Annotated in this window: 56 protein-coding genes; 24 read left to right on the top strand and 32 right to left on the bottom strand. The window is 71.8% G+C overall.

Features of this window, described 5'->3' with window-relative positions:
- Positions 1-174 precede the first annotated feature (174 nt).
- Entirely contained in the window at positions 175-954 is a 780-nt protein-coding gene (locus ACWGPE_RS13310; protein WP_452048878.1) for a rolling circle replication-associated protein, read from the top strand.
- Between the two features lie 176 nt (positions 955-1,130).
- Here the strand turns inward: ACWGPE_RS13310 and ACWGPE_RS13305 are convergent, their stop codons facing one another.
- The 3 genes from ACWGPE_RS13305 to ACWGPE_RS13295 form a co-directional block, all read right to left on the bottom strand.
- Positions 1,131-2,525 carry a recombinase family protein gene (locus ACWGPE_RS13305; protein WP_452048877.1) on the bottom strand — a complete coding sequence of 465 codons (1,395 nt, stop codon included), beginning with the start codon at positions 2,523-2,525 and terminating at the stop codon, positions 1,131-1,133.
- A gap of 15 nt (positions 2,526-2,540) precedes the next feature.
- Complete coding sequence (locus ACWGPE_RS13300; RefSeq protein ID WP_452048876.1) at positions 2,541-2,744, bottom strand: hypothetical protein; 204 nt, start codon at positions 2,742-2,744, stop codon at positions 2,541-2,543.
- A 155-nt stretch (positions 2,745-2,899) separates the two neighbouring features.
- On the bottom strand, positions 2,900-3,808 hold the full coding sequence (locus tag ACWGPE_RS13295; protein ID WP_231429354.1) for an alpha/beta hydrolase: 909 nt from the start codon (positions 3,806-3,808) through the stop codon (positions 2,900-2,902).
- Between the two features lie 115 nt (positions 3,809-3,923).
- Between ACWGPE_RS13295 and ACWGPE_RS13290 the strand changes: the two genes are divergently transcribed.
- Complete coding sequence (locus ACWGPE_RS13290) at positions 3,924-4,604, top strand: TetR/AcrR family transcriptional regulator (protein WP_231429355.1); 681 nt, start codon at positions 3,924-3,926, stop codon at positions 4,602-4,604.
- 11 nt (positions 4,605-4,615) lie between these two features.
- Here ACWGPE_RS13290 and fdxA read toward each other — a convergent pair whose 3' ends face one another.
- The 10 genes from fdxA to ACWGPE_RS13240 all read right to left on the bottom strand — a co-directional run bounded on the left by fdxA (position 4,616) and on the right by ACWGPE_RS13240 (position 14,889).
- Entirely contained in the window at positions 4,616-4,966 is a 351-nt protein-coding gene (fdxA, locus tag ACWGPE_RS13285) for a ferredoxin (RefSeq protein ID WP_231429356.1), read from the bottom strand.
- Positions 4,963-6,396 (bottom strand): FAD-dependent oxidoreductase, encoded by a 1,434-nt coding sequence (locus ACWGPE_RS13280; RefSeq protein ID WP_275507084.1) that lies wholly within the window; start codon positions 6,394-6,396, stop codon positions 4,963-4,965. The genes fdxA and ACWGPE_RS13280 overlap by 4 nt, the downstream gene beginning before the upstream one ends.
- Entirely contained in the window at positions 6,393-7,163 is a 771-nt protein-coding gene (gene cobA / locus ACWGPE_RS13275) for a uroporphyrinogen-III C-methyltransferase (protein WP_231429358.1), read from the bottom strand. Before cobA ends, ACWGPE_RS13280 begins: the two co-directional genes overlap by 4 nt.
- Positions 7,160-8,071, bottom strand: a complete 912-nt coding sequence (locus ACWGPE_RS13270) for an ABC transporter permease (protein ID WP_452048875.1) — start codon at positions 8,069-8,071, stop codon at positions 7,160-7,162. The genes cobA and ACWGPE_RS13270 overlap by 4 nt, the downstream gene beginning before the upstream one ends.
- Before the next feature lie 151 nt (positions 8,072-8,222).
- Complete coding sequence (locus ACWGPE_RS13265; protein WP_376930050.1) at positions 8,223-8,969, bottom strand: ABC transporter ATP-binding protein; 747 nt, start codon at positions 8,967-8,969, stop codon at positions 8,223-8,225.
- Between the two features lie 4 nt (positions 8,970-8,973).
- A complete protein-coding gene (locus tag ACWGPE_RS13260; protein ID WP_452048874.1) occupies positions 8,974-10,056 on the bottom strand; it encodes an ABC transporter substrate-binding protein in 1,083 nt (360 codons plus the stop codon).
- Between the two features lie 84 nt (positions 10,057-10,140).
- A complete protein-coding gene (locus ACWGPE_RS13255) occupies positions 10,141-11,475 on the bottom strand; it encodes a sulfate adenylyltransferase subunit 1 (RefSeq protein WP_231429362.1) in 1,335 nt (444 codons plus the stop codon).
- Entirely contained in the window at positions 11,475-12,410 is a 936-nt protein-coding gene (cysD, locus tag ACWGPE_RS13250; protein ID WP_231429363.1) for a sulfate adenylyltransferase subunit CysD, read from the bottom strand. The genes ACWGPE_RS13255 and cysD overlap by 1 nt, the downstream gene beginning before the upstream one ends.
- On the bottom strand, positions 12,407-13,150 hold the full coding sequence (locus tag ACWGPE_RS13245; RefSeq protein ID WP_275507079.1) for a phosphoadenylyl-sulfate reductase: 744 nt from the start codon (positions 13,148-13,150) through the stop codon (positions 12,407-12,409). Before ACWGPE_RS13245 ends, cysD begins: the two co-directional genes overlap by 4 nt.
- Positions 13,147-14,889 carry a nitrite/sulfite reductase gene (locus ACWGPE_RS13240; protein WP_420831089.1) on the bottom strand — a complete coding sequence of 581 codons (1,743 nt, stop codon included), beginning with the start codon at positions 14,887-14,889 and terminating at the stop codon, positions 13,147-13,149. The genes ACWGPE_RS13245 and ACWGPE_RS13240 overlap by 4 nt, the downstream gene beginning before the upstream one ends.
- Before the next feature lie 209 nt (positions 14,890-15,098).
- Here ACWGPE_RS13240 and ACWGPE_RS13235 point away from each other — a divergent pair, with 209 nt between their 5' ends.
- The 5 genes from ACWGPE_RS13235 to ACWGPE_RS13215 all read left to right on the top strand — a co-directional run bounded on the left by ACWGPE_RS13235 (position 15,099) and on the right by ACWGPE_RS13215 (position 19,074).
- Entirely contained in the window at positions 15,099-16,748 is a 1,650-nt protein-coding gene (locus tag ACWGPE_RS13235) for a radical SAM protein (RefSeq protein WP_231429365.1), read from the top strand.
- A 39-nt stretch (positions 16,749-16,787) separates the two neighbouring features.
- The gene (locus ACWGPE_RS13230) at positions 16,788-17,132 is read left to right on the top strand and encodes a hypothetical protein (protein WP_231429366.1); all 345 of its coding nucleotides are present in this window, start codon (positions 16,788-16,790) and stop codon (positions 17,130-17,132) included.
- 4 nt (positions 17,133-17,136) lie between these two features.
- On the top strand, positions 17,137-17,937 hold the full coding sequence (locus ACWGPE_RS13225; RefSeq protein WP_452048873.1) for a prolipoprotein diacylglyceryl transferase: 801 nt from the start codon (positions 17,137-17,139) through the stop codon (positions 17,935-17,937).
- Positions 17,927-18,454, top strand: a complete 528-nt coding sequence (locus tag ACWGPE_RS13220) for a hypothetical protein (RefSeq protein ID WP_452048872.1) — start codon at positions 17,927-17,929, stop codon at positions 18,452-18,454. Before ACWGPE_RS13225 ends, ACWGPE_RS13220 begins: the two co-directional genes overlap by 11 nt.
- Before the next feature lie 95 nt (positions 18,455-18,549).
- Entirely contained in the window at positions 18,550-19,074 is a 525-nt protein-coding gene (locus tag ACWGPE_RS13215) for a PIN domain-containing protein (protein WP_231429369.1), read from the top strand.
- 48 nt (positions 19,075-19,122) lie between these two features.
- Here the strand turns inward: ACWGPE_RS13215 and ACWGPE_RS13210 are convergent, their stop codons facing one another.
- The 3 genes from ACWGPE_RS13210 to ACWGPE_RS13200 all read right to left on the bottom strand — a co-directional run bounded on the left by ACWGPE_RS13210 (position 19,123) and on the right by ACWGPE_RS13200 (position 21,797).
- A complete protein-coding gene (locus ACWGPE_RS13210) occupies positions 19,123-19,857 on the bottom strand; it encodes a sirohydrochlorin chelatase (RefSeq protein ID WP_376930059.1) in 735 nt (244 codons plus the stop codon).
- A gap of 334 nt (positions 19,858-20,191) precedes the next feature.
- Positions 20,192-20,977 carry a cache domain-containing protein gene (locus ACWGPE_RS13205; RefSeq protein ID WP_452048871.1) on the bottom strand — a complete coding sequence of 262 codons (786 nt, stop codon included), beginning with the start codon at positions 20,975-20,977 and terminating at the stop codon, positions 20,192-20,194.
- Positions 20,978-21,029: 52 nt separating this feature from the next.
- Positions 21,030-21,797 (bottom strand): FadR/GntR family transcriptional regulator, encoded by a 768-nt coding sequence (locus ACWGPE_RS13200; protein WP_231429376.1) that lies wholly within the window; start codon positions 21,795-21,797, stop codon positions 21,030-21,032.
- A gap of 154 nt (positions 21,798-21,951) precedes the next feature.
- Between ACWGPE_RS13200 and ACWGPE_RS13195 the strand changes: the two genes are divergently transcribed.
- From ACWGPE_RS13195 to ACWGPE_RS13175, 5 genes are all read left to right on the top strand, one after another.
- Positions 21,952-23,046, top strand: a complete 1,095-nt coding sequence (locus ACWGPE_RS13195; RefSeq protein ID WP_231429378.1) for an ABC transporter ATP-binding protein — start codon at positions 21,952-21,954, stop codon at positions 23,044-23,046.
- A gap of 93 nt (positions 23,047-23,139) precedes the next feature.
- The gene (locus ACWGPE_RS13190; RefSeq protein WP_231429379.1) at positions 23,140-24,327 is read left to right on the top strand and encodes an ABC transporter substrate-binding protein; all 1,188 of its coding nucleotides are present in this window, start codon (positions 23,140-23,142) and stop codon (positions 24,325-24,327) included.
- A complete protein-coding gene (locus ACWGPE_RS13185; protein ID WP_231429382.1) occupies positions 24,327-25,229 on the top strand; it encodes an ABC transporter permease in 903 nt (300 codons plus the stop codon). The genes ACWGPE_RS13190 and ACWGPE_RS13185 overlap by 1 nt, the downstream gene beginning before the upstream one ends.
- Before the next feature lie 9 nt (positions 25,230-25,238).
- Complete coding sequence (locus ACWGPE_RS13180) at positions 25,239-26,039, top strand: ABC transporter permease (RefSeq protein WP_231429383.1); 801 nt, start codon at positions 25,239-25,241, stop codon at positions 26,037-26,039.
- Positions 26,040-26,264: 225 nt separating this feature from the next.
- Positions 26,265-26,837, top strand: a complete 573-nt coding sequence (locus ACWGPE_RS13175; RefSeq protein WP_275507066.1) for a carboxymuconolactone decarboxylase family protein — start codon at positions 26,265-26,267, stop codon at positions 26,835-26,837.
- Between the two features lie 25 nt (positions 26,838-26,862).
- Here ACWGPE_RS13175 and ACWGPE_RS13170 read toward each other — a convergent pair whose 3' ends face one another.
- Both ACWGPE_RS13170 and ACWGPE_RS13165 read right to left on the bottom strand, forming a co-directional pair.
- On the bottom strand, positions 26,863-28,779 hold the full coding sequence (locus ACWGPE_RS13170; RefSeq protein ID WP_231429385.1) for a vWA domain-containing protein: 1,917 nt from the start codon (positions 28,777-28,779) through the stop codon (positions 26,863-26,865).
- A 214-nt stretch (positions 28,780-28,993) separates the two neighbouring features.
- Positions 28,994-29,665: a hypothetical protein gene (locus ACWGPE_RS13165; protein WP_452048870.1), complete on the bottom strand. Its 672-nt coding sequence runs from the start codon at positions 29,663-29,665 to the stop codon at positions 28,994-28,996.
- A 73-nt stretch (positions 29,666-29,738) separates the two neighbouring features.
- On the opposite strand from ACWGPE_RS13165, the gene ACWGPE_RS13160 reads away from it, so the two are divergent.
- From ACWGPE_RS13160 to ACWGPE_RS13150, 3 genes are all read left to right on the top strand, one after another.
- Positions 29,739-30,368 (top strand): MarR family winged helix-turn-helix transcriptional regulator, encoded by a 630-nt coding sequence (locus ACWGPE_RS13160; protein WP_231429392.1) that lies wholly within the window; start codon positions 29,739-29,741, stop codon positions 30,366-30,368.
- Positions 30,369-30,440: 72 nt separating this feature from the next.
- A complete protein-coding gene (locus ACWGPE_RS13155) occupies positions 30,441-32,657 on the top strand; it encodes an AAA family ATPase (protein ID WP_452048869.1) in 2,217 nt (738 codons plus the stop codon).
- Positions 32,658-32,978: 321 nt separating this feature from the next.
- Positions 32,979-33,578: an RNA polymerase sigma factor gene (locus tag ACWGPE_RS13150; protein WP_452048868.1), complete on the top strand. Its 600-nt coding sequence runs from the start codon at positions 32,979-32,981 to the stop codon at positions 33,576-33,578.
- 18 nt (positions 33,579-33,596) lie between these two features.
- Here the strand turns inward: ACWGPE_RS13150 and ACWGPE_RS13145 are convergent, their stop codons facing one another.
- From ACWGPE_RS13145 to ACWGPE_RS13120, 6 genes are all read right to left on the bottom strand, one after another.
- Positions 33,597-35,042 (bottom strand): MFS transporter, encoded by a 1,446-nt coding sequence (locus ACWGPE_RS13145; RefSeq protein WP_374201075.1) that lies wholly within the window; start codon positions 35,040-35,042, stop codon positions 33,597-33,599.
- 167 nt (positions 35,043-35,209) lie between these two features.
- The gene (locus ACWGPE_RS13140) at positions 35,210-36,094 is read right to left on the bottom strand and encodes a serine protein kinase RIO (RefSeq protein WP_231429407.1); all 885 of its coding nucleotides are present in this window, start codon (positions 36,092-36,094) and stop codon (positions 35,210-35,212) included.
- A 242-nt stretch (positions 36,095-36,336) separates the two neighbouring features.
- Complete coding sequence (locus ACWGPE_RS13135) at positions 36,337-36,786, bottom strand: hypothetical protein (protein ID WP_231429409.1); 450 nt, start codon at positions 36,784-36,786, stop codon at positions 36,337-36,339.
- Positions 36,783-38,048, bottom strand: coding sequence for a hypothetical protein (locus ACWGPE_RS13130; protein WP_452048867.1), 1,266 nt, complete (start codon positions 38,046-38,048; stop codon positions 36,783-36,785). Before ACWGPE_RS13130 ends, ACWGPE_RS13135 begins: the two co-directional genes overlap by 4 nt.
- A gap of 7 nt (positions 38,049-38,055) precedes the next feature.
- Positions 38,056-38,697, bottom strand: coding sequence for a SipW-dependent-type signal peptide-containing protein (locus tag ACWGPE_RS13125; protein WP_275507061.1), 642 nt, complete (start codon positions 38,695-38,697; stop codon positions 38,056-38,058).
- Between the two features lie 8 nt (positions 38,698-38,705).
- On the bottom strand, positions 38,706-39,380 hold the full coding sequence (locus ACWGPE_RS13120; RefSeq protein ID WP_275507060.1) for a SipW-dependent-type signal peptide-containing protein: 675 nt from the start codon (positions 39,378-39,380) through the stop codon (positions 38,706-38,708).
- 120 nt (positions 39,381-39,500) lie between these two features.
- Between ACWGPE_RS13120 and ACWGPE_RS13115 the strand changes: the two genes are divergently transcribed.
- On the top strand, positions 39,501-40,085 hold the full coding sequence (locus ACWGPE_RS13115) for a TOPRIM nucleotidyl transferase/hydrolase domain-containing protein (RefSeq protein ID WP_231429420.1): 585 nt from the start codon (positions 39,501-39,503) through the stop codon (positions 40,083-40,085).
- Positions 40,086-40,119: 34 nt separating this feature from the next.
- On the opposite strand, the gene ACWGPE_RS13110 is transcribed toward ACWGPE_RS13115, so the two are convergent.
- From ACWGPE_RS13110 to ACWGPE_RS13100, 3 genes are read right to left on the bottom strand one after another with little or no spacing between them, the layout of a single operon-like run.
- A complete protein-coding gene (locus ACWGPE_RS13110) occupies positions 40,120-40,911 on the bottom strand; it encodes a sulfite exporter TauE/SafE family protein (RefSeq protein WP_452048866.1) in 792 nt (263 codons plus the stop codon).
- Positions 40,908-42,476 carry a gamma-glutamyltransferase family protein gene (locus tag ACWGPE_RS13105; protein ID WP_452048865.1) on the bottom strand — a complete coding sequence of 523 codons (1,569 nt, stop codon included), beginning with the start codon at positions 42,474-42,476 and terminating at the stop codon, positions 40,908-40,910. Before ACWGPE_RS13105 ends, ACWGPE_RS13110 begins: the two co-directional genes overlap by 4 nt.
- Positions 42,473-43,252, bottom strand: coding sequence for a FadR/GntR family transcriptional regulator (locus ACWGPE_RS13100; RefSeq protein WP_231429426.1), 780 nt, complete (start codon positions 43,250-43,252; stop codon positions 42,473-42,475). The genes ACWGPE_RS13105 and ACWGPE_RS13100 overlap by 4 nt, the downstream gene beginning before the upstream one ends.
- A gap of 129 nt (positions 43,253-43,381) precedes the next feature.
- On the opposite strand from ACWGPE_RS13100, the gene ACWGPE_RS13095 reads away from it, so the two are divergent.
- Genes ACWGPE_RS13095 through ACWGPE_RS13080 form a run of 4 tightly spaced genes read left to right on the top strand, consistent with a single transcriptional unit; the run spans position 43,382 to position 46,883 of the window.
- Positions 43,382-44,236 carry an ABC transporter substrate-binding protein gene (locus tag ACWGPE_RS13095; protein ID WP_231429427.1) on the top strand — a complete coding sequence of 285 codons (855 nt, stop codon included), beginning with the start codon at positions 43,382-43,384 and terminating at the stop codon, positions 44,234-44,236.
- Between the two features lie 44 nt (positions 44,237-44,280).
- Positions 44,281-45,102 (top strand): amino acid ABC transporter permease, encoded by an 822-nt coding sequence (locus tag ACWGPE_RS13090; RefSeq protein ID WP_231429429.1) that lies wholly within the window; start codon positions 44,281-44,283, stop codon positions 45,100-45,102.
- Positions 45,103-45,112: 10 nt separating this feature from the next.
- Positions 45,113-45,913: an amino acid ABC transporter ATP-binding protein gene (locus ACWGPE_RS13085; protein WP_255679823.1), complete on the top strand. Its 801-nt coding sequence runs from the start codon at positions 45,113-45,115 to the stop codon at positions 45,911-45,913.
- A gap of 16 nt (positions 45,914-45,929) precedes the next feature.
- Positions 45,930-46,883 (top strand): arginase family protein, encoded by a 954-nt coding sequence (locus ACWGPE_RS13080; RefSeq protein WP_452048864.1) that lies wholly within the window; start codon positions 45,930-45,932, stop codon positions 46,881-46,883.
- Here ACWGPE_RS13080 and ACWGPE_RS13075 read toward each other — a convergent pair.
- The 5 genes from ACWGPE_RS13075 to ACWGPE_RS13055 form a co-directional block, all read right to left on the bottom strand.
- On the bottom strand, positions 46,880-47,614 hold the full coding sequence (locus ACWGPE_RS13075) for a FadR/GntR family transcriptional regulator (protein WP_275507055.1): 735 nt from the start codon (positions 47,612-47,614) through the stop codon (positions 46,880-46,882). The two genes, ACWGPE_RS13080 and ACWGPE_RS13075, sit on opposite strands and share 4 nt — an antisense overlap.
- A 37-nt stretch (positions 47,615-47,651) precedes the next feature.
- Positions 47,652-48,410: a sulfite exporter TauE/SafE family protein gene (locus ACWGPE_RS13070; protein WP_275507054.1), complete on the bottom strand. Its 759-nt coding sequence runs from the start codon at positions 48,408-48,410 to the stop codon at positions 47,652-47,654.
- A gap of 95 nt (positions 48,411-48,505) precedes the next feature.
- Positions 48,506-49,063 carry a hypothetical protein gene (locus tag ACWGPE_RS13065; RefSeq protein WP_452048863.1) on the bottom strand — a complete coding sequence of 186 codons (558 nt, stop codon included), beginning with the start codon at positions 49,061-49,063 and terminating at the stop codon, positions 48,506-48,508.
- Between the two features lie 80 nt (positions 49,064-49,143).
- Positions 49,144-49,575, bottom strand: coding sequence for a pyridoxamine 5'-phosphate oxidase family protein (locus tag ACWGPE_RS13060; RefSeq protein ID WP_231429440.1), 432 nt, complete (start codon positions 49,573-49,575; stop codon positions 49,144-49,146).
- Between the two features lie 52 nt (positions 49,576-49,627).
- Complete coding sequence (locus ACWGPE_RS13055; protein WP_452048862.1) at positions 49,628-50,800, bottom strand: GTP pyrophosphokinase; 1,173 nt, start codon at positions 50,798-50,800, stop codon at positions 49,628-49,630.
- 274 nt (positions 50,801-51,074) lie between these two features.
- Between ACWGPE_RS13055 and dnaK the strand changes: the two genes are divergently transcribed.
- The 4 genes from dnaK to ACWGPE_RS13035 all read left to right on the top strand — a co-directional run bounded on the left by dnaK (position 51,075) and on the right by ACWGPE_RS13035 (position 55,098).
- Positions 51,075-52,946 carry a molecular chaperone DnaK gene (gene dnaK / locus ACWGPE_RS13050; protein WP_452048861.1) on the top strand — a complete coding sequence of 624 codons (1,872 nt, stop codon included), beginning with the start codon at positions 51,075-51,077 and terminating at the stop codon, positions 52,944-52,946.
- Positions 52,947-52,948: 2 nt separating this feature from the next.
- Positions 52,949-53,569: a nucleotide exchange factor GrpE gene (locus tag ACWGPE_RS13045; protein ID WP_452048860.1), complete on the top strand. Its 621-nt coding sequence runs from the start codon at positions 52,949-52,951 to the stop codon at positions 53,567-53,569.
- 124 nt (positions 53,570-53,693) lie between these two features.
- Complete coding sequence (locus ACWGPE_RS13040) at positions 53,694-54,683, top strand: DnaJ C-terminal domain-containing protein (RefSeq protein WP_231429447.1); 990 nt, start codon at positions 53,694-53,696, stop codon at positions 54,681-54,683.
- A 1-nt stretch (position 54,684) separates the two neighbouring features.
- Positions 54,685-55,098 carry a heat shock protein transcriptional repressor HspR gene (locus ACWGPE_RS13035; protein WP_231429449.1) on the top strand — a complete coding sequence of 138 codons (414 nt, stop codon included), beginning with the start codon at positions 54,685-54,687 and terminating at the stop codon, positions 55,096-55,098.
- The last annotated feature ends 39 nt before the right edge of the window (positions 55,099-55,137 follow it).

Genomic DNA, 55,137 nt, shown 5'->3' with positions numbered 1-55,137 from the left:
CGCAATCTCGGTTAAGGGCGCGTCCCAGGTCCCGTCGGGAGGACAAAGTTGAGATGAGCGAGGGGCCCTTGCCTGGGAGGGCTGCGCGACACTAACCGGCCAGTGCCCGTCGTGCGAAAGTGACCATTACCTGTTCTGGGCCGTCTTCTTGTCGGCGCCATCGAACGGGTACCCGTGTCACTCTCTCCCTCCTCTTCGTCCCTGTCGTTCCTCGCACGTCCGGATTCAGGCTGGTCGTTCACGCTCTGCCCCGCCGCGGGCGAGGGTGGCGGCGCGTTCCAGCGATCCGTGCGACGGGTTCCCCAGTACGTCGCGCGCGGTTCCGCGAGTGATCCTGAGCGGGCGGCCGCAGAAGCCGGTCGGCGGGCGCGCTCACGGCTGCGTCGGTATTGCGCGGCGAACCGGTTGAATCGGCTCGGCACGCTGACGTATCGCGGGACGGGAAATCATGACCCACAGTTGCTACGGGCGCACCTGGGCGAGTTCTTCCGGAACATGCGCGACGGGCTCGGCGGTGACCCGTTCCCGTACGCGTGGGTGCCGGAGTGGCACAAGACCGATCACGGGTTGCACGCGCATTTCGCGGTCGGGAAGTTCATCAAGCGGCGCCTGATCGATGAAGCGTGGGGGCATGGGTTCATCGGCATCAAGCTGATCGGTGGCCTTCCGGTCGGCTCTGGCGCGCTCTCAGAAGCGCGGATTGCTGCGACCTACCTGTCGAAGTACGTCGCGAAGACATTCGCCGATCCGGCAGCGCGCGACCTTGGCTTGCACCGATACGACGTCGCGCAGGGCTTCCAGCCTGACCGGATCCGACTGACCGGCGCGTCGGCTCATGCCGTGATCGACGCCGCATCGGAGTTGATGGGCGGGGATCCGTTCACGCGGTGGTCGTCGTCAGAGAATCCGGCCTGGCAGGGCGCCCCGGCGATCTGGGCGCAGTGGGGGCGCTGATGTTCGGGGGCGATTTCGATGCGGTGCGGGCGTGGCTGGTGGAGTCATGCGAGGCACAGGGCATTCCGGTGCATGTGACCGATGCGGCGGTCGTCTCCCGGCTTGGGGTGCTGCTCGGGGCGACCGGGGGACGCGGCGCGCAGCCCCGGAGGGGCGGCGCCGCGACCCCGGAGCCCTCAGCAGGCCCAAGTGGGAACGATGCGGGACGGGTCCAGGGTCCGGGCGCCTGACTTCCCGGGCATGATCGTCGCATGATCCATCACGGCACGCACGATCGCGTGCTGCCGATCGAGGTTGAGGCTGTCCCAGGATTCCAGCAGCGCGGCACCGTGGCCGACGAGCCCGTCAAGGGCGTTCGCTCCGGTGATCTGATCGAGTTGCCGTTGCGCTGCGATGACGCGGGCCTCAGCAGGCTTCCGTGCGGCGAGCAGTTCCGCGCGGGAGATCTCGCCTGCGCCGAACATCTCGGCAAGCTCGCCCAAGCGGGTCCGCGCAGCATCGAGCTCTGCGACCAGGGCCGAATGGCGTTCGTTGGCGGCGGCTCGTCCGGAGAGGGCGTCAGCCATGGCGGGAGTGTCGAGTCTGAGCAGCACGGCGGCGGCGATCCATTCCTCGACGGGTGGGGCGACGACGGTGAGTTGTCCGCATCCGCCGTGGTCGGGTCCGGACATGCAGACGTAGCGGCGGCGCTCCCGGCGGGCGGAACTGTAGAGCCGGTTCCCGCACTTCCCGCAGCGCAGCAATCCGCTGAGCAAGTACCGCCGGGGCGCCCGCCGCCCGCTCCGCTGCTTCGATCGCATCGTCGCAAGGATCTGGTCGTGCTGCTCGCGGGTGATGATCCCCGGCCATGCGGCAGGGCCGGCCGGCTCGCCGTGATGATCGCGGATGCCGGCGATCCGACCGCCCGCCAGGATCTGCCGGAGAGTCGGCGTGCGCCACTCCTGCGCCCCTGCCATCGTCGGGATCTCCTGATCGTTCATCCACGTCACCAGCGACCGCAGCGATTCACCCACGAGGAACCGTGCGGTGAGTTGTCGGATGATCTCTGCCTCGGACTCGCGCACGGTCATCTTGTCGGCCTCGTACCCGAACGGTCGTTGCGCGCCACCGTTCGGTCTGCCTTGCTCGACGTTCTGCTGGATCTTCCGCCTGATGCGCGCTGACTTGCGAGCGGACTCGTTCGCCGCGACGGCGGCGGTTATCCGTGCCACCAGCATCCCGTTGTCGTTGCCGAAGTCGATATCCGAAGTCACCGTTGCCAACTGCTCGACGCCCGCCCGGTCGCAGAGTTCGACGAACTGCTCCCACTCCATCGGGCGGCGCGTGAGTCGGTCCTGGTGGTAAGCAATCACCGCGTCGATGCGGCCAGCCTCGATATCGGCCAGCATCCGCGCGTACTCTGGCCGTGTCTTGCCCCGGTACGCGGACATGTCGTTGTCGACGTACTCGGCGGCGACGCTCCATCCTCGTTCGGCGGCGAGTCGTCGGCAGTCCTCGAGCTGTCGTGCCACGCCCAGCCCCTCGCCTGTCTGGTCGCTCGAGATGCGCGCGTAGATGGCTGCTGCCTTCACCGTCCTCATAAGAGGTCACATTAGCGATTGGCGGGCAACGGCATCATGCTCTGCGCACATCACCATCACCGCATCCACGACGACGGCTGGGTCATCCTCATCGAGCACGGATTCACCTGGTTCGTGCCGCCGGCGCACCTCGACCCCGACCGCCGACCACGCCCCGGCAACCGACGACTCCCATCGATCGCACCACCACCCCTCGACATCGCTGCCCACCTCGCAAGCGTCGCCGCTTGACCGCGACGATTCCGATGATCCTCGGAATCGTCGAGGAACGCGCCGCCCGGTGGAGCATGCGGCGTGTCGGCGTGTCGGCCCGCTGCCCGCCAGCTCGCCGGCCCGCCCGGGCGACGGGTCATCACGTACCTCGCTCAGTGACGCACAGCGGGGGTGCCGGCCGGGCTCGAGTGCGTGACCGTGTCGACGGCGGCGAGCCCGCCGGTCGCGAAGGCCGCGACCGCGTCGAGCACGGGGTCGGCGCCGAGTACGCGGACGTGCCCGAACCCCTCGGTCAGGAGCAGGCGCGAGCGATCGCCGTGCGCGGCGTGCAGGCGCACCGACTCGCTCGACGCGACCTCGCGATCGCCGCGATCGTGGGCGACGAGCAACGGCACGCCGTCGGGCAGCGGTGAGCCGACCGCGTCGAAGCGCCGATAGGGGTCGTCGACCTCGGGCAGCACGCGCCGGCTGAATCCGCGCGCGAGCGCGTCGGACGTGGCGGGACGCAACCCGAGCCGCCCCGAGAACGCGTCGACGAGGAAGCGCGCGTCGGCCATGCCGGCGATCGCCGCGACGCCGCCGGTGGCCGTGCCCTCGCGCACCGCCGTGATCGCGGCGAGTGCGCCGAACGAGTGACCGACGATCAGGTGGAATCGCCCGTAGCGCTGCTGCAACGCCTCGATCGCGGCGAGGTAGTCGCGGATGTCGGTGTGACGCCCGGCAGAGTCGCCGTTCGCGGGTGCGTCGAACGCCACGAGTCGAAGGCCCTCGGCGCGCAGCTCGCGCACGATCGGGGCGAACTGCGATGCCCGTCCGCGCCAGCCGTGCACGAGCAGCACGGTGTCGGCGCCGTGCCCCCACGAGTACGCGACGACATCGCGGCCGCGAACACGAAGGCGACCGCGTTCGGCACGCTCGTGCACGGCGCGGTCGTGTTCGCGAACGGACAGCGCCGGCCGCACCCGGCGGAAGAGCGGTAGCGCGACCTGCGCCGCGAGCCCGGGCGAGATGCGATCGGCGGCGCGGATGGCGGCGGCATGGGCGGTGAGTGCTGCAGGCATGGTGGCCTCCGAGTGGCTTCCGGCGAGGCATCCGCCGCGTTCGAAGCAGACGCCAACAATGAATACGAACGATCGTACGCCCACTATACGCACGATCGTGCGTAAAATCGAGAGCATGAGCGGAACGGATGTCGCGGTCGACGGCCGCCGGGCGCGGGGGGATGCCTCGCGCCGGGTGGTGCTCGGCCACGCCGTCGACCTCGCCTCGATCGAAGGGCTCGACCAGCTGTCGATCGGTCGCATCGCGATCGCCGCGAGCGTGAGTAAGTCGAGCATCGCGACGCTCTTCGGCAGCAAGGAGAAGCTGCAGCTCGCCGCCGTCGAGGCGGCCCGCGAGCGCTACTTCGCGACCGTCATCGCCCCCGCCCGTGAGAAGCCGCGCGGGCTGACGCGGGTCGTCGCACTGCTCGATCGCGTCGTCGCGTACTCGCACGACCGCGTGTTCCCGGGCGGGTGCTTCTTCTCAGCCGCGGCGGCCGACTTCCACGCGAAGCCCGGCGTCGTGCGCGACGCGATCACCGCGCAGCTCGACGACTGGCTCGGCTACCTCGCGGTGCAGGTGCGGTACGCGGCCGAGGCCGGCGAGCTCGACGGCATCGTCGGGGCCGACGATGCCGACCAGTTCGCCTTCGAGGTGCAGGGCGTCTTCGAGTGGATGAACCAGCTCGCCGTGATCCGCGACTCCGACGAGCCGTACGTTCGTGCCAGGCGCGCGTTCCGCGCCCGGCTCGTCGCGATCGGTGCCGACCCGGCCGTCGCCGATCTCGTGCTCCAACCGGGCGCCGCGATGCGCTGACGGTGGCGGTACTACTCGCCCTGCGGGGCGAGCGCCGCGACGATGGGGTGATCGAAGTCGAGCGTGCCGGTCTTGGCGGCGCCGCCCGGCGATCCGAGCGGCGCACCGCCCGACGCGCCACCGGGCGTGATCTCGAAGAACTCGACGTTGGCCTTGTAGTAGTCGGACCACTCGTCGGGCAGGTCGTCTTCGTAGTAGATCGCCTCGACCGGGCAGACGGGCTCGCACGCGCCGCAGTCGACGCACTCGTCGGGGTGGATGTAGAGGGATCGTTCGCCCTCGTAGATGCAGTCGACGGGGCACTCGTCGATGCACGCCTTGTCCTTGACGTCGACGCAGGGCAGCGCGATGACGTAGGTCACGACAGCGCCAGCACGTCGTCGCGCGAGATCGCCACCTGCTCCTCACGGGGCACGACCTTCACGCGTTCGCGAACGACGCCGGCGTACCGCTCGGGCGCCTCGAACGACTCGCCGAGCCCGCGCTCGTGCGCGTCGAGGGCGAGCCAGCCCTGCCAGCTCGTGTGCTCGACCCCGCGGGCGTCGAGCAGGTCGAGGATCTCGGTGCCGTCGGCCGCGTCGATGGCGGGCGCGGCGAGCACGCCGGCCTGCGCGTCCGCGACGAGGTTGGTGATCGTCTCGAGCGCGTCGCCCTTCGTGTGGCCGATGAGTCCGACCGGGCCGCGCTTGATCCATCCGGTCGCGTAGACGCCCGGGATCGACTCGCCCGAGGCATCCACGACCCGCCCGCCCTCGTTGGGGATGACCGCAGCCCGCTCGTCGAACGGCACGTCGCGGATCGGCGAGCTCGCGTAGCCGACGGCCCGGTACACGGCCTGCACCGGGTATTCGACGAACTCGCCCGTGCCCTCGACCGAACCGTCGCCGACCGGTCGGGTGCGCTCGAACCGGATCGCCTCGACCTTGCCGTCGCCCGTGATCTCGGCGGGCGAGTGCAGGAAGTGCAGGTGCAGGCGGCGCGACGCGGTGCCGGCGCCGGTCGAGCCGGGGCCCGTGCGCCAGCCGTTCAGGGTGCGGGTCATGACCTTGACCTGGTTGTTCGAGGCGTGCAGCGCCTCGGCATGCGCGTCGCCCTCGGCGCGCTCGAAGTCGTCGTCGTACACGACGATGTCGACGTCGGGCACCTCGCCGAGCTCGCGCAGCTCGATCGGGGTGAACTTCACGTGGCCCGGTCCGCGCCGGCCGAACACGTGCACGTCGGTGACGGGGGATGCCTCGAGCCCGGCGAGCACGTTGGCGGGGATGTCGGTCGAGAGGATGTCCTTCGGGTGCTTCGCGAGCACGCGGGCGACGTCGAGCGCGACGTTGCCGTTGCCGATGACCGCGATCTCGCGCGCCTCGAGCGGCCACGAGCGCGGCACATCGGGGTGTCCGTCGTACCAGGCGACGAAGTCGGCGGCGCCGTACGAGCCGGGCAGGTCGATGCCGGGGATGTCGAGCGGGGCGTCGCGCAGGGCGCCGGTCGCGAAGATCACGGCGTCGTAGCGCTCCTGGAGCTCGCCGACCTCGACGTCGCGGCCCACCTCGACGTTGCCGATGAGGCGGATGTCGCCCGCATCGAGCATCTCGTGCAGCGAGTTCACGATGCCCTTGATGCGCGGGTGGTCGGGCGCGACCCCGTAGCGGATGAGGCCGTAGGGTGCCGGCAGCGACTCGAACAGGTCGATCGCGACCTCGCCGCCCTGCTCGGCGACCTGGCGGCGGAGGATGTTGCCGGCGTAGATGCCGGCGGGGCCGGCGCCCACGATCGCGACGCGGAGGGAGAGGGTCATTGCTGCGAGGCCTTTCGGGTTGTGCTGGGGGAGAGCGCTTCGGGTGCGTAGGGGCTGAGCGTCACGACGTCGCCGACCACGACCACCGCGGGCGACCGCACGCCTCGGCGCGCCGCCTGCAGGGCGATCGAGTCGAGCGTTCCGACGGTGACGCGCTGCCTCGGGCCGTACCCATCTTCCACGATGGCGACCGGGCAGTCGCCGCCGCGCTCGCCGCGGGCGAGCGTGATCGCCGAGTTCGCGAGGGTGCCGATGCCCATGAGGAGCACGACGGTGTGGTCGCGGCCGCCGCCGAGCGCCCGGATCTGGTCATGTCCGGTGACGACCGTGAACGTCGTCGCGAGGCCGCGGTGCGTGAGCGGGATGCCCGCGATCGCCGGCACCGAGATCGCGCTCGTGATGCCCGGCACGACCGCGACGTCGATGCCCGCGTCGCGGCAGAACGCGAGCTCCTCGCCGCCGCGGCCGAAGATGAACGGGTCGCCGCCCTTGAGCCGCACGACCTGCTTGCCCTCGCGGGCGAGGGTGACGAGCAGGGCGTTGATGGCGTCCTGCGGCACGGCGTGATGCCCGGGCAGCTTGCCGACGTCGACGACCTCTGCCCGAAGTTCGACGCCCTCGGCGGCGAGGCCGTCGAGCACGCCGCGGGCGCCGAGCCGGTCGGCCACGATCACGTCGGCCCGCTCGAGCGCGCGCAGGCCGCGGATGGTGAGCAGTCCCGCGTCGCCCGGTCCGGCGCCGACGAGGGTGACGTGTCCGGCGCTCATCGCGTGCCCTCCTGCAGCAGGCCCCGGCGGCGCAGCAGCGCACGCTCGATCGGGGCGAAGATCGCCAGTTCGACGAGGATGCCGACGAAGAGGATCACGAGGATCGCGACGAACACCGCCGAGAGGTCGGCCAGTTGCCGGCCCTGGTCGAGCAGGGCGCCCAGGCCGAACCCGATCGAGCCGCCGGTCGCGATGATCTCGGCGGCCATGAGCGAGCGCCACGAGAACGCCCAGCCCTGCTTGAGCCCGCCGACGTAGCCCGGCAGCGCGGCCGGCAGCACGACGAGGGTGGCGAGCTGCGACCGGTTCGCGCCGAGCACCCGGCCGACGCGACGCAGCTGCGGCGGCACCTGGTTCACGCCCGAGATGAGGCCGTTGACGATCGAGGGAACGGCACCCATGAGGATGACGAAGTAGACGGTCGCGTCGGACAGGCCGAACCAGATGATCGCGGCGGGCACCCACGCGACCGACGGCAGCACCTGCAGCCCCGACACGAAGGGGCCGAACGCGCGACGCAGCCAGCCGACCTCGGCGAGCGCCAGGCCGATGGGCGTGCCGATCGCGACCGCGATGAGGAAGCCGATGACGCCGCGCTCGAGGCTCGTCGTCACGGCGAGCTGCAGCCGGCCGCTCTCCCATGCGGCGCCGATCGCCGTGAACACCTCGACCGGGCCCGGGTAGAGGTCGGGGCGCGGGCGCGCGACGACCGTGTAGACCTGCCAGACGACGAGCAGCACGACGATGAGGATGACGGGCGGCAGCACGCCCGACCAGAACCGGCGCCAGCGCGACTCGCGGCGGGTCTCGTCGGTCTGCAGGCGGTCGAGGCCGGCGGCGAGCTCGCGCAGTTCGGCTTCGTCGGGCGACGAGGACGCCTCGCGCTCGACGAGCTCGGGGAACGGCATCGAGCCCGGCGGGAGGTCTGACCCCGCGCCCGCCGGTCGAGTAGCGCCCGACGAAGGAGGACGCGTATCGAGACCCGGTGAGTCGCTCGCGGGACGAGAGGTCTCGATACGCGTCGCCTCCGGCGGCGCTACTCGACCGGCGGTCTGGATGTCATGCGGCATTGCGGGCGATCTCCTTCCGCAGGCGCTCGGTGATCTCGATCGAGACCGCCGAGACCTCGGGGCTCTCGATGCGGCGCGGGCCCGAGGCATCCAGCCGCCATTCCCCGGCAACGCGGCCCGGGCGACTCGAGAGCAGCACGACGCGTTCGCCGAGGCGGGCCGCCTCGCGCACGTTGTGGGTGACGAACACGATCGTGCGGCCGGTCTCGCGCCAGACCCGCTCGAGCTCCTCGTGCAGGAGGTCGCGGGTGATGGCGTCGAGCGCGGCGAACGGCTCGTCCATGAGCAGCACCTTGCGGTCCTGCGCGAGCGCCCGGGCGAGGGCGACGCGCTGGCGCATGCCGCCCGAGAGCTCGTGGGGCCGCTTCTCGGCGGCGTCGGCGAGGTTGACGACGTCGAGCAGCTCGAGCGCCTTCGCGCGGCGTTCGGCCCGCGGCACCCCGCGCAGCTTCAGCGCGAGCTCGACGTTGCGACGGGCGCTCAGCCACGGCATGAGCGCCGACTCCTGGAACATGACGGCCGCGCCGTCGGCGGGCACCTCGATGGTGCCCGTCGACGGGCGGTCGAGTCCGGCGATGAGGTTGAGCAGGGTCGACTTGCCGCAGCCCGATGCGCCGAGCAGGCAGACGAACTCGCCCTCCGCGACGTGCAGCGTCACGTCGTCGAGCACGAGCGGGGCGCGCTCGCCGAAGCGCTTGCCGAGCCCGTCGATGCGGATGACCGTCTGCCTGCTCATGCGCTCACTCCGTGCCGAGTCCGGCGGCCGAGACCGGCTCCTCGCCGCGCGCTTCGAGCACGCGGTTCAGGATCGCGAGGTCGAACAGCCCGTCGATCGAGCCGTCCTTCGCCGTACCGGCGGCGACGCCGTTCGCGAGCACCTCCTCGAAGGTGTCGGCGACGGGGTCGACCGTGAACCGGACGTGCTCGAGCGAGCGCGCGAGCACCTCGTCGCCCAGCGGCTTGCCGGTGTCGGCCTCGAGCTGGGCGTTGATGTCCTCGGCGGCCTGCTCGGGCTCGTCCTCGATGAACTGCACGGCGTCGGCGTGGCCCTCGACGAGCGCCTCGACCGTCGCCGGGTGGTCGGCGAGGAACTGCTTCGAGACGAGCAGCACCGTGGTCGGGAAGTCGCCGTCGTCCCACAGGTCGGCCTCGTCGACGAGCACGTGCGCGCCGCCGTCGATGATGAGGCGCGAGACCCACGGCTCGGGCAGCCACGCGCCGTCGAGGTCGCCCTGCTGGAAGAGCGTGAGCGTCTGCGAGTTCTCGGTCGGCGTGACGTGCACGTCGCCGCCGCCCTGCGTGTCGGTCGTGTAGCCCTCGTCGGCGAGCCAGGTGCGCAGCGCGACGTCCTGCGTGTTGCCGAGCTGGGGGCTCGCGAGCGTCGTGCCCTCGAGGTCGGTCGGGTCGTCGATGCCGTCGGCGACGACGAGTGCGGCGCCGCCTGAGGCGACCCCCGACACGACGACGGCCGACTCGCCGCCGCTCTTGACGAAGGTGTTGATCGCCGGGTTCGGGCCGATGTAGGCGGCGTCGATCGCGCCGGCCGAGAGCGCCTCGACGGCGGCCGGGCCGGCGTTGAAGACCTCGGTCGAGAGCTTCGTGTCGCCGAGCGCATCCTGCAGTAGGCCCTCCTGGAGCCCGACCAGCGCGGGCGCGTGGGTCACGTTCGCGAAGTAGCCGAGACGCAGCTCCTCCGCGGGCGTGCCGCCGAGGGCCTCGTCGGACTCGGCCGGCGGGGCTCCCGCGGCCGATGAGGCGCAGCCGGTCATCATGACCGCGGCCAATCCAAGAACGGTGAGAGCAAGAGTGGTGCGGGTCTTCACGGTGTCGCCTCCTTTGTATGGTTCGTGCAGATGGTGGTGCGGTGGCCCGGGGTCGGGGCCGGGTGCGCCCCGTGGGGCGCCCCGTCAGGCGGCCGAAGCTCGCGCCGGGCTGTGCGTGCCGGCGGCGAGCGTCGCTCCGTCCTGCGGGTGGATGACGAGGAATGCGCCGCTGCGACGGTGCACGGCGTAGTCCTCGAAGGGCAGCTCCGCCGCGAGGCGGAGGGTGACCCGGCCGATGTCGTTGGCGTCGAGCTGGTCGGCGGGTTCGGTCGCGAGGGTGTCGAGGTTGCGGCGGCCCTCGACCGCGGCGACGAGCGCCTGCACGGTCGCGGTGCCGAACTTGACGAGCACGCGGGCGCCCGGTGCGAGCGGGCGGGCGTCGAGCTGGAACAGCTCGGCGTCGATCTCGCGGCGGCCGGCGGGCAGGGTTCCGGATGCCGCGATCACGGCGCCGCGCGCGGCGTCGAGCTCGTCGGCGAGGCGCAGCGACACCGACTGCGGCGCACGTGCCTCGTCGAGCGGGCCGTCGGCGGTGTCGATCGCGACGACCGTCGTGGTCGCACCGCCCGGGAACACGGCGACCTCGTCGCCGACCCGCACGGTGCCGCTCGACACCTGCCCGGCGAACGCACGGTAGTCGCGGAACCGGTCTTCGGCCCCGGGCTGCGCCGCGACGGCGGGCGCGAGGGCGCCCTGCGGGCGCAGCACGAGCTGCACGTCGAGCCGGAACGCCTCGAGCGAGCTCTCGATCTCGTCGACGGTCGGCAGCGTCTCGAGCAGTTCGAGCAGGGCCGGCCCGTCGTACCAGGGCGTGTTCGGCGAGCGGTCGACGACGTTGTCGCCCTCGAGCGCCGAGACGGGGATGACGTGCACCCCGGGCAGGCCGAGCTCGCGGGTGACCTCGAGCACCTCGGCGGCCACGGCCGCGTAGGCTGCGGCGTCGTAGCCCTGCAGGTCGATCTTGTTGACCGCGACGATCACGTTCGGCACGCGCAGCAGCTGCACGACCGAGAGGTGACGGCGGGTCTGCTCGAGCACGCCCTTTCGCGCGTCGATGAGCAGCACGACGACGTCGGCCGTCGTCGCCCCGGTGACCATGTTGCGGGTGTACTGCACGTGCCCGGGGCAGTCGGCGAGGATGAACGAACGGCGACCCGTCGAGAAGTAGCGATAGGCCACGTCGATCGTGATGCCCTGCTCGCGCTCGGCGCGCAGGCCGTCGGTGAGCAGCGCGAAGTCGAAGCCGCCGGCGTCGCCGCCGAAGCCGCGCTCGCGGCTCGTGCGGGCGACCTGCTCGAACTGGTCGGCGAGGATCGCCTTCGAGTCGTGCAGCAGGCGGCCGACGAGCGTCGACTTGCCGTCGTCGACCGAGCCGGCCGTCGCGAAGCGCAGCAGGGTGCTGCTGGTGTGCTCGCCCATCAGAAGTACCCGTCCTTCTTGCGGTCTTCCATCGCCGCCTCCGAGATGCGGTCGTCGGCGCGGGTCGCCCCCCGCTCGGTGAGCGTCGACTCGGCGACCTCGCGAACGACGGCCGCGACATCCACGGCGTCGGACTCGACCGCACCCGTGCAGCTCATGTCGCCGACCGTGCGGTACCGCACGGTGCGGAGCTCGACGTGCTCGTCGGGGCGGGGCTGCGAGAACTCGCCGACGCCGCGCCACATGCCGTCGCGGCGGAACACCTCGCGCTCGTGCGCGAAGTACAGCGGCGGCAGCTCGATGCCCTCGCGCTCGATGTACGCCCAGACGTCGAGCTCGGTCCAGTTCGAGATCGGGAAGGCGCGCACGTGCTGGCCGGGGGTGTGCCGGCCGTTGTAGAGGTTCCAGAGCTCAGGGCGCTGGTTGCGCGGGTCCCACTGGCCGAACTCGTCGCGCAGCGAGATGATGCGCTCCTTGGCCCGCGCCTTGTCCTCGTCGCGGCGGGCGCCGCCGAAGACCGCGTCGTGCCTGCCCGCGGCGATCGCGTCGAGCAGCGGCTGCGTCTGCAGGGGGTTGCGGGTGCCGTCGGCGCGCTCGTGCAGGCGGCCGTCGTCGATGTAGCGCTGCACCTCGGCGACCTCGAGTCGCAGGCCGAGTCGCTCGACCGTGCGGTCGCGGAACGCGATCACCTCGGGGAAGTTGTGCCCCGTGTCGACGTGCAGCACGGGGAACGGCACGCGGCCCGGCCAGAACGCCTTCGTCGCGAGGTGGAGCACGACGACCGAGTCCTTGCCGCCCGAGAACAGCAGCACGGGCCGCTCGAACTCGGCGACGACCTCGCGGATGATGTGGATCGCCTCGGCCTCGAGCAGGTCGAGGGCGTCGAGGCCCCTCGCCGGGGCGGTGGCAGTGCCGGTCAAGAACGTGTCGGTCATAGGTGCAACCCGCATTCCGTCTTGTCGAGGCCGGCCCAGCGGCCCGACCGGGGGTCTTCGCCCGCGGCGACGGGCTTCGTGCACGGCTCGCAGCCGATCGAGGGGTAGCCCTCGGTCAGCAGCGGGTTCACGGTCACCCCGAACGCGGCGGCGTGGTCGATGAGGTCGTCGAAGCTCCAGGCGGCGAGCGGGTTGACCTTCACGAGGCCGTTGCGCTCGTCCCATGCGACGAGCGGCGTGTCGGTGCGGGTCGGCGCCTCGTCGCGGCGCACGCCCGTGAACCAGAGTTCGTAGCCCGCGAGGGCGTCCTGCAGCGGGGCGACCTTGCGCATCGCGCAGCAGGCGCCCGGGTCGCGGGCGAAGAGGTCCTTGCCGTGCTTCGCGTCCTGCTCGGCGACGGTGAGCTCGGGAAGCACGTCGACGATGCGCACGTCGAGCGACGCGGCGACGCGGTCGCGGGTCTCGATCGTCTTCTGGAAGTGGTAGCCGGTCTCGAGGAACAGCACGTCGACGCCCGGCAGCGACTGCGCGACCACGTGCGGCAGCACGGCGTCGGCCATCGAGCAGGCGACGGCCGCGGCATCCACGTCGAAGTTGCGCGCCACCCAGGCGATCACTTCGTAGGCGGATGCCTCGCCGTCGGCGAGGCTCCGGAGCTCGGCGTTCCCCGCCTCGGCGAGGGCGCGGAGCGCGGCGGCGTCGCGCTTCGTGGTGGCGCGCGGGGCGAGCGAGACGCTCATCGCAGTTCTTCCTCCTCGGCGCGGTGGGCCCACTCGGCGAAGGTCTCGTCGGCTGCAGTATCGCGCTGCTCGAGGAACCGGCGCACGACCTTCTCGACGTAGTCGGCGAGGCCGTCGGCGGTCACCTTGAGGCCGCGCACGGTGCGGCCGGTGCCGGCCTCCTCGCGCGTCGTCGACGCGAGCCCGCCGCCGAGGTGCACCTGGAAGCCGGGGGTCTGGCCGCCGTCGCCGTCGGGCAGCAGCTGCCCCTTGAGGCCGATGTCGGCGGTCTGGATGCGGGCGCACGAGTTCGGGCAGCCGTTGACGTGCAGGCTGATCGGGTGCGGCAGCTCGATGCCCGCGAGGCGCTCCTCGAGGGCGATCACGGCGTCGGTCGCGGTCTGCTTCGTCTCGACGATCGCGAGCTTGCAGAACTCGATGCCCGTGCAGGCGATCGTGCCGCGGCGGATGAGGCTCGGTCGCGCCTGCAGGCCGAGCTCGTCGAGGCCGGCGACGACCCGCTCGACGTGCTCCTCGTCGATGTCGAGCAGCACGACCTTCTGGTGCGGGGTCGTGCGCAGCCGGCCCGAACCGACCGAGTCGAGCAGGTCGGCGAGGCGGGTGAGCGTCGTGCCCGAGATGCGGCCGACGAAGGGCGTCGCGCCGATGTAGAAGCGGCCGTCCTTCTGCTTGTGCACCCCGACGTGGTCGCCCTGGGCGAGCGGCTTCGGTGCGGCGGGGCCGTCGGGCAGCGGGTTCTCGAGGTACTCGGTCTCGAGCACCTGCCGGAACTTCTCGGCGCCCCAGTCGGCGACGAGGTACTTGAGTCGGGCGCGGTTGCGCAGGCGCCGGTAGCCGTAGTCGCGGAAGATCGAGGTGACCCCGAGCCACACCTCGGCGACCCGCTCGGGCGCGACGAAGGCGTTCAGGCGCACCGCGAGGTGGGCGTTCGTCGACAGGCCGCCGCCGACCCAGAGGTCGTAGCCGATGCCGAGCTCGGGGTGCTCGACCGCGACGAACGCCACGTCGTTGATCTCGTGCACGACGTCCTGGCTGGGGTGGCCCGTGATCGCCGACTTGAACTTGCGCGGCAGGTTCGCGAGCTCGGGGTCGCCGATGTAGCGCTCCTGGATCTCGAAGATCTGCGGCGTCGGGTCGATGAGCTCGTCGGCCGCGATGCCGGCGACCGGCGAGCCGAGGATGACGCGGGGCACGTCGCCGCACGCCTCGGTCGTCGACAGGCCGACGCCTTCGAGCCGGCGCCAGATCTCGGGCACGTCCTCGACTCGGATCCAGTGCAGCTGGATGTTCTGCCGGTCGGTCAGGTCGGCCGTGTCGCGTGCGAACTCGGTCGAGATGCCGCCGATAACGCGCAGCTGCTCGGTCGAGAGCTGGCCGCCGTCGATGCGCACGCGCAGCATGAAGAACTCGTCCTCGAGCTCGTGCGGCTCGAGGGTCGCGGTCTTGCCGCCGTCGATGCCGGGCTTGCGCTGCGTGTACAGGCCCCACCAGCGGAAGCGGCCGTGCAGGTCGGTGCCGTCGATCGACGAGAAGCCGCCCTTGGCGTAGATCGTCTCGATGCGCTCGCGCACGGCGAGGCCGCCGTCCTCCTGCTTCCACTGCTCGTTGGCGTTGAGGGGCTCGGTGCCGTCGACCTTCCACTGGCCGTTGGGGCGGTTGGCGCCGGGGCGGGCGGGGCGGCCTTCGGGGCGCGCGGCGCGCTCCGGCCGTGCCGGTCGCACCGTCTCGCTCAGCGTCACGAGAGCCTCCTGATGGGTCGAAGCGACGATGGATGTCTCGCCGCTGAGCCGACGTTAGGCGAGGCATCCTCGGGCGGCACCTTCGTGACGGCGGCGCCCGTCACGTTGCGTCACGGCCCGTCGCACGGCGCCGCATTGCGTCACAGTCTTGACATGGCGGGCGGGCGCGGTGCTCCCGCCCGGCACATCCCGCCCGCTATCGTGAGCGCATGCCGACCGCCGCTGGTACCGGAATGCCCCTGCGGGACCACCGCATCCACCGATACGTCAACGCGTTCTGCCCGCGGTGCCACGAGGAGGACCCCGAGCGACCGCTCGCCGACGTCGCCCGGCTCTCGGGCTGGCTGGCGATCCGCGACGACCGCGTCTGGCTCGAGCGCGGCTGCCCCACGCACGGGCTCGTGTCGACGATGTACGACGAGTCGCCCGAGATCCTGAGCTACCTCGAGCAGTGGACCGCCCCGACGAAGGTGCACACCCCAGACCTCGCGGGCAACTTCAAGCCCGTGCCGTCGGCGTACGAGGACGGCCTGCCCGAGATGCAGACGCAGCACACGTGCATCCTGCTCGAGGACCTCACCGACCACTGCAACCTGCGCTGCCCGACCTGCTTCGCCGAGTCGGGGCCGGCGGCGACCGCGGTCGCGCCGCTCGCCGAGGTGCTCGCCTCGGTCGACGCGAAGCTCGCTCGCGAGAACGACCGCATCGACGTGCTCATGCTCTCGGGCGGCGAGCCGACCCTCTACCCATGGCTCGAGCAGCTGCTCGACCACCTCGTCGCGCGACCGGTCGTGCGCATCCTGCTGAACTCGAACGGACTGCGCATCGCGCAGGACGACGCCCTCGTCGAGACGCTGAAGAAGCACCGCGAGCGCGTCGAGGTGTACCTGCAGTTCGACGGCGAGAGCGCCGAGGCGTCGGCCTATCACCGCGGCGCCGACATCCGCCGCTTCAAGGACCGCGCGCTCGAGCGCCTGTCGGAGGCGGGCGTGTTCACGACGCTCACCATGACCGCCGCGCTCGGCGTGAACGACGGCGAGATCGGCGCGGTGATCCGGCGGGCGATGACGACGCCGTACGTCGGCGGAGTGACGATACAGCCCGTGTTCGGCTCGGGGCGCTCGGCCGGCATCGACCCGAACGACCGGCTCACGCACACGGGCGTGCTCGCCCGGCTCGAGGCGCAGACGGGCGGCGAGGTCACCTGGCGCGACCTCACCGCGCTGCCCTGCAGCCATCCGCACTGCTGCTCGGTCGGCTACCTGCTGAAGGATGACTCGGGCACCTGGAACTCGCTCACCGCCCTCGTCGGCCACGACCGGTTGAAGGAGTTCCTCGACCTCAACCCCGACCTCATCGCGAACCGCATCGCCGACAGCAACATCAACCAGGCCCTGAAGGACAGCGTGAAGCAGTCGCTGCTCGACCTGCTCAGCGAGCAGTCGTCGCTGTCGCACCCGTCGATCGCGACGCTGTGGAAGGACATCTGCACGGGCTGCGACCTCGGCATCGGCACCCTCACCCAGCTCGCGAGCTCGGCGCTGCCGGGGCAGCACAAGCGGCTGCGGCGGTTCCTCGGCGAACGCGTCAAGCGCATCACGGTGAAGCCCTTCATGGACATCAACACGATGATCGAGGAGCGCCTCACCCAGTGCTGCGTGCACGTCGCGACGGTGAACGCAGAGACCTCGGCGCACCAGTGCGCGCCGTTCTGCGCGGTGCAGGCGTGGGCGCCGCTCGGGCGCACGCGCATCTCGACCGCGACGGGCTCGGCCGGGGCGTCCGCCGCTCGTGACGGTGCGGCAGGCGGCGCCGGCGCGGCAGGCGGTCGCCGCCGACTGCCGGTGACGGTGGCGTGAGCCGGCGGCCGACGGCATGACGGGCGAGGGAGTGAGCGCATGAGCAGCACGGGCGACGAGTTCGGCACCTGGGACCCCTCGGGCCTGAACCGCTTCGACGAGACGGTCGGCGCGCCCGCGGCCGCGGCGCCGTACGACCCGTTGCGGCTGTGCGTCTTCGCGACGATCGCCCTCATCACCTGCGTCTTCGGCCCGATCTCGCTCGCCGTGTTCGCGGGCATCGCGATCGCGGGATACGCCAGGGCCCGCCGGGCGGGCCTCCTGCGCTCGAAGTGCAAGCTCGGCGACACCCGCAACGTGCTCGCCTACCTCGTCGTGCTCGAGGTGCTCGCGCTCGCCGCGGTGCCGTTCTGGGTCATGCTCTGGGCCCGGATCTGGAGCTGAGCGCATGTTCCCGACGCTGCCCGATCTGATCGGCTGGGGGCCGCCGCTCGACACCCACTCGGTGTTCGTCGCGCTCGCCATGCTCGCGGCCGGCCTCGTCTTCGTCATCGAGTCCCGCCGCCGCGGGCAGACCGACGCGCGGGTCGCGGCGCTCGTGCTCGGAGCGCTCGCCGGGGCCGCGCTGTTCTCGCGGCTCGGCACGTGGGCCCGGCATCTCGACCCGTCGCAGAACCTCGACCTCGTCACGCAGCTCACGCGCGGCAACGCCTCGGTGCTGAGCGCGCTCGTCGGCGCCTGGCTCGGCGTGCACGTCGCGAAGCGCATCGTGAAGTACCCGTTGCGCACCGGCGACCTCTTCGCCCCCGCGGTCGCGCTCGCCATGGCCATCGGCCGGTTCGGATGCCTCTTCACCGAGCTGCCCGGAACCCCGACCGGCTCCGGCTGGGGCATCGTGCTCGACGAGGCCGCCGCCGCTCGGGTCGGCGGGCCGGCGGGCGTGCCGCTGCATCCGAGCTTCGTCTACGAGATCGCCTTCCAGGCCGCCGCATTCGTCGCGCTGTGGTTCTGGCTCCGGCACAAGCCGATCGCCGCGGGCGAGACGCTCACGATCTACATCGCCGCGTACGCGATCTTCCGATTCTTCGTGGAGTTCGTGCGCGGCAACGAGGTCGCCTGGATGGGGCTGACCCGTCCGCAGATGTTCCTGTTGGTCACGATCCCGCTGCTGCTGGCCCGCCTCGCCTGGAAGGCGTCGCGCGGCCGGCTCGCCGCGAACCGAGAGAGGATGGCCGTCGATGGTGCCTGATCCTGAAGAGCCCACGCCTGAAGAGCCCACGCCTGAAGAGCCGGCCGTCGAACCGCCTGCGGCCGAAGCACCCGCGGTCGGCGGACCGACGGCGCCCGCGGCATCCGGCCCGGTGCCGCCGCCACCGCCGCCCCCGCCGCCATCGGGCTCGACGGCCCCGCCGTCGTACGGCCCGCCGCCCGGAGGCGGACCGACGCCGCTGCCCTACGACCCGTCGGTCGCACCGCCCCCGGCCGGTCTCAGCACGGGCGCCGGCATCGGCATCGGGGTCGGCATCGGCTGCGGGGCGCACGTGCTCGCGGGCGTGCTCATGCTCGCCACGATGCTCGTCGGCAGCAGCGCGCTGGGCGGCCCGACGTTCCTCGGAATCACCTGGCCGTTCGTGCTCGTCGCACTCGCCGCGATCGTGATGCTCTTCTTCAAGAAGACGCGCGGCATCGCGCTCGGCATCCTCATCGTCGCGGCGGCCGCGTGGATCGTCGTGCTCGGCCCGTGCCTCGGCATGGTCGGCATCTGATCGCGCCGACGAGCACCGCAGGTGCAGCGTGCGGCTACGCTCTCCCTGTTCCGCACTTCCGTTCCGCCCGCCGACGACGCCCGAGACGAGACGACATGCACCCGAACGACACCGCAGCGCCCGAACCCGCCCGCCCGACCCGCCGATCGCTCCGCGCCGCGGCCCGTCGCACGGCGGCGCCTGCCGCCCTGCTCGTGGCCATCGCGCTCTCGTCGACCGCGTGCACGACGTCGACGACTCCACCGGCTGCGGCAGCGCCCGAGACGACCCCGGCGGCCGACCTCCCGCTCTCCGCTGCACCCGACGCCGCGCTGCTCTGCGGTCAGGCGAGCGCGTTCGAGGGCATCCGGTACCGCTCCGAATGGGAGCACGGAGAGGGCCTCATCGACGACGCCGGGTACGAGTCGCGCGTCGCGGCACTCCACGACGCCTGGACCTTGCTCGTCGCGGGCGACACCGACGTCACCCCGGCGGTGAAGTACGTGCAGCGCGTGGTGTCGGACGGCGGGCTCGACTCCCCGGCCGGAGAGTTCCAGACGGCGATGGCCGAGCTGGCCGAGGCCTGCGACGCCGCCGGCTCGACGATCTCGATCTCCGCCCTTCCCGGACAGGGCGGCTGAGCGGGGTCTCGAGACGCCCGCTGCGCTCCGGGTCCTCTCGAAGCCACCTCAGCGAGCGCCGAGTGCGGCGTCGTAGCGGTCGAGCACGATCTCGACGAGCTCGGCGGGCGGCGCCGCATCGGGCACGAGCAGCGGGTCGGTGACGACGTCGGCGCCGGCGGTCTCGGCGAGGTCCTGGAAGTAGCCGGGCGCGAGCAGGTAGCTCGCGACGACGACGCGCGCGCCCGAGGCATCCGCCCTCGCCTGCTCGACGGCCGCCGACAGCAGCGGTTCGGCTGCCGAGAGGAACCCGAGCCCGATGTCGCGCCCCGTCGCCGCCGCGAGCCGCTCGCGCATGTCGTGGCAGTCGCGCACCGCGCGCCAATCGCTCGAGCCCGCGACCGAGAGCACGACCGCGTCGTCGTCGCGAACGCCGGCCTCGGCGAGGCGGCGGGCGAGCACGGTCGCGAGCCGGTCGTCGGGCCCGAGGGCTCCCGCGAGTGCGACGCGCCGGTCGGCGGCCGCCTCGACCGCCTCGGTCAGGTCGACGTGCACGTGATACCCCGCCGACAGCAGGAGCGGCACGACGACGGCGGGCTCGCCCGGCGCGAGCGAGGCGAGGGTCGCGGGCACGTCGGGCTGCTCGACGTCGACGTGTCCGAGGCGGGCCGACGGTGCAGCATCCGGATGCCTCGTGCCGAGCGCCTCGGCGACCGCGTCGTGCAGCGCGCGCACCGCCCGCCGCCCTTCGGGCGACGAGGTGCCGTGCGAGATGCCCACGAGGGCGGGAGCGGACGCCGTCATCGTGCCATCGTCGCAGACCCGGGTTGCGCACGTGTTTCGTGTTGCGCCGGGCGACCAGTTCCGAGACGGCCGTCGGCGAGGCGGGCCTCGGCGAGTCGGCGCGGGCCGCGACGGCTCGTCTGCCAGCGGGTCGGGGATGTCGACGGCGCCCCTCGACTCGAGGAAGGCGTTCGTCGTCGTCGTGAGCGCCGATCTCGGCCACGACGAACTGTAGGAACTTCTGCGCGACACGCCGCGTCCGGCGGCTGCGCCACCGGCGGGTCGGGAGAAGTTCCTACATTCGCGCAGCCGCAGCCGCAGCCGCAGCCGCAGCCGCAGCCGCAGTCACCGTGGCCTACGCCTCGAACACGAGCGCGAGCGACGTGTCGCCGCACGGCACCACGATCGCGCCGCCGGGCAGCTCGGCACTCTCGGCGGACGCCGCGCCCTCGCGTTCGCGGAGCGGCGCGAGCGCCTCGGCGAGGCCGTCGAGCCGCAGCAGGGCGCCGGTCGCGCGGCGCGGGTCGGTCGAGGTCACGATGCGGCCCGAGGCGTTCACGAGCGTGCACGGATGCCCCGACTCGCGCAGCACGGGCAGGAGTTCGCGTTCGAGGCTCGCCACGTAGAGGTCGGTGCCCACGAGGCCGACCATGGCGCCGCCGACCGCGACCGGCACGGTGATCGTCACCGTGTAGTCGTCGGTGCACAGGTAGTCGACGTACGGGCCGGTGAGGTGCCGGGTGCCCGTGCGAGCCGGCACGCGCCACCACTCGAGGCCCGTGTAGTCGCGGAACTGCTCGGAGTCGGGGTCGCTCACCGCGTCGAGGCGCCGCAGGCCCGCCCCCGTGCCGAACGTGTTCGCACCGCTCAGCCACCATTCGAGGTGCCAGGGTGCATCGGCGAGGTAGCCGGGCGCGGCGACGAAGCCCGCGCCGGTGATGAGACTGCCCGCTCGTTCGAGCGGCTCGCCCACGAGCTCGGCGACGACGGGGTCGAAGGAGGCGGCGCTCGGTTCGGGCATCGCGGCGAGGCTCGCCTCGAGTCGCGTCCGCCAGTCGTCGATCATGGCGAAGACGGGGTCGATGGTCGAGGCGATGCGCTCCGCGATGCGGAGGGCTGCGACGTCGACGGTGACGGTCATGGCCTCGGTCCTTTCTGTGGGTGAGGGGCGGGGTCTCGATACGCGCTTCGCGCTACTCGGCCACCGCGAGGGGGGATGCCTCGAGCCGGGCCTTCTCGTCGATGAGCCATTCGACGGCCGTGGCGATGTGGTCGGTCGTCGCCCGGCGGGCGCCGGTGGCGTCGACGGCGCGGATCGCCTCGATCACCTCGAGGCGCGCCTGCCTGCTGCGGTCACGATACGCCTGTTCGCGCATGCACAGCCAGAGCAGCGGTCCCGCTTCGGCCTGCAGTCGCAGCTCCTCGTGCACGAGGCGGGGCGACTGGCTGACCGCCGCGATCTCGAGCTGGAAGCGGCCGATCGCGCGGCGTGCCCCGCCCGCGCTCGTGAGGTCGGCGCGCGCATCGATGTCGGCGAGGCTCGTCAGGTCGTCGTCGCTCGCGCGGTCGGCGGCGACCTCGGCCGCCATGCCGGCGATCGCGGCGTAGTGCAGCGAGAGATCGCGCAGTTCGATGCGGCTGAGCGCGCGTACCCGGGCGTCGAGCATGCGCGCGGCGGCGTCGCGGTCGTGCGTGACGAAACTGCCGCCGTCGCGGCCGCGGCGGGTGAGCACGAGCCCCTTGTCGCGGAGGGCGACGAGTGCTTCGCGGGCGGTGACGACGGCGACGCCGAGGCGCTTCGCGAGCTCCGACTCGCTCGGCAGGCGTTCTCCGTCGCGCAGGACGCCCGCGACGATCGCGTCGGTGAGGCGCTGCTCGACGAGCTCGGCGCGACCGGCGCCGTCGAGCGGCGAGAAGACGACCGCGTGCGTGGCATCGGCGCGGCCGGTGGCCTGAGGCATCCGGCCCTCCCGTTCGCCCTCGTGCAGATCTGTGACACGACCGTAACACGAGGGGCTGGACATTTACATCTGGAGTCATATGATTTGAAACCGACGAACATCTGGTTCCAGATGTTTGGCAGCGACACGTCAGGAATGCATCGAAGGAGATGTCATGACCGAAGCACAGCCGGCGATCCGGCTCACCGGGCTCACGAAGGAGTTCGGTGCCGTCACCGCGGTCGACCATGTCGACCTCGAGATCGCCGCGGGCGAGTTCTTCTCGATGCTGGGCCCGTCGGGCTCGGGCAAGACCACGGTGCTGCGGCTCATCGCCGGGTTCGAACAACCCACCGACGGCACGATCGAACTCTTCGGCGAGGAGGTCACGAAGCGCGCGCCGTTCGACCGCGACGTGAACACCGTGTTCCAGGACTACGCGCTGTTCCCGCACATGAGCGTGCTCGACAACGTCGCCTACGGCCTCCGGGTGCGGGGCCTCGGCAAGAAGGAGCGCAACGAGCGGGCGCGTCGCGCACTCGCGAGCGTGCGCCTCGAGCAGATGGCCGATCGCAAGCCGTCCCAGCTCTCGGGCGGCCAGCGCCAGCGCGTCGCCCTGGCACGGGCCACCGTCGTCGAGCCGAAGGTGCTGCTGCTCGACGAACCGCTCGGGGCGCTCGACCTCAAGCTCCGCGAGCAGATGCAGGTCGAGCTCAAGCAGATCCAGCGCGAGCTCGGCATCACCTTCATCTTCGTGACGCACGACCAGGAGGAGGCGCTGACCCTCTCCGATCGCATCGCCGTGTTCAACGCGGGTCGCATCGAGCAGCTCGGCACGCCCGCCGAGCTCTACGAACGGCCGGTCTCGCGGTTCGTCGCCGACTTCGTCGGCACCTCGAACCTGTTCGGCCCCGAGCACTCGCTCGCGCTGCTCGAGCGCGAGGGCCACCACTCGGTGCGTCCCGAGAAGATGACGGTCTCGACCGCCGGCCAGTCGGGCGAGGGCGTGCGCAACGCCGCCGGCACGGTCGTCGAGGCCATCTACCTCGGCAGCGGCGTACGGCTCGTCGTCGACCTCGACGCGGGTCCGCGGGTGAGCGTGCTCGAGCAGAACGTGCGGGGTCGCGCGCGCGACGACGAGCACGGCGACCGGGTCGTCGTCTCGTGGCACGACGACGACGTCGTCGCAGTCGACGGAGCCGCCGTCGGCCCGCAGAACCCGACCCCGACCGCCGCGGTCGGCTCGGTGTTCCCGGGCATCTCCGGATGAGCCATCCGTGGTCTCGATCGGCGCTTCGTGCTCCTCGACCGACGGAATGCACGGCAACTGACACACAACCACCAAGAGAAACAGGAGAGAACCATGATGCGGATGCGGAATGCGCGACGAGGCGCAACCGTCGGGCTCGCGCTCGCCTCGGTCGCGCTGCTGACCGCCTGCGGCACGTCGGGCGGCGGCGGTGGCGGCGGCGGTGACAACGAGGCCGCGACCGAGCTCGGCGAGACCGAGGGCCAGATCTCGATCCTCGCGTGGCCGGGCTACGTCGAGGACGGGTCGAACGACCCGGCCGTCGACTGGGTCACGCCGTTCGAGGAGCAGACCGGCTGCGAGGTCACCACGAAGACCTTCGGCACCTCCGACGAGGCGCTCAACCTCATGAAGACCGGCGAGTACGACGTCGTCTCGGCGTCGGGCGACGCCTCGCTGCGGCTCGTCGCCGGCGGCGACGTGGCTCCGGTCAACACCGACCTGCTCGAGAACTACGACGGCATCTACGACTTCCTGAAGGACCAGGCGTGGAACACCGTCGACGGGGTCAACTACGGCGTGCCGCACGGGTACGGCGCGAACCTGCTGATGTACAACACCGACGTGATCACCGAGGAGCCCACCTCGTGGGACGTCGTGTTCGACAAGTCGGGCGACTACGCCGGCAAGGTCACGGCCTACGACTCGCCGATCTACATCGCCGACGCCGCCCTGTACCTCATGGCGCACGAGCCCGACCTCGGCATCGAGAACCCCTACGCCCTCGACGAGGAGCAGCTCGCGGCCGCCGTCGACCTGCTCAAGCAGCAGCGCGAGAACATCGGCGAGTACTGGAGCGACTACCTGAAGGAGGTGCAGTCGTTCCAGACCGGCGACACCGTCGTCGGCACGAGCTGGCAGGTCATCCAGAACGTGCTCGAGGGCGAGGGCGGCAAGACCGCGGTCACGCTGCCCGCAGAAGAGGGTGCGACCGGCTGGTCCGACACGTGGATGATCTCGTCGGAGGCGAAGAACCCGAACTGCGCGTATGCGTGGCTCGACTACATCTCCAGCCCCGAGGCGAACGCCGCGGCCACGTCGTACTTCGGCGAGGCGCCCTCGAGCGACGCCGCGTGCGAGTTCCGCGAGGACTGCGAGGCGTACCACGCCGGTGACGCCGACTACGCGTCGCAGATCTGGTACTGGACCACCCCGATCGAGGACTGCGTCGACGGCCGCACCGATGTGAAGTGCACCGACTACGCCGCCTGGACCTCGGCCTGGCAGGAGATCAAGGGCTGATGACGGCCACCCGTGCGGTGCCCGCCCCGCGTCGCAGTGCGGCGCGGGCGGGCTCCGCCTTCCTCAGCGCGCACCCCCGGGCGCGGCTCGCGCTGCTGCTCAGCGCCCCGCTGTTCTGGCTCGGCGTCGTCTACATCGTCGCGCTCGTGCTGCTGCTCGTCACGGCGTTCTGGTCGGTCGACAGCTTCACGGGCGAGATCACCACCGAGTTCACGCTCGACAACATCGTCGAGGTCGTGACCGGCTCGCTGTATCAGACCGTGACGCTGCGCACGATCGGCGTCGCGCTCGCGGTGACGGTGATCGACGTCGCCCTCGCACTGCCGATCGCGTTCTTCATGGCGAAGGTCGCGACCCCGCGCATGCAGCGGGTGCTGCTCATCATGGTGCTCACCCCGCTCTGGGCGTCGTACCTCGTGAAGGCGTACGCCTGGCGGTCGGTGCTCTCGCAGGACGGCATCCTCGAGTGGCTCGTCTCGCCGTTCGGCGGTCACACGCCGGGCTACGGCCTGCCCGCGACGATCATCACGCTGAGCTACCTGTGGCTGCCGTACGTGATCCTGCCCATCTACGCGGGGCTCGAGCGCGTGCCAGACTCGCTGCTCGAAGCCTCGGGCGACCTCGGAGGCAGGACCTGGCCGACGCTGCGGCTCGTCGTGCTGCCGCTCGCGCTGCCGGCCATCATCGCCGGCACGATCTTCAGCTTCTCGCTGTCGCTCGGCGACTACATCACGGTCAACATCGTCGGCGGCACCAGCCAGATGCTCGGAAACCTCGTGTACACGAACGTCGGCGCCGCCAACAACCTGCCGCTCGCCGCCGCGATCGCGCTCATCCCGATCGTGATCATCTTCGGCTACCTCTTCCTCGTGCGCCGCACCGGCGCGCTCGACAACCTCTAGGGGCTCAGGATGCGTCTGTCTCGCCTGTCTCGGACGGTGCTCGGCGTCGTCACCGCGCTGATCCTCGTGGTCGTCTACGTGCCGCTCTTCGTCGTGCTCGTGAACTCGTTCTCGACCTCGACGTCGCTGAACTGGCCGCCTCCCGGCTTCACGCTCGAGTGGTGGGGCAAGGCGTTCCAGAGCGAGGGCGCGCTCGAGGCGGTCGGCACGAGCGTCGGCATCGCGCTCGTCGCGACGGCGGTCTCGCTGGTGCTCGGCACCCTGATCTCGCTCGCGCTGCAGCGCTTCGAGTTCTTCGGGCGCGAGGCGATCAGCCTGCTCGTGATCCTGCCGATCGCGCTGCCCGGCATCATCACCGGTATCGCGCTGAACAACTTCTTCCGCACGATCATGGGCGTTCCGCTCTCGATCTGGACGGTCGTGATCGCCCATGCCACGTTCTGCATCGTGACGGTGTTCAACAACGTGATCGCGCGGCTGCGCCGGCTCGGCACGAGCTTCGAGGAGGCCTCGGCAGACCTCGGCGCCGGCATCTGGACGACGTTCCGGCTCGTGACCTTCCCGCAGCTGCGCTCGGCGCTGCTCGCCGGCGGCCTGCTCGCCTTCGCGCTGAGCTTCGACGAGATCATCGTGACGACGTTCACGGCGGGGTCCGGCGTGACGACGCTGCCGATCTTCATCCTCAACAACATGTTCCGGCCGGCCCAGGCGCCGATCGTCTCGGTCATCGCCGTGGTGCTCGTCGTCGTGTCGATCATCCCGATCTACATCGCCCAGCGCCTCTCCGGCGCGGAGGAACGCCGGCGCTGAGGCATCCCCGTTCGTCTTCGCCGGTTCAGGAGATGGGACGCTGCTCAGGACCCACCAGGGGGAACGCGTCCTGAGCAGCGCTCCATCTCCTGAACGGGGGTGGATGCCTCGGCCGGGCCCAATGCGCCCCACCGGCTCCGCCGCGGTGATGGCGGCGGCGCCGCGGGCATGCCAGCATGAGCCAGCCGGAGCGACCGGCGACTCGTGACCCGAGAGGGGCGATCGATGACGATCATCCGCACCGTGCCCGAAGCCGACGCGACCGGCGCCGTCGCCGCGATCTACGCCGACGACGTCGACGAGCTCGGCTACGTCGCGCCGCACACTGCGGCGATGGCGATGAACCCCGAGGCGCTGCACGCCTTCGAGCAGTTGATCCGCTCGGTCGTGCCGACGCTCGGCCTTCGACGGTACGAGCTCGTCACGCTCGCGGCGGCGCGCGGCACCGGGTCGGCACACTGCCGGCTCGCGCACGGCGCGAAGGTGCTCTCGAAGGGACTCTTCGACGAGGCGCAGCTCGAGCGGATCGCCCGCGACTATCGCGACGCGGGGCTCGCCGACGACGAGGTCGCGATGATGGCGTACGCCGAGCAGGTCGGCCGCGACGCGTCGGCGATGACCGAGGCCGATGCGCTCGCGCTGCGCGAGGCCGGCTTCGGCGATCGCGAGATCGTCGACATCACGATCGCCGCGTCGGCGCGGGTGTACTTCGGAAGCGCGCTGCAGGCGCTCGCCGTCGACGTCGACGCGCCGCCGATGCTCGGCCCGGCCGTGCGGGCCGCGCTCGATCCGCGCTGAGGAGGGGCGACGCCCCGCCCGACGGTCAGAAGCTCGTGACCAGCTCGCCGAGCACGTCGGCGACCTTCGTCGGGTCGGTGGCGTCGTAGAACTGCGCGCCCGTGGCGGTCGAGATCTCGCGCAGGCTCGCCGTGTCGGCGTTCGCGCCGTAGGCGAGGGTGAAGACCAGCACGGGCGTGTCGTCGTGCATGCGCTCGAGGTCGGCGAGCATCTGCTTCTTCGTCGTCGTGCCGGGACCGAGCGTCTCGTTCTTGCCGTCGCTGAGCAGCACGATCGCGTTGATGCGCTCGGGGTCCCACGCCTCGGCGCGTTCCTTCGCGAAGCTGTCGACCGCGGCGTAGAGCGGCGTGAACTCGATGGGCTTGAGCCCGCCGAGCGCCTCGAGGAACTTCGTCCGCTCGGTGCGAGCGTCGGCGACGGGGCTCACGAGGCCGGGCGTGATCGGGCCGTCGTCGACGGCGCTGAACGCGGCGAGGCCGATGTTGTCGCCCTTGGTGAAGTGGCCGAGGGCCTTCTCGATGGCGGCCTTCGCGGCGGCGAGCTTGGTGTCGCCGGTCGCGATCTTCTCCTCCATCGAGCCCGACACGTCGACCAGGAACAGGACCTCGGCGCGCTTGCGCACGTCGGGGAAGGTGCTGTCGATCGCGGCGAGCATCTCCCGGCCGGGGAACGCGAGCGCGCCCGACGGCCGCTCGGGGAGAAGCCCGACCTCGCTGACGACGGGGTCGAGCTCCCCGTTGAGGTCGTGGTAGCCCGAGGCGCGCACGATCTGTTGCCCCTGCTTCGTGCCCGCGAACCGGAGCAGGTCGGCGGCCGCCTCCTTCTCGGATGCGTCGACCCAGGGCCCGGCCAGCACGGTGAACGGGTTGTCGGCGACGTAGTAGCCGTCGCTCGGGTAGATCGGCACCAGCCGCTCGCCGGGCGGCGTCGACTCGGTGCGACTCACGCCGTCGGGGCTCGTGATTCCGCGGTTGTAGTCCCAGACGGTCTTCTCATCGACGATGACACCCGAGAGGAAGTCGGCGATCGAGCCCTCCTTCTCGGAGAGCCGCGCCTGCGCGAGGAAGCGCTCGGGCGTGGCCATGTAGTGGCTCGTCGCGAGTTCGTCCTGCCGGACGGCGTCCATGACCTCGGGGTCGCGGATCTGGCTCGTCGTGAGCTCGGCGACCGAGCCCGCCTCGCTGCCGAACTCCGCGAGCATCGCCGCCTGGCCCGAGCTCGCCATCAGCGGGCTCGTCTTGCCGAGCTTGAAGGTGCCCCACTCGGGGTGGCTGAGCCAGCTCCACGTGGCGTCGTCACGGGCGGCGTTGAAGACGTCGTTCCACGTCGGGCGCGTCTCGCTCCAGCCGATCGCATCGGCGAGCGGCTGCGGCATCGCGAGCACGATCGCGGAGGAGCCGATGCTCGTGCCCTCGGTCGGCACGTTCGCCGCGCCGCCCGAGTCCTGGGCGACGGCGAGCCAGGAGCTCGCGTCGGGCACCCAGACGGTCGGCTTGTCGTCGGCGGCGGTGCCGGGGAAGCCGCCGGCCGCAGCGGTCGCCGCGGTGCTCGAGGTCTGCTTCGTCACGGTCGCGTCGACGCAGCGCCCGTCGACGCTGCGCGGCTGCGCGTTGTAGCCGTCGACGAGGCGGGCGACGAGCTCGGCGTTCTCGTTCGACGAGAGCACCGTGAGCGCGATGCACGGCTTCTTGCCGTCGACGGCGGAGGGCTGGTCGGCCGGGAAGACGCCGGGCTCGGCGGTCGTCGACGCGAACGGCGTCGGACCGGACGGGTCGGCGCCCTGGGCCGTGAGCACGACGGCGGTCGCGACACCGCCGCCGAGCAGGACCAGCACGAGGCTCGCGCCGGCGATCACCCACATGCGGCGCTGCCGCTGCCGCTGCAGGCGATGGCGATGCCGCACCTCGGAGCGGTCGCGGCGAGTCGGGTCGTCGCTGCTCATCGGCGGCGACCTCGCGCGCTTCGTCGCGGTGCGAGCGTGCTTCGGCTGGTTCGCGCGGCACGGTGGAGGGCCGGCTCCGGCGCGCAGGTGACGGCTTCGTCGGGCATCGTTGCGTCCTGGGGGTGGGTAGGGGGTCAGGCGATCCTATCCTGCGGCGGCCGCGCGGCCAACGGCGCGCCCCCGACCTCCACGGCTCGGACGCCGTACCGGTCGTTCACCGGCCGGGGTGCTGGTGGACGCGCGTGTGATCCCGATGCCCGTGGTGTTCGTTCCCGTGGTGAGCGTGGTGGTGGCCGTGCTCGTGTCCGTGGTGCGCGCGCCCCTCGTGCCCGTGCGCGTGTCCTTCGTGCCCGTGCCCGTGGTGCGCGTGCCCGTGGTGCCTCCGGTCACGGTCATCGTGCGCGGCGCGCCCGTGCGAGTGGCCGCGGCGGGCGTCGCCGTGATGACGACGGCGAGGCATCCGCTCGCCCTCCTGCCAGCCGAGCTCGCGGGCGACCGCCTCGAGCGTCGCGAGGGTGGTGCGGTAGTCGTCGGGCGCAACGGCGCCGGCGACGCGCGAGCGCAGTTCGGCGACGCGCTCGCGGAGCGCGGCGTACGAGACCTCGCCCTCCTCGGTGAGTCGCGGCGCGCCCGGCTCGTCGGTGACCCAGCCGCGGGCGACGAGCGGTGCGAGCCGTTCGGGGTGGGCGGTGATCTTGCGACGCAGCCGTGCGTCGTCGACGGTGCCGGCGATGAGGTTGAGCCGTCGCCAGTCGCGGCGCGTGATGCCCTCGTCGGCGAAGAGGTCGCGCATCGCGTCGTCGAGCTTGCGGTCGACGACGCGCAGCCAGTACCCGATCGGCCGCTCGGCGGGGATGGGGGTCTCGGTGTTCTCCGGGATGTTCAAGGGTGGTTCCTTCCATGACGCAGGTGCGTCGTCGATTGCATGTCGCATGACATGTATATGTACAATGACATACATGAATGATGCGCGTCAAGTCCCGCCCGGCGACCGTCCGGGTGCGGGAGACGGCGGGCCCGAGGCATCCGACCCCGTGGCGGCCGTCGAGGCCGCGCTCGTGGCGATGCGCCGCGACCAGGGTCGAGGCCGGCTCCAGCGCCGCGGCGAGCACGGCGGCCCGCATCACGGTCACGGCCTGCAGGCCGACCGGCACGGGCATCACGGCCACCACCACGGGGATGCCCCGGCGGAGGCACCGCGCCGAGGGCGAGGCGGCCCGGGGCTCGCGCAGGCCGCGAGGTTCCGGCTGCTCGATGCGCTCGAGGCGGCGCCGCAGCCGCCGTCGGTCGGCCAGCTCGCCGACGCGATCGGGGTCGACCAGCCGCGCGCCAGCCGGCTCGTGCAGGCCGCGGTCGAGGCGGGTCACGCCCGTCGCGAGGTCGATCCGTCGGACGCGCGGCGCAGCGCGATCGTGCTCACCGCGGCAGGCCGTCGCGTGCTCGCGGGAGCACGCGACACGCGCCGCGGCGCGGTCGAGACCGCGCTCGCGGGCTTCACGCCCGCCGAGGCCGCCGAATTCGCCCGGCTGCTGTCGCGCTTCGTGGCAGCCTGGCCCCGCGACACGCCCGATGGCGGTCGCACGACCTGAATCCGCACGGCGAGGCGACCCCGGCCAATAGCATTCGAGCTAGGCGGAGCAGAACGCCGTTCGGGGGAGCCGTTGGAGCAGACAGACGTTCTGGAGTACCTGTACGACACGAAGGTGACGCCACCGCCGATGCGACGGGGCCAGGCGAGTCGGCGGGAGCTCATCCGCGCCGCGCGCGAGAGCGGCCGCACGCACGTGGCGGTGACCGCCCCGGCCGGGTACGGGAAGTCGACGCTCGTCGCCGAATGGGCCGATTCGGAGGAACGGCGCGTCGCGTGGGTCTCGCTCGACAGCCTCGACGACGACCCGGCAGCGCTCCTCGCGCTCATCGCGGCGGCGTTCGAGCGGATCTCGCCGTCGAGCTCGGAGGCGATCGGGCGGATGCGCTGGCAGGAGGGCTCGGCGCTCAGCCGTTCGGCACCGCTCCTCGCCTCCGTGCTCGCCCGCGCGGACGCCCCGTTCCTGCTCGTCATCGACGACCTGCACGTGCTGTCCTCCCCTGCCTGTCACGACGTGCTCGATGTGGTGCTCGACGGCGTCCCAGCCGGTTCCCAGTGCGTCGTCACGAGCCGGCACGAACAGCCGTACGCCGCCCGGCGGCGCGTCGACGGGCGGCTCCACGAGATCACGACCGCGCAGCTCGGCCTCGACGTCGCCGCTGCTGCGGTGATCTTCCGGCGCGAGCAGGTCGACGCGAGCGACGAGGAGCTCGCCGAGCTCGTCGCGCGAACGGAGGGCTGGGCGAGCGGGCTCGTCCTCGCCGCGCTCGTCGCCCGCTACGAGGGCGACGTGCTCGCGATCACCGGCGAGGACCGGTTCGTGCACGACTACCTCTACCGGGAGCTGCTCGAGAAGGTCCCGGTCGAGGTGCAGGACTTCCTCGTCCGGACCTCGGTGCTGACCAGGATGTCGGGCCCCCTCTGCGACGCGCTGCTCGGCCGGTCGGACTCGCAGGCCATGCTCCGCACGCTGGAGGAGCGCAGCGCGTTCCTGATCCCGCTGGACCGTCGTCGCACCGGCTGGTTCCGCTACCACGAGCTCTTCCGGGAGTTCCTGCTCGCCGAACTCCGGCGGCGGGACCCTGCGCTCGTGGCCCCGCTCCACCTCCGCGCCGCGGATTGGTTCGGCGCGAGCGGTGACCCGGCGCGCGCGATCGAGCACGCGCTCGCCGCCGGCGATCGTGGCCGCTCGGCGCGGCTCCTGACGCAGGCGGCACTTCCCGGGTACCAGAGCGGGCGGTTCTCGACGGTCAGCCGTTGGATGGACCTCGTGGGCGACGAGGTGATCGAGTCCATCCCGCCGCTCGCCGTCCTCGCCGCCTGGACGGCGGTGCTCAACGGGGACGTGGCCGGGGCCGAGCGGTGGGCCGACCTCCTCGGGCGGCTCGACCCGGGCGAGGATCCCGACGGCGTCGACCTGCCGTTCGTCGGCGGCCGTGCGCTGCTCGCGGTGGCGATGCTCCGCGACGGTCCCGACACGGGGATGTCGGACGCGATGACCGCCCTCCAGACCGTGCCGGTGTGGAGTTCCTGGCGCGATCTCGCGTTGTGCCTGTTCGGCGAGATGTGCCTGCTCGAGGGGCGCACCGAGGAAGCTGATCGAGCATTCGCGGAGGCTTCGGAGATCGCGACCCGGCGTCGGAACTTCGTGCGCCTCGCCCTCGTCGAGTCGGAGCGCGCCGGCATCGCGATCGAGGACGGGCGCTGGGACGATGCCGCCTCGCGCGTCGTCGTCGCGTTGCGAGCCGTCGAGGAGGGACACATCGAGGACTACGCGATCGCCTCCCTCGCGTGGGCCGTCGGAGCTCGAGTCGCCCTCCACCAGGGCGACGAGGCGAAGGCGCGGGAACGCCTGGCGCAGGCGATGCGGACGCGAGCGCTCAGCACCTACGTGCTCCCGTTCATCGCCGTCCGCGTGCGCCTGCACATCGCGAAGGCGCTGCTCGCGTCGGGCGATCGCGACGGGTCGGCGCAGTCGGTGGAGGAGATCTCCGGCATCGAGGTCCACCGGCCGCGCCTCGGGCGGCTGGGCGATCAGGTGCGCTCGCTTCGAGAGCGGCTCGACATGGCCTCAGTGGCGGGCAGCCGGCTGACGCCCCTCACGCCCGCGGAGCTCAGGCTGCTCCCGTACCTGCAGACGCACCTGACGCTCGCCGAGATCGGCCAGCGGCTGTACCTGTCGCGGAACACCGTGAGCTCCGAGACGGCCTCGATCTACCGCAAGCTGCAGGTCACGACGCGGGGCGCCGCCGTCGACCGGGCGATGGCGCTCGGCCTGCTGGGGGCCTGAGCGGGTGACTCGGGGCATGAGCTGAAGAAACGGGGGCCGCCGCGAACCCGAATCGCAGCGACCCCCTCACGGTCAGGGATCTGACCGTCGGCCGGGCTACCCGACCCAGACCTGGAACCCGATGCCCGACGCATCCGGTTCTATCGGTTAAGGAGTCGCGGTCGCGGCGATCCTTACGCAGGATCCGCGGAATCCGGCTTCGCACGATATGTGGGATGGCGCGCCGCAGCCCGCTCGGTAGCTTGCTCGGTACCTCGGGGCGGGAGGTTGCTTCGAGGGCACTGTCGAGCCTTACCCGAGACGGATGCCGAGGTAACCCGAATGTCGCCGCAACTCCCACCCGCCTGCGCCGCCTGCGCCGCACCGACCGAACCGACCGACCGCGAACTGCTGCAGCGGACCCGGGGCGGTGACGACGAGGCCTTCGCGGCGCTGTGGCGCCGCCACCACGGGCCGCTCTGCCGATGGGCCCGCACGATGACGACCCGGTTCGAGGCCGATGAGCTGGTGTCCGAGGCGTTCGTCCGGCTGTTGCAGGCGATCAGGAACGGGCGGGGGCCGGAGACGGCCGCGCGCGCATATCTCCGAGCCGTCATGCGGAACCTCTCGATGGAGTGGGCCCGTCGCGCCGTGCCCGTCGTCACGATGGACGGCTACGACGACCTCCTCGTCGCCGAGGACCTCTTCGCCGGCGTCGACGACGCGGCCGACCGCTCGTCGGCCGTGCGGGTCTTCCAGTCGCTTCCCGACACCTGGCAGCGCGTGCTGTGGCTCGGAGACGTCGAGGGTCTCCCGCCGCGGGAGATCGCGACGGCGCTCGGCATGAACTCGAACGCCGTCTCCGCGCTCCGCTTCAGGGCGGTGCACGGGTTCCGCCGGGCGTACGCGGCGACGGCCGAGCCGGCCGGTCGGGTCGCGTAGCTGCGGGCGTCGACCCGCTCAGCGCTGCGTCGGCACCTTCACCCAGAGCATGAGCACGAAGCCGGCGACGACCACGAGGATGATGCCGAGCACGCCCCAGTACGTCGCGCCGAACAGCAGGATGAACGCCGACCAGAGCATCGGCGAGAGGAAGCTCGCCGCGCGCCCCGTCGTGGCGTAGAGACCGAAGATCTCGCTCTCGCGGCCGGCGGGGGTGACCCGCGCGAGGAACGACCGCGACGCCGCCTGGGCGGGCCCCACGAAGAGGGTGAGTGCGAGGCCGAAGATCCAGAAGACGAGCTTGCCCGCGTCGTGCAGGAAGAAGACCATCGACCCGGCGACGATGATCCCGCCGAGCGCGGTGAGGATGACCGCGCGGGGACCGAACCGGTCGTCGAATCGGCCCGCGACGATGGTCGAGACGCCCGCGAGCAGGTTCGCGGCGATGCCGAAGATCATGACGTCGTTCGACGAGAAGTGGAACGCCACCGCGGCGATGACGGCTCCGAACGCGAACACCCCGGCCAGGCCGTCGCGGAACACCGCGCTCGCGAGCAGGAACCAGAACGTCGGTCGTGAGTCGCGCCACAGCGCTGCGATGTCCTTCGCGAGTACCACGTAGCTGCGCCAGAACGACACCCGTTCGGCCCGCGGGGCGGGCGGTGCCTCCGGCACGTAGACGAGCACGGGCCACGCGAAGAGCAGCGTCCACACGGCGCAGCCGAGCGCGATCACGCGGAACGCGAGGCCGTTGTCGGTCGGCATGCCCCACCAGTCGAAGCTCGTCGCGACGACCACGAGTACGAGCGCGACGATGCCGCCGATGTAGCCGAGACCCCAGCCGAGCCCGGAGACCTTGCCGACCGTCTTCGGCGTCGAGACCTGCACGAGCATCGCGTTGTAGTTGACGCCCGCGATCTCGCTGAACACCGTTCCCGCGGCGATGAGCGAGACGCCGAGCAGGAAATAGGCGGGGGAGCCCTGCACGAAGAACAGCCCGACCATGCAGGCCACCAGCAGCGCGGTCGCGCCGCCGAGCCAGAGCTTTCGACGGCCCGCGACATCGGCGCGCTGGCCGAGCACCGGCGCGAGCACCGCGATGAGGACGCCGGCGACCGTGATCGCCCAGCCGAGGCCCGAGGCGAGGTCGGCGAGCCCGCGCTCGTACGCCGGGTCGCCTTCGCCGAGTTCCGCGACCGCGGGATCGAGGAAGACGTCGCTCGTGAGGTAGAGCGCGGTGAACACGAACGTGAGGATGACCGAGTTGAAGGGCTGCGTCGCCCAGTCCCACAGCGCCCACGAGAACACCTGGCCGCGCGGGATGCGCCGCCCCTCCTGCATCTGCAGGCCCATCACGCGGATCGCCCCGCTCTGCGCGGTCGCCGGCGGGGCGGCCGGCGCACCGTACGACGGGGACGGCGCGGCGTCGGGCGACGCGGGGGCGTCGTGGTTCGGGTCGGTCATGTGGGCAGTCTCCCGGCGTCCGGTGAACGGGTGGTGACGGCGCGCGCCGGCCGGGGCCGATCCGCGTCGATCGAGTGCACTGTATCGCGAGGCGGCGCCGATGCACGCTGCGGGCGCGTCTCGCGTTCAGGATGCCCCGGCCGAGGCATCCTGAACCGCGCTCCCGCTCACATCGCGACCATGCCGACGAGTTCGCCGAACAGCTCCTCGGGGTCGCACTCGAGGCGCTGGCGGGTGAACCACGAGCACACGTTGACGCAGTCGCGGTGCAGCAGGTCGAAGCCCTGCGGGTTCGACACGAGGTCGACGACCTGCGGCAGGTCGATCACCACGATCCGGCCGTCGTGCACGAGCAGGTTGTAGGGCGAGAGGTCGCCGTGCGCGAGCCCGCCGGCGGCGAGCGTGTGCATGAAGTCGACGATCTGGTGGAACAGCTCGCGGAGCTCGCCGGGCGTCGCGCGCACCTGGGCGAGCCGAGGCGCCGCGACGCCGTGCGCGTCGCCGATGAACTCCATGAGCACCTCGGTGCCCGCGACCTGCACGGGGTACGGAACGGCCGCGCCGAGTTCGGTGAGCCGCGAGAGCGCCTCGAACTCGGCGTAGGCCCACTGCACCTTCGCGACCTCGCGGCCGAACGAGGTGCCCTTCGCTACGGCGCGGGCGTCGCGGCTGCGGCGGGTGCCGCGGCCCTCGGTGTAGACCTGCGACCGGTGGAAGTCGCTGTGCTCCGCGCCGCGATACCGCTTGGCCGCGAGCAGCACGGCGTTGCCGGCGACCGCGGCGTCGGCACCCGGCACGGCGCGTTCGATGAGGAAGAGGTCGGCCTCCTTGCCGCTCTTGACGACGCCGAGCTCGGTGTCGATCGCGGCGGCGGAGGTGACGAGCCAGTCGGGTCGCGGCTCGGGGCCGCGTTCCGACGGGGTGGTCGCGGGCCAGGTCGACCAGCGCTGGTCCTCGCCGGGCTCGATGTCCTGGAAGGCGAGGTCGCCCGCGTCGAAGCGCGGGGTCGTGAAGGCGGGAAGGTCCGTGCGCGAGTTCACGATGGAACGCACGACAGCGGTCTCGTCGAGTGACGACGTCAGATGCAAGGTGGTTTCTCCGAAGGACGCGGAGGCCACCGCCGCGGATCAGCGGCTGAGGGCGGCCTCGCAGGATGAAGGGATGTCGAGGTGCATGACGAAGACAGCCATGGTCGTCTCCTCTCCTTCACCCGGATGCTCCGGGGCCGGCGCCCGGTGATGGACGCAGCTTCGGCAGTCTAGGGCGGATCGGGTCGCCCGTCCAGCATTCCGTCCTACGGAACCGAACAGGTCGAGTTCACGTTGACCACGACGGTCGTGAACGAGAGCGAGCCGGTCTTCGCCGCCGACTCCCACCCGCCGGGCCCGACGGCGAAGAGCGAGAAGGTGCCCGAGCCGATGCCGAGCAGGCCGTTCGTGAGCTGGAGCGAGGTGGCGCCGGCGGCGAGCGTGCCCGAGCCCGCGAGACCGCCCGTGACCGTCCAGCGGTACCCGGTGCGGGTGAGCCCGCCCGCCGGCGCGGTCCAGTTGAACGTCACGGGCTGCAGGAGTCCCGCCGTGCAGGTCATCTGCGTGACGGCGGCGACGCTGCCCGAGGCGAACGTCCCCGTCGCGCGCTCGCCGTCGTTCCACGCGGCCTCGGTCGGCTGCGCGGTGCCGATCAGGGCGGCGGATGCCGCGACCGCCGCCGCGGCCACGACGATGCGGAGCCGTCCGCGCCTCATCGGGTCGCCCCGTGTCCGGCGGATCGGCGACGGCGGCGCGATCCGGCCAGGAGCGCGGCGCCGCCCAGCGCGAGCGCGGCGACGACGGCGATCACCGGCGCCGCGACCGTGCCGGTGCCGGCGAGGCCGTCGTGCGCCCCGCTGCCCGGTGGGCCGATGCTCGCCTCGTCGCCACTGCCGGTCGCACGCACGACGAGCGTGGCGAGCCCGGCCGGGGGACCGGCCGACGGCGCCATGCGCACCTCGAAGCGCAGCCATCGCTCGTCGTCGCTCGACATCGTGAGAAGCGGCAGCCGCTGCCCGTCGACGGGCAGCTCGAGGCCGTCGGCGACGGTCGTCGGTGCCCCGCAGCCCGCCGCGGTCCAACGCTCGGCGCACCAGGCGACGTCGCCGACGAGTCCGAGGGACGGCGATCCGGTGCCGCTCAGGGTCACCGCGATCGTGCCGCGCTCCGGCGCCTGCGCCGACACGCCGACCTCCCAGACCACCGTCTCGCCGGGCGCCATGCTGGCCATCGCCTGGGCGTCGCCGACCGAGACGAGCCGGATCACCTCGCCCTGCACCACCGTCTCGTCGGCGGTGACCCCGACGCCCGCGCGAGCCGGGGCGGCGGAGCCGAAGACAGCGGTGCCGATCGAGACGGCGACGAGGCCGAGTCCGAGGGCGCTCGCACCCGTCGCCGTGCCGCGGCGGTGGCGCGGTGCTGCCCCGGGCAGGGCATCGGGTCGCGATGCCCCGGGTGAAGGCGCGGAGGGGCCTCGGGGGCGACGTGGCCAGAACGCCCACACGACGAGCGCCGTCGCCCCCAGGGTGAGCCCGCCGAGCACGCGCGCGTCGCCCAGGGCGGCGATCGCCGGTGCGGCGCCGGGCACCGAGAACAGCACGATGCGGGCGGTCGCGACGTCGTACGGCGCCGGGTCGTCGACGGGGTTCGCATCGCCCCGAAGGGTCAGCGAGCGGGTCGACGGCCGGACGCCGTCGTCGATCGCGACGACGCGGTGCGTGACCGGCAGCCGGCCGGGACGATCGACCGTGACGACGTCGCCGACCGCGAGCGACGAGGCGGGCACCTCGCGCACGACGGCCGCGGAGCCGGCCGGGATCGTCGGACTCATCGAGCCCGTGCGGAACAGCACGATTCCCACGCCCAGGCTCACCGCCGCGATGACGAGCACGAGGCACAGCGCCCCCGCCGCCGCAGCGACGGTCAGCAGCGCATCGCCGGCGACGGCGAGGCCGCGGGAGGGACGTGCTCGAGGCATCCGGCTCTCAATTCGACGATGCGGCGGTGAACTGCCACGTGACCGTGGCCGACTGCCCCTGGTAGCTGTTCGCGGCGCCGTTCACGACGCGGACCTCGAAGCACAGCCCGATCGCGCCGCCGGCCGCGGCGACCGGGCTCGCGACCGGGGTGCCCGGCACCGAGGTGACGGGAAGCCAGCTCGAGGCCCCGCCCGCGATGTACGCGGGCGTGCCCGTGAAGGCCGCCGCAGCGCAGGTCGCGGTCGGGTTCGGCGCGGTCATGCGCACCGCGCGGTATTCGAGCGCCGCGACGAGTCCACCCGAGTTGTTCGTCACGCCCGTCAGCGACACGTCGCCCGCCACCGTCGTCGCGGTCGTCGTGCGCACGTTGAGCCAGGCGTAGTGCGACACCCCGGGCGACATGCCGGTCGCCGCGAACGACAGCGTCGCCCCCGGCGCCGTCGGGCGACTCGCGTACGTCGGCGAACCCGCGCTCTGCGACTCGGTGTCGAACACGCTCGCGGCGAAGCTGCCGGTGGCGACCTCGGAGTCGTTCCATGCCGCCATGGTCGCCGTCGCCCCGACGCCGAAGACGATGCCGCCGGCGAGCACCGCTCGCAGGATGCGGGCGCGCCGCCGGCGATCACGGGGCGCGCGATGCCGTGACACGAGCACGCCTACGGCAGCACGTCGCCGGACTCGGCGGCGAACTCCCACGTCACCGTGCCCGATTGGCCAGACTCGAGCCCGGTGCCCGCGGTCACCGCGAAGCAGAGGAACTTCGGCGCCCCGGCCGCCGTCAGGTCGAACGCCGGCGCGGCTGCCGGGTCGGTCACCGCCTGGTCGGCGACGAGCGCCGTTCCCGGCGGCGGGGTCGCCGCACTGCAGTCCTCGTTCCAGGCGTCGACGGCGTACAGCGAGTAGGTGAGGTTCGCCCCGATCGTGCCGCCGGTCGTCGAGGCGACGGTCACGGCGGCCTCGTAGTCCGACGTCGGGATCATCTGGACGGCGAACGGCGCGTACACCGTCGAGCCGGGGCTGAGCTCGTCGGCGTCGAGCGCGAACGTGAGCGTCTTGCCCGGAGCGGTCGCCGAGCTGCTGAATGCGGTGCCGTCCACGCTGCCCTCGATGCCGAACGCGCCGGCACCGAACGTGCCCGTCGCGAACTCCGAGTCGTTCCAGACCGCGAGCGTCACCGCAGCCCCGACGCCGAGGACGAGCCCTCCCGCCAGGATCGCGAGGACCTTGCGGCGGCGGTCGCCCGGCTGGGCCCCGGTCGATCCGTCGGCCGGTGGCCGGGCACCGCCCGTCGCCGTGCCCCCGCCGGTCGTCGCGCGTGTCGTCGATGCCATGAGTCGTCCCCCCAGACGCCCGGGCTCTCGTGGATGTCCCCCGATTCGGGTCCCCCAACCCGGTCTTCTGGAGCCTACCGGCGCGAGTGGGGACGCGGAAGGGGCGAGTAGGGTCGGCACATGCGCGACATGGTGCTCGTCGAGGCATCCACCCTGGTGCTCGTCGAGGGCGAGAGCGACCGGCTCGCCCTCGAGGCGCTCGCCGCGCGCCTCGACGCCGACCTGCCGGCGGCCGACGCCGCGGTCGTGCCGATGGGCGGCGTGACGAACCTGCGGCATCACCTGGCGGCGCTCGCGCGCGAGGCCGAACCGCGGCGGGTGCTGGGGCTCTTCGACGCGGGCGAAGTCGCCTACGTGCGACGCGCCGTCGACGACGCCCGGCTCGGCAGGCCGGGCGACCCGCTCGAGGCGACGGGGTTCTTCGCGTGCGAGCCCGACCTCGAGGGCGAGCTCATCCGCGCGCTCGGCGCCGCCCGCGTCGAGGAGCTCCTCGCCGAGCACGGCGAGCTCGCGCGGTTCCGCACGTTCCAGCACCAGCCCTTCCAGCGGGAGCGGCCCGTCGAAGCGCAGCTGCGCCGGTTCATGGGCACGCATGCCGGGCGCAAGGCGCGGTTCGCGCCGATCCTCGTCGCCGCCCTCGAGCCGCGCCGCATCCCGGCGGCGATGGCGGCGCTCATCGCCGAGGCCGTCGCGGGCGCCGGCTGAACGCGGCGCGCCCGTCAGCCGCCTCGACCGCCCGTCACCCGCGTGCCGCGCGGCGAGCCTTCACGTGCTTCTGGACGAGCTGCCAGGCGGCGAACGCGAGCAGCAGCGAGAACGCGACGTTCGACGCGAACGGCGTGATCGCCTGCGCGGTGAGCGTGCCGAGCGGCGAGACGATGCACGCGGCGATGCCGATCGCCGCGGCCATGCGCAGGTCGACGTTGCCGCGCCGCAGGTTGCCGATCGTGCCCGAGATCGAGCCGGGCACCATCATCGCGAGCGAGGTGCCCTTCGCCACGAGGTCGCTCGCACCGAAGAAGAACATGAGGATCGGCACCAGGATGATGCCGCCGCCGACGCCCATGAGGCCCGACAGCACGCCGGTCAGCACGCCGACGACGACGAGCAGCGCCCCGGTGAGCACGTCGATCTCGATCGCGGCATCGCGCTGGGGCACGACGAGCCAGAGGCTCACGCCGACGATCACGAGGAACGCGAGGAACGACCAGAACAGGATGTCGCGGGGGAGGCGCGCGAGCAGCCAGGTGCCGAGCTGGGCGCCGACGACCACGCCGACCGCGATCAGCGCGGCGGCGATCCAGTCGACATGGCCCGTGACGCCGTAGCTGATCGCGCCGACGATCGCCGTCGGCAGGATCGCCGTCGTCGAAGTGCCGGCGGCGAGGCGCTGATCGACGCCGAGCAGCATGAGCAGCGGCACGACGACCACCCCGCCGCCGACGCCGAAGAGCCCGGAGAGGTAGCCGGCGACGACGCCGATGCCGATGAGCGCGAGGATTGGGCGGCGCGCGGTCTGCTCGACGGTCATCGCGCCACCGCCTCGTGCTGGGCCTCGACGACGATCGCGGAGCCGTCGGACCGGGGGTCGCTCGCCGCGTCGAAGCCGCCGTCGGTCACCCGGATCAGGTTCGAGTGGCCGAGGCCCTCGTCGCGCGGCCGCACGACCTTGACCGCGAACTGCGGGGCGGCGTCGAGTGCCGCGCGGGCCGGCGCCGCGACATCCGACTCGGCCGTGACGGTGGTCGCGGTGTCGCCGTCGTCCTGCACGCCGACGACCCAGCGCGGCGCACTCGTCGCCTCGATCGCCGACGCGCCGGCGAGCGTGCGGAGCAGCAGGTGCGCGTGGATCTGGGGCTGCGCCTGGCCGCCCATCGTCGCCTGCACCTGGAGCAGCTCGCCGTTGCGCAGCACGAGCACGGGCATGAGCGTGTGCGGCGGGCGCAGGCCCGGGGCGAAGGCCGCCGGGTGCGCCGGATCGAGCGAGAACGAGGTGCCGCGGTTCTGGAACAGGATGCCGGTCGAGGGGTCGAGCACGCACGCGCCGAACGCCCAGTAGACCGATTGCACGAGCGAGACCGCCCAGCCGTCGGACGAGACGGCCGTGAGCCCGACCGTGTCGCCGAGCGCTGGGCGGCCGTCGTGCGACTCGGCCGGCGCGTCGACCGTGATCAGCTGCACGCCGTCGAGCGGCGCGACATCGGGGTCGCACAGCCACGCCGCGCGCACGCGGTTCGCCGCGTGGAACAGGTCGGCCAGCTCGGCCGCGTCGGCGCCGAGGGGGTCGCGGAGGTCGCGCTCGGCGACGCCCGTCACCGCGCGGAGCAACGAGAACCCCTGCGTGTTCGGCGGGGCGGTGACCACCTCGACGCCGAGCGCCTCGAGGCGGAGCGGGTCTTCGACGATCGGGCGGTAGGCCGCGGCATCCTGCGCGGCGATGCGGCTGCCGAGGGCGGCGAGCCCCGCGATCCAGCGCGCGGCGACCTCGCCCTCGTAGAACTCGTCGGGACCGTGCTCCGCGAGGCGGTCGAGCGTGTCGGCGAGCGCCGGCTGCACGAGCGGCTCGCCCTCGTCGAGCGGGGCGTCGCCGGGCAGGAACACCTCGCGGCAGCCGGGGTCGGCCGCGAGCGCGTCGCGGTCGTCGCGGATGGCTCGGCTGACCGAGAGCGCGGTCGGCACGCCGGCGCGCGCGTGGTGCCGCGCGGGTTCGAGCCGCTCGGCCCAGCCGAGCCGGGCCCCGAGGTCGGCGAGCGCCTGCCAGCCGCGCACGCCGCCGGGCACGGTCACCGTGTCGATGCCGCGCTTCGGCAGGGCGTCGCCGTGGCGCTCGCGGAGCGCGTCGAGCGTCTGCGTCGCCGGCGCCCGGCCCGTCGCGTTGACGAACCGGATCTCGCCGTCGGGGCTGCGGACGAGTGCGACGAGGTCGCCGCCGAGCGCGACGTTGTTCGGGTAGACGACGCAGAGCGCGGCCGCGGCGGCGATGGCCGCGTCGATCGCATTGCCGCCGGCGCGGAGCATGGCGGCCCCCGCCTCGGTGGCGAGGTGGTGCGACGTGGCGACGGCGCCGGAGATCGGGGGGTTCGGAGTGTCGGTCATGCGCGGATCGCCTCGTTGGTCGGAGTGGGCAGGGAGTCGGTGGCCGCGGGCATCGCCGCAGGCCCGACGTTGGTACGGATCGCGGCGAGCACCTCGTCGACGTGGGCGCGGGCCTCGCGTTCGGCGGCGCCCGAGTCGTGCGCGGCGATCGCCTCGAAGATGCGCCGGTGGGCGGCGCTCGACGCGCTGCGACGCTCGGGCGACTGCAGGCCGCGGCGGCGGCTCGGCTTGATCTGCGTCGCGATGAGGTCGGTCAGCTGGGCGAGCAGCGGGTTGTGGGTGTACTGCGAGATCGCCTGGTGGAAGGCCCGGTCGAGCTTGGCGTAGCGCTCGAGGTCGGTCTCGGCCTCCATGCTCTCGACGAGGCGGCGCAGCTGCGCGACGTCGCGATCGGTCACTCGGATCGCGGCGAGTGCGGCGATGGGCGGCTCGATCGCCGCGCGCAGCTCCATGATGCGCGCCAGTTCGTGGCTGCCGTCGTCGGAGCGCTCGAGCATCGAGGTGAGTGCTGAGCCCATCGCTCCGCCGCGATCGCCGGGGGAGACGACGATGGTGCCGCGGCCGGGCCGCCGGTCGATGAGCCCGCGGCTCTCGAGCTCGTGCAGGGCCTCGCGGATCGAGACGCGCGAGACGCCGAGCAGTTCGCCGAGCTCGCGTTCGGGCGGAAGGCGGTCGCCGGGCTTCAGCTCGCCGTCGAGGATCAGGCGCTCGAGATCGACCGACAGCCGGCCCGGCACCGAGAGCGCCTCGAGGCGGCGCAACGACGTCCACTCCATGTTCGATCCTCTCGCGGAATGCCCCGTTCGCGAGCCGTCGGCGGAGGGCATATCGACAGCTTGACAGTTGGTCCTACCAACTGTCAAACTGGGCCACCACAACGCTGTGCCCTCGACCAAGGAGCCCCCATGACCGGCCGTTTCCCCCTCCGTCGCATCGCCGGCGCCGTCGCCGCACTCGCCGTCGCCGCATCGCTCGCCGCCTGTTCGAGCTCGGGTTCCGGGGGGTCCGCCGCCTCCGGCGACGACGCCCTCGGGCTCGTGAAGCCGGGCGCGCTCACCGTCTGCACGGGAGACTCGCCGCCCAACATCTTCTACGACGAGAACAACGAGCTCACGGGCGTCGAGATCGACATGGCGAACGCCTTCGCCGACAACCTCGGCCTGAAGACCGAGCTCGCCGAGTACGCGTTCGCGGGGCTCATCCCCGCGCTGCAGGCGAACCAGTGCGACGTCATCATGGGCTCGCTCTACATCAAGCCCGAGCGAGAGGAGATCGCGAACTTCGTGCCCTACCTCTACTCGGGCACCGGCGTCGGCGTCTCGAAGGAGAACCCCAAGGGCGTCACCGGCGTCGACGACAGCCTGTGCGGGCTCAAGGTCGTCGCGATCACCGGTGCCACCGGCGGCAACGGCGCCGAGGAGCTGTCGGCGAAGTGCGAGGCCGACGGCGAGAAGGCCCTCAACCTCACCCTCGTCGACGAGGGCACCGCCGCCGTGCAGCAGGTCATCACGGGGCAGCAGGACGCGTTCATCGACACCTCCGAGATCATGGACTTCTACAACCGCGAGTCCGACGGCGCGCTCGTGATGGCTGGCGAGCCGGTCGGCAAGATCAAGATCGGCGCCGCGACGCTGAAGGACAACACCGCGCTCAACGAGGCGCTCGACGGTGCGATGCAGCAGATCATCGACGACGGCGACTACGCCGCGCTGCTCGAGAAGTGGGGCGTGCAGAGCGCCGACATCACCGCCGGCGAGTAGTCCGCTCGGGCACCCCGCGACACGAGTCACCTCGGAGGAGACCCATGACATTCGACTGGACCTATTTCTGGCAGAGCCTGCTGACGCCCAGCGAGCAGTTCCTGAACGGGCTCGCGCTCACGATCATCATCTCGGTGGTCTCGATGGTGCTCGCGCTCGTGCTCGGACTCGTCATCGCGCTCATGGGGCGGAGCCGGTTCCTGCCGCTGCGCATCATCGCGAGCCTGTACGTCTGGGTGATCCGCGGCACGCCGCTGCTCGTGCAGTTGGTGATCATCTACACGGGGTTCGCGGCTGTCGGGCTGTTCCGCTTCGAGGACGCCGACCTCGCGGGGGTGCTCATCAAGGGCGCCGTCCAGGCCTCGATCGTGGGCCTCATGCTCCACGAGAGCGCCTACATCTCGGAGATCGTCCGCTCGGGCCTCGAGTCGGTCGAGCGCGGCCAGAACGAAGCGGCGCTCTCACTCGGTCATACCCCGCTCGGGGCGATGAGGTACATCGTCGTCCCGCAGGCGATCCGCATCATGGTGCCGCCGCTCGGCAACTCGTTCAACGGCCTCATGAAGACCACCTCGGTGCTCTCGATCATCGGCGTCGCCGAGATGTTCCAGGTCGGCAGCACGATGGCGTCGTCGACGTTCAAGGTCTTCGAGATCTACCTCGTGATCGCCATCTACTACCTGGTGCTCACGACGGTGTGGACCGTCGCCCAGACGGCGATCGAGAACAGCCTCAACGCACGCGCCGGGCTGCCGAGGGCCGAGTCGGCGTGGAAGCGGCTCTTCGGCCTCCGGAGCCGCAAGGCGTCGCCCGCGCAGGCGACGGCCGAGACATCCCGCGTGCTGCAGACCGATGACGCCTACTGAGGAGCGGACGATGAACGACTACACCGTGGCCACCCCGATCGAGACCCGGGGGCCGATCGTTCGCGCCGTCGGGGTGCGCAAGTCCTTCGGCGACCGCGAGATCCTGAGCGGCATCGACGTCGAGGTCGAGCGCGGAGAGGTCGTCGTGCTCGTCGGCGCCTCGGGCGCCGGCAAGACCACCTTCCTGCGCACGCTGAACCGCCTCGAGCCGATCGACGGCGGCGAGATCGACGTCAACGGCGAGCAGATCGGGCAGCACGCGAACGGCAAGGGCAGGCTCGTCGAGCGGTCGGCGCGGGACCTCGCCCGGCAGCGGGCGGACATCGGCTTCGTGTTCCAGCACTTCAACCTGTTCCCCCACATGACGGTGCTCGAGAACATCTGGCACTCGCCCGTACGGGTGAAGGGCGAGAAGAAGTCCGAGGCCGTCGGCTACGCACGCGAGCTGCTCGCCCGGGTCGGCCTGGCCGACAAGGCCGACGCGCGACCCAGGTCGCTCTCGGGCGGACAGCAGCAGCGCGTGGCGATCGCCCGTGCGCTCGCGATGCGGCCGGCGCTCATGCTGTTCGACGAACCGACGAGTGCGCTCGATCCCGAGATGGTGGGCGAGGTCCTCGCGGTCATGCGCGACCTCGCCAAGGCCGGCATGACCATGATCATCGTGAGCCACGAGATGGGCTTCACCCGCGAGGTCGCCGACCGGGTGATCGTGATGGACGGGGGCCGCATCATCGAGTCGGGACCGCCGGCGCAGGTCTTCACCGCGCCCCAGCACGAGCGGACGCGGCAGTTCCTCTCGAAGGTGCTCTGACGGGAGGGATGGCTCGATGACCGTCAACGATCGGCGACGCGCGCCCGGCACCCTCTTCGGCGTACCGCACGCCGCCTCGGCGGAGGGAGCCCGGGCCGCCGTGCTCGGGATCCCGTTCGACATGGGATCGCATCCGTCGCGCATCGGAGGGCGGGGAGGCCCGGCTCACGTCCGGTCATCCTCGCTCCTCGTGGCCGAGACCGCGGAGGACCTCGGGATCAACCCCGTCGATCACCTGGGGCTCGTCGACCTCGGCGACCTCGAGGTCACCCCCGGTCAGGTCGACGACGCCTTCCGGCGGATCGCCGCCGAGGTCGGCGCGCTGCTCGACTCGGGGGTGATCCCGATCACGATCGGAGGCGACGGCGCGGTGACCCTCCCGCAGCTCCGGGAGGCCCACAGGAGGCACCCCGACCTGGTCGTCGTGCACTTCGACGCGCACACCGACGCGTACGACCTGTTCGAGCCGTTCGAGTTCAACAACGCGAACTCGTTCGTGCACGCGGCACGCGAGGGCATCGTCGACGTCGCCCGCTCGTTCCACGTCGGCATCCGCGACACGGAGCTCGCCGGGCGGCCGGGGGTCGTCGGCTTCGCCGAAGCGCTCGGCTATCGCGTGCGATCCATGCGCGCAGTGCGCGAGCGGGGCGTCGCGGACGTGCTCGCGGAGATCAGCGAGGCCATCGGCTCACGGCCGGTCTACCTCTGCTGGGACATGGACGTCTTCGACCCGTCGGTGGCGCCCGGCGTCGTCACGCCGGCGTGGGGCGGGCTCAGCACCGCGGAGGGGCTCGAGCTGCTGCGCGGCGTCGCCTCGCTCGAGGTCGTCGTCTTCGACGTCAACACCGTCTCGCCGCCCCACGACATCGTCGGGCAGACCGGAAGCCTCGCGGCGCACGTGATCCTGGAGTTCCTGGCCGCGGTCGTCGAGCGCGGCGTCCTCGACCGCCAGGCGCTCCTCGACCGCTAGGCGCCCGCCGACCGCGCGTTCGCGGACGCTGCGGCGATCTCGATCTGCTGCTGCACCTCGACGAGGTGCGCCGCGGCCTCGCGCGCGGCGGCCTCGGGGTCGCCGCCCGCGATCGCCGAGAGGATGCGCCGGTGCGCGGCGGTCGACGTCTCGCGCCGCTCGTCGGTCTGCAGCACCGTCGAGCGGCTGGGTGCGATGAGGTTCGCGATCTGCTCGTTGAGCATCGCGAGCAGCGGGTTGTGCGTGTACTGCGCGATCGCCTGGTGGAACGCGCGATCGAGTTCGGCGTAGTGCCCGTGCGACTCGGGGGCGGCCATCGCCTCGACGAGCTGCTCGAGCTGGGCGAGGTCGCGCTCGGTCGCCCGCCGTGCGGCGAGCGCGGCGATCGGGGGCTCGATGATCGAACGCAGTTCGAGGATGTGCGGGATCTCGGAGTGCGTCGAACCGAGGACATCGGCGAGCGCCGCGCTCGACGCGTCGCGCGCGTCGGACGGTGAGAGCACGACGGTGCCGCGACCCGGCTTGCGGTCGATCAGCCCGCGGCGCTCGAGTTCGTGCAGCGCCTGCCGCAACGACACCCGCGACACCCCGAGCCGCTGGGTGAGCTCGAGTTCGGGCGGCAGCTTCTCGCCCGGCTGCAGGGTGCCGTCGAGGATCAGCCGCTCGAGCCTGATCGACAGCCGATCGGGCACCGAGAGCGAACGGTCGCGCCCGACTTCAGACCAGTCCATGAACCCTCCTCAGTCGATTGAAGCAGGGTGCACGGCATCAGCGCACCAGGAACCACACCAGCGCGGCGACGCCGATCACGACGATCACGACGCGATACGCCGTCTGCGGGATGTGCCGCCCGTAGCGGCCGCCCAGCCACCCGCCGACGAACGCGCCGATCGCGATCGCGATCGCCGCCGGCCACGCCACCTCGGTGACGAGCACGAACACGATCGCCGCCGCGAGGTTCGCGGTCGAGGCCATCGCGTTCTTGTACGCGTTCGCGCGCACGAGCGAGCCCGCCATCGTGATCGAGAGCAGCGCGATGAGCAGCACGCCCTGCGCGGCGCCGAAGTACCCGCCGTACACCGCGGTGAGCCCGGCGACGGCCATGGTCGCCGCGGGGTGGTCGCGGTGCTCGGCCTGGCCGTGCAGCCGGGCGGTCCACCGGCGGATCACCGGCCCGAACACGACGAGCAGCAGGGCGACGACGATGAGCACCGGCACGATCATGTCGAACGCCTCGGTCGGCAGCTGCAGCAGCAGGAGCGCACCGGTCACGCCGCCCGCCGCGGAGAAGCAGAGGTAGAGCGCGAGCCGGCGCCACTCGCCGGCGAAGGCCGAGCGCCCGACGATCGTCGCCGTCAGCGAGGCCGGCAGCACGCCGACATTGTTCGTGACGTTCGCGAGCACGGGCGGGTAGCCGAAGGCGAGCAGCATCGGGAACGTCACGAGCGAGCCAGACCCGACGACCGAGTTGATCATGCCGGCGACGACGCCGCCGCCGGTGAGCACGAGGAATTCGACCGGGTTCATCGGGCGGTCACGGCGGTTCGGCGCATCCGTCGATTCAATCAGTTCGGATGCCTCGTGCCGCACACCGTGACGCCGCGCGAGCGCGAGCGTCGGGGCTACGCGCCGGTCGGCGCGACCCAGGCGGCGAAGGTGGGAGCGCTCAGGAAGGTGATCGCGCCGTCGGTCCGGACGACCACGGGGCTGATGCCCGAGCCCGGTTCGACGGGACCGGTGTAGGCGCCGGGCACCGGGTCGTTGGTCAGGGTGTACCCGGCCGTCGCGAGCGCTGCCTCCCACTCGGGCCAGGCCGCGTCATCGACGGCCAGCTGCGCGACATCGAGTGTGATGTCGGTGGCCTCCTTCCCCCAGCGGCAGCCGAGTGCGCCCGCGTCGAGCATCTCGCCGATGAACTCGGTGTGCGTGATCGTGTCGCGAGGGGTGAGTCCGTCGGCGTCGAGCTTCGCGTACGCCTCGTCGGTGAGCACGGTGTCGCATGTCGCGGCGGCGGCGGTCTCCGTCGGCTCCGTGCTCGGTGCGACGGTGGCGTCCGACGTGGGTTCGGACGTGGGTTCGGATGTGGGCTCCGTCGACGGCGCGCCCGTGCAGGCGCTCAGCCCGATCACGAGCAGCGGGAGGGCAGCGGTCAGGGCGAGGCGTTGCAGGGAACGGCGCATGAGCGCGAGTCTAGGGCTGCGTGGAGCCGCGGAGCATCAGGGTGCTCCCCGACGCGCACGCCGGCGCTCGGCGCCAGTGATCAGTCGGCCGAGAGCTCGAACGAGCGCCCGTGCACCTCCGTCGGGATGATGCGCACCCAACGGTCCTTCGTCTCGGGCGCCCAGGGCCGGACGCCGAGTTCTTCGGCCGCCGCGATCTCGCTCTCGCGGTCGAACTCCTCTGCGGTGCCCTTCACGACGACGCTGAACGCCTCGGTCGCCGAGTACCCGTCGACCTGGAACGCCACGCCGTGGTGGATGGTGAGCTCGAGCAGCTTCGTGCCTGCCGCGGTGCGGAACACGATCACGGGTCGATCGCCGCGCGCGTCGAGCCGGTGGTTGACCGGGAAGATGTCGACCTCGCCCGCGGCCGCCAGTGCGATGCGCCCGTACGGGGCGGCCTCGATGCGTTCCCAGCACTCCTCGGGCGGCATCGATCGCGTCGGCGTGCGGCCCTCTGCTGTCTCGTCCATGCTTCGATTCTGGTCGCTTCGGCGGGCGGCCGGAAGAGGGCGCAGGCTCTGCTCAGCCGAGGTCGATCGGCCGGAACCCCGCGTCGTCGAGCGTGCCGACGGGTGCCGCGATCGCACCGTAGCGGCTGCGCACGCCGAGGGCCGAGGCATCGGGGTTCGCGTAGAGGTACGCGGCGACCACCCGGTACTCGGCGAGCCGGCCGTCGGGGACGCGACTCTCGCGGATCGGCTCGCCTCCGAGGAGCGCCGCAGCCAGTGCGGTCCAGTACGTGCCGATCCCGCGGAACGCGCGGGCAGGGCGCTGGGGCTCGGCATCGGCCAGGAGGAGGTCGTTGCTCGTGCTCGCGCAGGCGATCGCGAGCCGGCGACCGAGCTCCGAGTACTCGGCGAACCCGTCGACGAGCGCCTCGTACCTGAGCCAGCCGGCTGCGCGGACGACGCTGCGCAGCTCCCGGCCCGCGCCGGTCACGACGCCGAACGGCACGTCGAGGGCGGCGGTCACGACCTGGTCGAGGGAGCGGGAGTCGCCGTCGTACTGGATGAATCGGCCGATGTAGCCGCGCTCGCCGCCGCCGTCTCCGCGCGCGGCGGGGCCGGCCGTGCGCTCCTCCTCCACCTGACGGCGGATGCGGTCGAGGTTCTCGTCGGCCTGCTCGAGGAGCGCCGCCGACAGGGCGAAGAGGCGGTCGACCTCGCGCGGGAGCTGGCGAGCGGACTTGTAGCGGAAGTCGTGCTCGAGCTCCGACCACGTGTCGGACAGGGCGGTGCGCAGCTGCACCTCGACGAGCGGGGCGTCGACCTCGGCGTCACCGCCGCCCCGCCGGCCGGACGAGCCGGCGATCTGGCCGACGAACTGCACCGATCGATATCCGAAGGCATCGATCGGGAGGAGCTCGGACTTGTCGACCCAGGAGTCGTCGTCGACGATGAGCGCCTCACGGACGACCTGCTCCATGGCGGGGAGGTCGCCTTCGAAGTGCGCGATCACGCGGACGCCGAGGATGTCGCGCACCTCGCGGTCGGGGGCGCGGCGCACCTTCCGCTCGAACGACTCGCGCGACTTCACCCGCGCGGTGACCTGGAAGTAGCGGAAGCCGGCCGCGTCGAGGCGGCGGGCGAAGTCGGCCTCGATGCGACTGCGCAGGCGACGGTACCGTCGCAGCTCGCGGTCGTACCGGGCGAGTTCTGCGGCGACGAGCTGTTCGTCGTCCTCGCGCGCATCCATGATCGGCAGGCTACTGCCTCGGGCGGAATGCCGCGCGGGCGGAATACTGAGCGCCCGCCGTGAGTTGAGTCAAGTACACTCAAGTTTCGCCCCGCCGACTTGACACGTTCACGTGGCACTGCGAGGCTTGAGTCGTCAAGGCTCAAGTCTTGACGCATCTGACTTCGGTTGCGGGCCAGGAAGGCCGAACCGGTATCCGGCGAAGGGGTCTCGACACGCGTCGCGCTGCGCGGCACTACTCGACCACCGAACGCCGGGAGAAGGAGAAACACACATGTCACGTGCAGTTGGAATCGACCTGGGCACCACGAACTCCGTGGTGAGCGTCCTCGAGGGCGGCGAGCCGGTCGTCATCGCGAACGCGGAGGGCTTCCGCACCACCCCGTCGGTGGTCGCATTCACCAAGGACGGCGAGGTGCTCGTCGGCGAGACCGCGAAGCGCCAGGCCGTCACCAACGTCGACCGCACCATCGCGTCGGTCAAGCGCCACATGGGCACCGACTGGAAGACCGACGAGATCGACGGCAAGAAGTACACGCCGCAGGAGATCTCGGCCCGCATCCTCCAGAAGCTCAAGCGCGACGCCGAGCAGTACCTCGGCGACACCGTCACCGACGCGGTCATCACCGTGCCGGCGTACTTCAACGACGCCGAGCGCCAGGCCACGAAGGAGGCCGGTGAGATCGCGGGCCTCAACGTGCTCCGCATCATCAACGAGCCCACCGCCGCGGCGCTCGCGTACGGTCTCGACAAGGGCAAGGAGGACGAGCTCATCCTCGTCTTCGACCTCGGTGGCGGCACGTTCGACGTCTCGCTCCTCGAGGTGGGCAAGGACGACGACTTCTCGACCATCCAGGTCCGCGCGACCTCCGGCGACAACCGCCTCGGCGGCGACGACTGGGACCAGCGCATCGTCGACTGGCTCATCAAGAAGTTCAAGGACTCGACGGGCGTCGACGTCGCGAACGACAAGATCGCCCTGCAGCGCCTCAAGGAGGCCGCCGAGCAGGCCAAGAAGGAGCTCTCGTCGAGCTTGTCGACGAACATCCAGCTCCCGTACCTCTCGCTCACCGAGAACGGCCCGGCGAACCTCGACGAGAAGCTCACGCGCGCCGAGTTCGAGAACATGACGAGCGACCTGCTCGACCGCACGAAGAAGCCCTTCGAGGACGTCATCCGCGAGGCCGGCATCAAGCTCAGCGACGTCGCCCACGTGGTGCTCGTCGGCGGCTCGACCCGCATGCCCGCCGTGTCCGACCTCGTCAAGAAGGAGACCGGCCAGGAGCCCAACAAGGGCGTCAACCCCGATGAGGTCGTCGCCGTCGGCGCCGCCCTCCAGGCGGGCGTCCTCAAGGGCGAGCGCAAGGACGTGCTGCTCATCGACGTCACCCCCCTCAGCCTCGGCATCGAGACCAAGGGCGGCATCATGACCAAGCTCATCGAGCGCAACACGGCCATCCCGACGAAGCGCAGCGAGACCTTCACGACCGCCGACGACAACCAGCCGTCGGTCGCGATCCAGGTCTTCCAGGGCGAGCGAGACTTCACGCGCGACAACAAGGCGCTCGGCACGTTCGAGCTGACCGGCATCGCTCCCGCGCCGCGCGGCATCCCGCAGATCGAGGTCACCTTCGACATCGACGCCAACGGCATCGTGCACGTCTCCGCGAAGGACAAGGGCACCGGCAAGGAGCAGTCGATGACCATCTCGGGCGGCTCGAGCCTCCCGAAGGACGACATCGACCGCATGGTGCGCGAGGCCGAAGAGCACGCCGCGGAGGACAAGGCGCGTCGCGAGTCGGCCGAGACCCGCAACTCCGCCGAGCAGCTCGCCTACTCGGTCGAGAAGCTCATCAAGGACAACGACGACAAGCTCCCCGCCGACGTCAAGTCCGAGGTGCAGGGCGACGTCGACGCGCTGAAGTCGGCGCTCGCGGGCGACGACGACGCCGCGGTGAAGACCGCGTTCGAGAAGCTCTCGCAGTCGCAGACCAAGCTGGGCGAGGCCATCTACGCCCAGTCGCAGGCGGCGGATGCCTCCGCCTCCGGCGAGGACGCCTCGGCCACGGGCCAGGCGGGCGACGCCGCGTCCGATGAAGACGTGGTCGACGCCGAGGTCGTGGACGACGACGAGGAGAAGAAGTAGTCATGACCGACGAGCAGAACCAGAACCACGAGGAGCCGGTGATCCGCGACAAGCGGCGCATCGACCCCGAAACCGGTGAGGTTCGGCAGCCGGCCGCCGACGGGGCGCCCGAGGAGGGCGCCCCCGAGGCATCCGACCTCATCGAGGACGAGACCGAGCTCACCGTCGACGACATCCTGAACGCGGCGAACGCCGAGGTGCAGGAGCCGAGCGACGAGCACCTCGCCGACCTCAAGCGGGTGACCGCCGAGTACGCGAATTACCGCAAGCGCACCGAGGCGAACCGCGAGATCGAGCGCGAGCGCGCAGTCGGTGCGGCCGTCGCCGTGCTGCTGCCGGTGCTCGACGACCTCGACCGCGCCGAGAAGCACGGCGACCTCGAGGCGGACTCGCCCTTCGCGACGATCGCCGCGAAGCTGCGCGGCGCCGTCGAGAAGCTCGGGCTCGCCGCGTTCGGCGAGGTCGGCGAGCCGTTCGACCCGCAGCGCCACGAGGCGATCTTCCAGCAGCCCAGTGACGAGGTCGAGGTCGACACGGTCGCCGATGTCGTCGAGACCGGGTACACGCTGGGCGGCGTGCAGCTGCGCGCCGCGAAGGTCGTCGTCAAGACGCCGGCGGTCTAGCCCCGCCGCACCCACTCCCCGGTGGTCGAGTAGCGAAGCGTCTCGAGACCCGCGCATCAGGTCTCGATACGCGCTACTCGACCACCGGACCCATTTCAGACAGACTCAGAGAGAGGAGGTGCCGATGGCCAGTCAGGACTGGTTCGACAAGGACTTCTACCAGGTGCTCGGCGTCTCCAAGGACGCGAGCGACGCGGAGATCAAGAAGGTCTACCGCAAGCTCGCGCGCAAGTACCACCCCGACCAGAACCCGGGCGACGCTGCGGCCGAGGCGAAGTTCAAGGAGATCAGCGAGGCGAACGCGGTGCTCTCCGACCCCGAGCAGCGCAAGGAGTACGACGCGATCCGGGCGATGGGCACGGGCGCGCGGTTCACCGCGCCGGGCGCCGGCGGCCAGGGCGGCTTCGACGACGTCTTCGGCGGCATGTTCGGCCAGGGCGGTGGGCAGCGCTACACGTTCCAGCAGGGCGGCGGCGCCGAGTACGACGACCTGCTCAGCGGCCTGTTCGGGGGCGGCCGGTTCGGCCAGTCGACCGGCGGGTACCGCGGGTTCGGCGGCCCGACCAAGGGCCGGGACGTCTCGGCGACGACGACGCTCGACTTCATCACCGCCACCAAGGGCGACCAGGTCACCCTGCAGACGGCCGACGGCAAGCCGATCACGGTGCGCATCCCGGCGGGCGTCTCGGACGGCCAGAAGATCCGGCTGCGCGGCAAGGGCCATCCCTCGCCCGACGGCGGCGAGACGGGCGACCTCATCCTCACCGTCAACGTGCGCAAGCACCCCGTCTTCGAGCGCGACGGGCTCAACCTGCGGGTCACCGTGCCGGTGACCTTCACCGAGGCCGCGCTCGGCGCGACCATCCAGGTGCCGACCCTCGGCGGCGACCCCGTGAAGCTCAAGGTCGCGCCCGGCACGCCGAGCGGCCGCGTGCTGCGCGTGAAGGGGCGCGGCGTCGAGACCAAGAAGGGCACGGGCGACCTGCTCGCGGTCGTGCAGATCGCGGTGCCGTCGCACCTCTCGAAGGACGCGCAGGCGGCCGTCGAGGCACTCGCCGCGGCGCTGCCCGACGAGAACCCGCGCGACGAACTGCTCGCGAAGGCCCGGGGCTGACATGAACGAGACGAGCCCGCTCTTCGTCATCTCGGTCGCAGCCGAGCTCGCGGGCATGCACCCGCAGACGCTGCGGCAGTACGACCGGCTGGGCCTCGTCTCGCCGACGCGCACAGCGGGCAAGTCGCGCCGCTACTCGATGCGCGATGTCACCCAGCTGCGCGAGATCGCGCAGCTGTCGAGCGAGGGCGTGAGCCTCGAAGGCATCCGCAGGGTGCTCGGGCTCGAAGACGAGGTGCAGTCGCTGCGGGCCCGCGTGCGCGAGCTCGAGGCGGCACTGGCCGACGAGATGCTCAACCGCCCGGGCCGGCGCATCTTCGCGGCCGGCTCGGCCGGAGAGGTGATCACCCTCAAGGCCGGCACGCGCGCGCGCCGTGAGAACGCCGTCGTCGTCTGGCGCCCGCTCGAACGCTGAACGTCAGCGCGTCGTCCGGCATTCGGGCGAATGCCGGAC

The sequence above is a fragment of the Agromyces sp. NPDC055658 genome (assembly GCF_053618155.1).
The sequence above is the reverse complement of the archived record's forward strand: the minus strand, read 5'-3'. Positions and strand labels throughout refer to the sequence as shown.

Coding starts and splice junctions, on each gene's coding strand:
- ACWGPE_RS13295 (WP_231429354.1), bottom strand. CDS start 3,808: ATGCCTGCAGCACTCACCGCCCATGCCGCCGCCATCCGCGCCGCCGAT.
- ACWGPE_RS13290 (WP_231429355.1), top strand. CDS start 3,924: ATGAGCGGAACGGATGTCGCGGTCGACGGCCGCCGGGCGCGGGGGGAT.
- ACWGPE_RS13280 (WP_275507084.1), bottom strand. CDS start 6,396: ATGACCCTCTCCCTCCGCGTCGCGATCGTGGGCGCCGGCCCCGCCGGC.
- cobA (WP_231429358.1), bottom strand. CDS start 7,163: ATGAGCGCCGGACACGTCACCCTCGTCGGCGCCGGACCGGGCGACGCG.
- ACWGPE_RS13270 (WP_452048875.1), bottom strand. CDS start 8,071: ATGCCGTTCCCCGAGCTCGTCGAGCGCGAGGCGTCCTCGTCGCCCGAC.
- ACWGPE_RS13265 (WP_376930050.1), bottom strand. CDS start 8,969: ATGAGCAGGCAGACGGTCATCCGCATCGACGGGCTCGGCAAGCGCTTC.
- ACWGPE_RS13255 (WP_231429362.1), bottom strand. CDS start 11,475: ATGGGCGAGCACACCAGCAGCACCCTGCTGCGCTTCGCGACGGCCGGC.
- cysD (WP_231429363.1), bottom strand. CDS start 12,410: ATGACCGACACGTTCTTGACCGGCACTGCCACCGCCCCGGCGAGGGGC.
- ACWGPE_RS13245 (WP_275507079.1), bottom strand. CDS start 13,150: ATGAGCGTCTCGCTCGCCCCGCGCGCCACCACGAAGCGCGACGCCGCC.
- ACWGPE_RS13235 (WP_231429365.1), top strand. CDS start 15,099: ATGCCGACCGCCGCTGGTACCGGAATGCCCCTGCGGGACCACCGCATC.
- ACWGPE_RS13230 (WP_231429366.1), top strand. CDS start 16,788: ATGAGCAGCACGGGCGACGAGTTCGGCACCTGGGACCCCTCGGGCCTG.
- ACWGPE_RS13225 (WP_452048873.1), top strand. CDS start 17,137: ATGTTCCCGACGCTGCCCGATCTGATCGGCTGGGGGCCGCCGCTCGAC.
- ACWGPE_RS13220 (WP_452048872.1), top strand. CDS start 17,927: ATGGTGCCTGATCCTGAAGAGCCCACGCCTGAAGAGCCCACGCCTGAA.
- ACWGPE_RS13215 (WP_231429369.1), top strand. CDS start 18,550: ATGCACCCGAACGACACCGCAGCGCCCGAACCCGCCCGCCCGACCCGC.
- ACWGPE_RS13210 (WP_376930059.1), bottom strand. CDS start 19,857: ATGACGGCGTCCGCTCCCGCCCTCGTGGGCATCTCGCACGGCACCTCG.
- ACWGPE_RS13205 (WP_452048871.1), bottom strand. CDS start 20,977: ATGACCGTCACCGTCGACGTCGCAGCCCTCCGCATCGCGGAGCGCATC.
- ACWGPE_RS13200 (WP_231429376.1), bottom strand. CDS start 21,797: ATGCCTCAGGCCACCGGCCGCGCCGATGCCACGCACGCGGTCGTCTTC.
- ACWGPE_RS13195 (WP_231429378.1), top strand. CDS start 21,952: ATGACCGAAGCACAGCCGGCGATCCGGCTCACCGGGCTCACGAAGGAG.
- ACWGPE_RS13190 (WP_231429379.1), top strand. CDS start 23,140: ATGATGCGGATGCGGAATGCGCGACGAGGCGCAACCGTCGGGCTCGCG.
- ACWGPE_RS13185 (WP_231429382.1), top strand. CDS start 24,327: ATGACGGCCACCCGTGCGGTGCCCGCCCCGCGTCGCAGTGCGGCGCGG.
- ACWGPE_RS13180 (WP_231429383.1), top strand. CDS start 25,239: ATGCGTCTGTCTCGCCTGTCTCGGACGGTGCTCGGCGTCGTCACCGCG.
- ACWGPE_RS13175 (WP_275507066.1), top strand. CDS start 26,265: ATGACGATCATCCGCACCGTGCCCGAAGCCGACGCGACCGGCGCCGTC.
- ACWGPE_RS13170 (WP_231429385.1), bottom strand. CDS start 28,779: ATGAGCAGCGACGACCCGACTCGCCGCGACCGCTCCGAGGTGCGGCAT.
- ACWGPE_RS13160 (WP_231429392.1), top strand. CDS start 29,739: ATGAATGATGCGCGTCAAGTCCCGCCCGGCGACCGTCCGGGTGCGGGA.
- ACWGPE_RS13150 (WP_452048868.1), top strand. CDS start 32,979: ATGTCGCCGCAACTCCCACCCGCCTGCGCCGCCTGCGCCGCACCGACC.
- ACWGPE_RS13145 (WP_374201075.1), bottom strand. CDS start 35,042: ATGACCGACCCGAACCACGACGCCCCCGCGTCGCCCGACGCCGCGCCG.
- ACWGPE_RS13135 (WP_231429409.1), bottom strand. CDS start 36,786: ATGAGGCGCGGACGGCTCCGCATCGTCGTGGCCGCGGCGGCGGTCGCG.
- ACWGPE_RS13130 (WP_452048867.1), bottom strand. CDS start 38,048: ATGCCTCGAGCACGTCCCTCCCGCGGCCTCGCCGTCGCCGGCGATGCG.
- ACWGPE_RS13120 (WP_275507060.1), bottom strand. CDS start 39,380: ATGGCATCGACGACACGCGCGACGACCGGCGGGGGCACGGCGACGGGC.
- ACWGPE_RS13115 (WP_231429420.1), top strand. CDS start 39,501: ATGCGCGACATGGTGCTCGTCGAGGCATCCACCCTGGTGCTCGTCGAG.
- ACWGPE_RS13110 (WP_452048866.1), bottom strand. CDS start 40,911: ATGACCGTCGAGCAGACCGCGCGCCGCCCAATCCTCGCGCTCATCGGC.
- ACWGPE_RS13105 (WP_452048865.1), bottom strand. CDS start 42,476: ATGACCGACACTCCGAACCCCCCGATCTCCGGCGCCGTCGCCACGTCG.
- ACWGPE_RS13100 (WP_231429426.1), bottom strand. CDS start 43,252: ATGGAGTGGACGTCGTTGCGCCGCCTCGAGGCGCTCTCGGTGCCGGGC.
- ACWGPE_RS13095 (WP_231429427.1), top strand. CDS start 43,382: ATGACCGGCCGTTTCCCCCTCCGTCGCATCGCCGGCGCCGTCGCCGCA.
- ACWGPE_RS13090 (WP_231429429.1), top strand. CDS start 44,281: ATGACATTCGACTGGACCTATTTCTGGCAGAGCCTGCTGACGCCCAGC.
- ACWGPE_RS13085 (WP_255679823.1), top strand. CDS start 45,113: ATGAACGACTACACCGTGGCCACCCCGATCGAGACCCGGGGGCCGATC.
- ACWGPE_RS13080 (WP_452048864.1), top strand. CDS start 45,930: ATGACCGTCAACGATCGGCGACGCGCGCCCGGCACCCTCTTCGGCGTA.
- ACWGPE_RS13075 (WP_275507055.1), bottom strand. CDS start 47,614: ATGGACTGGTCTGAAGTCGGGCGCGACCGTTCGCTCTCGGTGCCCGAT.
- ACWGPE_RS13070 (WP_275507054.1), bottom strand. CDS start 48,410: ATGAACCCGGTCGAATTCCTCGTGCTCACCGGCGGCGGCGTCGTCGCC.
- ACWGPE_RS13065 (WP_452048863.1), bottom strand. CDS start 49,063: ATGCGCCGTTCCCTGCAACGCCTCGCCCTGACCGCTGCCCTCCCGCTG.
- ACWGPE_RS13060 (WP_231429440.1), bottom strand. CDS start 49,575: ATGGACGAGACAGCAGAGGGCCGCACGCCGACGCGATCGATGCCGCCC.
- ACWGPE_RS13055 (WP_452048862.1), bottom strand. CDS start 50,800: ATGGATGCGCGCGAGGACGACGAACAGCTCGTCGCCGCAGAACTCGCC.
- dnaK (WP_452048861.1), top strand. CDS start 51,075: ATGTCACGTGCAGTTGGAATCGACCTGGGCACCACGAACTCCGTGGTG.
- ACWGPE_RS13045 (WP_452048860.1), top strand. CDS start 52,949: ATGACCGACGAGCAGAACCAGAACCACGAGGAGCCGGTGATCCGCGAC.
- ACWGPE_RS13040 (WP_231429447.1), top strand. CDS start 53,694: ATGGCCAGTCAGGACTGGTTCGACAAGGACTTCTACCAGGTGCTCGGC.
- ACWGPE_RS13035 (WP_231429449.1), top strand. CDS start 54,685: ATGAACGAGACGAGCCCGCTCTTCGTCATCTCGGTCGCAGCCGAGCTC.